Annotated in this window: 58 protein-coding genes and 1 pseudogene (1 of these 59 running past the window's edge); 20 read left to right on the forward strand and 39 right to left on the reverse strand. The window is 33.0% G+C overall.

Annotated features, from left to right (window positions below; all coding sequences use genetic code 11):
- Window positions 1–57: 57 nt before the first annotated feature.
- The 4 genes from ATO12_RS08880 to nadC all read right to left on the reverse strand — a co-directional run bounded on the left by ATO12_RS08880 (window position 58) and on the right by nadC (window position 3,153).
- Complete coding sequence (locus ATO12_RS08880) at window positions 58–621, reverse strand: chalcone isomerase family protein (protein ID WP_034241381.1); 564 nt, start codon at window positions 619–621, stop codon at window positions 58–60.
- 153 nt (window positions 622–774) lie between these two features.
- A complete protein-coding gene (locus tag ATO12_RS08885) occupies window positions 775–1,335 on the reverse strand; it encodes a chalcone isomerase family protein (protein WP_034241382.1) in 561 nt (186 codons plus the stop codon).
- A 33-nt stretch (window positions 1,336–1,368) separates the two neighbouring features.
- A complete protein-coding gene (locus tag ATO12_RS08890) occupies window positions 1,369–2,292 on the reverse strand; it encodes a YihY/virulence factor BrkB family protein (RefSeq protein WP_034241383.1) in 924 nt (307 codons plus the stop codon).
- A 3-nt stretch (window positions 2,293–2,295) separates the two neighbouring features.
- Complete coding sequence (nadC, locus tag ATO12_RS08895; protein WP_034241384.1) at window positions 2,296–3,153, reverse strand: carboxylating nicotinate-nucleotide diphosphorylase; 858 nt, start codon at window positions 3,151–3,153, stop codon at window positions 2,296–2,298.
- Window positions 3,154–3,294: 141 nt separating this feature from the next.
- Between nadC and rlmH the strand changes: the two genes are divergently transcribed.
- The gene (gene rlmH / locus ATO12_RS08900) at window positions 3,295–3,768 is read left to right on the forward strand and encodes a 23S rRNA (pseudouridine(1915)-N(3))-methyltransferase RlmH (protein WP_034241385.1); all 474 of its coding nucleotides are present in this window, start codon (window positions 3,295–3,297) and stop codon (window positions 3,766–3,768) included.
- Window positions 3,769–3,896: 128 nt separating this feature from the next.
- Here rlmH and ATO12_RS08905 read toward each other — a convergent pair whose 3' ends face one another.
- The 5 genes from ATO12_RS08905 to ATO12_RS08925 form a co-directional block, all read right to left on the reverse strand.
- Entirely contained in the window at window positions 3,897–5,471 is a 1,575-nt protein-coding gene (locus ATO12_RS08905; protein WP_034241386.1) for a S41 family peptidase, read from the reverse strand.
- 200 nt (window positions 5,472–5,671) lie between these two features.
- Entirely contained in the window at window positions 5,672–6,094 is a 423-nt protein-coding gene (locus ATO12_RS08910; RefSeq protein ID WP_034241387.1) for a hypothetical protein, read from the reverse strand.
- Window positions 6,095–6,122: 28 nt separating this feature from the next.
- Window positions 6,123–6,569, reverse strand: a complete 447-nt coding sequence (locus tag ATO12_RS08915) for a hypothetical protein (RefSeq protein ID WP_034241388.1) — start codon at window positions 6,567–6,569, stop codon at window positions 6,123–6,125.
- Between the two features lie 24 nt (window positions 6,570–6,593).
- Window positions 6,594–7,274: a response regulator transcription factor gene (locus ATO12_RS08920; protein ID WP_034241389.1), complete on the reverse strand. Its 681-nt coding sequence runs from the start codon at window positions 7,272–7,274 to the stop codon at window positions 6,594–6,596.
- 5 nt (window positions 7,275–7,279) lie between these two features.
- Window positions 7,280–8,674 (reverse strand): sensor histidine kinase, encoded by a 1,395-nt coding sequence (locus ATO12_RS08925; RefSeq protein ID WP_034241390.1) that lies wholly within the window; start codon window positions 8,672–8,674, stop codon window positions 7,280–7,282.
- 234 nt (window positions 8,675–8,908) lie between these two features.
- On the opposite strand from ATO12_RS08925, the gene ATO12_RS08930 reads away from it, so the two are divergent.
- From ATO12_RS08930 to ATO12_RS08955, 7 genes are all read left to right on the forward strand, one after another.
- A complete protein-coding gene (locus ATO12_RS08930; RefSeq protein WP_051575699.1) occupies window positions 8,909–9,811 on the forward strand; it encodes a geranylgeranylglycerol-phosphate geranylgeranyltransferase in 903 nt (300 codons plus the stop codon).
- Window positions 9,812–9,814: 3 nt separating this feature from the next.
- A complete protein-coding gene (locus ATO12_RS08935; RefSeq protein WP_034241391.1) occupies window positions 9,815–10,396 on the forward strand; it encodes a Maf-like protein in 582 nt (193 codons plus the stop codon).
- 152 nt (window positions 10,397–10,548) lie between these two features.
- On the forward strand, window positions 10,549–10,710 hold the full coding sequence (locus ATO12_RS26010) for a hypothetical protein (protein ID WP_165583355.1): 162 nt from the start codon (window positions 10,549–10,551) through the stop codon (window positions 10,708–10,710).
- 275 nt (window positions 10,711–10,985) lie between these two features.
- The gene (locus ATO12_RS08940; RefSeq protein ID WP_034241392.1) at window positions 10,986–11,936 is read left to right on the forward strand and encodes a hypothetical protein; all 951 of its coding nucleotides are present in this window, start codon (window positions 10,986–10,988) and stop codon (window positions 11,934–11,936) included.
- Between the two features lie 36 nt (window positions 11,937–11,972).
- Window positions 11,973–12,260: a 4a-hydroxytetrahydrobiopterin dehydratase gene (locus ATO12_RS08945; RefSeq protein ID WP_034241393.1), complete on the forward strand. Its 288-nt coding sequence runs from the start codon at window positions 11,973–11,975 to the stop codon at window positions 12,258–12,260.
- 182 nt (window positions 12,261–12,442) lie between these two features.
- Entirely contained in the window at window positions 12,443–13,168 is a 726-nt protein-coding gene (locus ATO12_RS08950; RefSeq protein WP_034241394.1) for a YebC/PmpR family DNA-binding transcriptional regulator, read from the forward strand.
- Window positions 13,169–13,266: 98 nt separating this feature from the next.
- Entirely contained in the window at window positions 13,267–13,767 is a 501-nt protein-coding gene (locus ATO12_RS08955; protein WP_240486116.1) for a hypothetical protein, read from the forward strand.
- Here the strand turns inward: ATO12_RS08955 and ATO12_RS08960 are convergent.
- The 4 genes and pseudogenes from ATO12_RS08960 to ATO12_RS08970 form a co-directional block, all read right to left on the reverse strand.
- Complete coding sequence (locus tag ATO12_RS08960) at window positions 13,764–14,318, reverse strand: 1-acyl-sn-glycerol-3-phosphate acyltransferase (protein ID WP_034241395.1); 555 nt, start codon at window positions 14,316–14,318, stop codon at window positions 13,764–13,766. The two genes, ATO12_RS08955 and ATO12_RS08960, sit on opposite strands and share 4 nt — an antisense overlap.
- A 24-nt stretch (window positions 14,319–14,342) precedes the next feature.
- A complete protein-coding gene (locus tag ATO12_RS26450) occupies window positions 14,343–15,404 on the reverse strand; it encodes an iron-containing alcohol dehydrogenase family protein (RefSeq protein WP_034241945.1) in 1,062 nt (353 codons plus the stop codon).
- Window positions 15,405–15,482: 78 nt separating this feature from the next.
- Window positions 15,483–16,187 (reverse strand): annotated as a pseudogene (kdsB, locus tag ATO12_RS26455) (3-deoxy-manno-octulosonate cytidylyltransferase); the annotation flags it as partial.
- 156 nt (window positions 16,188–16,343) lie between these two features.
- Window positions 16,344–17,771, reverse strand: a complete 1,428-nt coding sequence (locus ATO12_RS08970) for an ATP-dependent DNA helicase (protein WP_034241396.1) — start codon at window positions 17,769–17,771, stop codon at window positions 16,344–16,346.
- A 136-nt stretch (window positions 17,772–17,907) separates the two neighbouring features.
- Here ATO12_RS08970 and ATO12_RS08975 point away from each other — a divergent pair, with 136 nt between their 5' ends.
- The 3 genes from ATO12_RS08975 to rsmD are packed head-to-tail and all read left to right on the forward strand — an operon-like array spanning window position 17,908 to window position 19,896.
- The gene (locus ATO12_RS08975) at window positions 17,908–18,552 is read left to right on the forward strand and encodes a type II secretion system protein (RefSeq protein ID WP_034241398.1); all 645 of its coding nucleotides are present in this window, start codon (window positions 17,908–17,910) and stop codon (window positions 18,550–18,552) included.
- The gene (locus ATO12_RS08980) at window positions 18,533–19,357 is read left to right on the forward strand and encodes a DUF3822 family protein (RefSeq protein ID WP_034241400.1); all 825 of its coding nucleotides are present in this window, start codon (window positions 18,533–18,535) and stop codon (window positions 19,355–19,357) included. Before ATO12_RS08975 ends, ATO12_RS08980 begins: the two co-directional genes overlap by 20 nt.
- A 2-nt stretch (window positions 19,358–19,359) precedes the next feature.
- Window positions 19,360–19,896, forward strand: coding sequence for a 16S rRNA (guanine(966)-N(2))-methyltransferase RsmD (gene rsmD / locus ATO12_RS08985; protein WP_034241401.1), 537 nt, complete (start codon window positions 19,360–19,362; stop codon window positions 19,894–19,896).
- 28 nt (window positions 19,897–19,924) lie between these two features.
- Here rsmD and ATO12_RS08990 read toward each other — a convergent pair whose 3' ends face one another.
- From ATO12_RS08990 to ATO12_RS09030, 9 genes are all read right to left on the reverse strand, one after another.
- Window positions 19,925–20,380 (reverse strand): hypothetical protein, encoded by a 456-nt coding sequence (locus tag ATO12_RS08990; RefSeq protein ID WP_034241403.1) that lies wholly within the window; start codon window positions 20,378–20,380, stop codon window positions 19,925–19,927.
- Between the two features lie 260 nt (window positions 20,381–20,640).
- Entirely contained in the window at window positions 20,641–21,543 is a 903-nt protein-coding gene (locus ATO12_RS08995; RefSeq protein ID WP_034241404.1) for an aldo/keto reductase, read from the reverse strand.
- A 40-nt stretch (window positions 21,544–21,583) separates the two neighbouring features.
- Window positions 21,584–24,508, reverse strand: a complete 2,925-nt coding sequence (locus tag ATO12_RS09000) for a glycoside hydrolase family 3 N-terminal domain-containing protein (RefSeq protein ID WP_394331712.1) — start codon at window positions 24,506–24,508, stop codon at window positions 21,584–21,586.
- A gap of 7 nt (window positions 24,509–24,515) precedes the next feature.
- The gene (locus ATO12_RS09005) at window positions 24,516–25,001 is read right to left on the reverse strand and encodes a hypothetical protein (protein WP_034241405.1); all 486 of its coding nucleotides are present in this window, start codon (window positions 24,999–25,001) and stop codon (window positions 24,516–24,518) included.
- Window positions 25,002–25,115: 114 nt separating this feature from the next.
- Entirely contained in the window at window positions 25,116–25,907 is a 792-nt protein-coding gene (locus ATO12_RS09010; RefSeq protein ID WP_034241406.1) for a (Fe-S)-binding protein, read from the reverse strand.
- Between the two features lie 45 nt (window positions 25,908–25,952).
- Complete coding sequence (locus tag ATO12_RS09015; protein ID WP_034241407.1) at window positions 25,953–26,399, reverse strand: HAD family hydrolase; 447 nt, start codon at window positions 26,397–26,399, stop codon at window positions 25,953–25,955.
- Between the two features lie 80 nt (window positions 26,400–26,479).
- Entirely contained in the window at window positions 26,480–27,805 is a 1,326-nt protein-coding gene (locus ATO12_RS09020) for a (Fe-S)-binding protein (RefSeq protein ID WP_034241408.1), read from the reverse strand.
- A 6-nt stretch (window positions 27,806–27,811) separates the two neighbouring features.
- Complete coding sequence (locus tag ATO12_RS09025; protein ID WP_034241409.1) at window positions 27,812–28,762, reverse strand: MlaD family protein; 951 nt, start codon at window positions 28,760–28,762, stop codon at window positions 27,812–27,814.
- 86 nt (window positions 28,763–28,848) lie between these two features.
- Window positions 28,849–29,973, reverse strand: coding sequence for an N-acetylmuramoyl-L-alanine amidase family protein (locus ATO12_RS09030; RefSeq protein WP_034241410.1), 1,125 nt, complete (start codon window positions 29,971–29,973; stop codon window positions 28,849–28,851).
- 202 nt (window positions 29,974–30,175) lie between these two features.
- Here ATO12_RS09030 and ATO12_RS09035 point away from each other — a divergent pair, with 202 nt between their 5' ends.
- On the forward strand, window positions 30,176–32,941 hold the full coding sequence (locus ATO12_RS09035) for a putative LPS assembly protein LptD (RefSeq protein WP_034241411.1): 2,766 nt from the start codon (window positions 30,176–30,178) through the stop codon (window positions 32,939–32,941).
- Window positions 32,942–33,021: 80 nt separating this feature from the next.
- Entirely contained in the window at window positions 33,022–33,402 is a 381-nt protein-coding gene (locus tag ATO12_RS09040; RefSeq protein ID WP_034241412.1) for a RidA family protein, read from the forward strand.
- A 70-nt stretch (window positions 33,403–33,472) separates the two neighbouring features.
- Here ATO12_RS09040 and ATO12_RS24725 read toward each other — a convergent pair whose 3' ends face one another.
- Complete coding sequence (locus tag ATO12_RS24725) at window positions 33,473–35,662, reverse strand: alkaline phosphatase D family protein (RefSeq protein WP_051575701.1); 2,190 nt, start codon at window positions 35,660–35,662, stop codon at window positions 33,473–33,475.
- Window positions 35,663–35,914: 252 nt separating this feature from the next.
- Window positions 35,915–36,232, reverse strand: a complete 318-nt coding sequence (locus ATO12_RS09050) for a 2Fe-2S iron-sulfur cluster-binding protein (RefSeq protein ID WP_034241413.1) — start codon at window positions 36,230–36,232, stop codon at window positions 35,915–35,917.
- Between the two features lie 111 nt (window positions 36,233–36,343).
- On the opposite strand from ATO12_RS09050, the gene ATO12_RS09055 reads away from it, so the two are divergent.
- Entirely contained in the window at window positions 36,344–36,685 is a 342-nt protein-coding gene (locus tag ATO12_RS09055) for a cupin domain-containing protein (protein WP_034241414.1), read from the forward strand.
- A 123-nt stretch (window positions 36,686–36,808) separates the two neighbouring features.
- Here the strand turns inward: ATO12_RS09055 and ATO12_RS09060 are convergent, their stop codons facing one another.
- From ATO12_RS09060 to ATO12_RS09085, 6 genes are all read right to left on the reverse strand, one after another.
- Window positions 36,809–37,810 (reverse strand): S41 family peptidase, encoded by a 1,002-nt coding sequence (locus ATO12_RS09060; RefSeq protein WP_034241415.1) that lies wholly within the window; start codon window positions 37,808–37,810, stop codon window positions 36,809–36,811.
- On the reverse strand, window positions 37,810–38,685 hold the full coding sequence (locus ATO12_RS09065) for a hypothetical protein (protein ID WP_034241416.1): 876 nt from the start codon (window positions 38,683–38,685) through the stop codon (window positions 37,810–37,812). The genes ATO12_RS09060 and ATO12_RS09065 overlap by 1 nt, the downstream gene beginning before the upstream one ends.
- A 296-nt stretch (window positions 38,686–38,981) precedes the next feature.
- Window positions 38,982–39,239 carry a hypothetical protein gene (locus ATO12_RS09070; protein ID WP_131248799.1) on the reverse strand — a complete coding sequence of 86 codons (258 nt, stop codon included), beginning with the start codon at window positions 39,237–39,239 and terminating at the stop codon, window positions 38,982–38,984.
- Window positions 39,240–39,439: 200 nt separating this feature from the next.
- Window positions 39,440–39,712: a hypothetical protein gene (locus ATO12_RS24730; RefSeq protein WP_051575702.1), complete on the reverse strand. Its 273-nt coding sequence runs from the start codon at window positions 39,710–39,712 to the stop codon at window positions 39,440–39,442.
- 632 nt (window positions 39,713–40,344) lie between these two features.
- Window positions 40,345–41,331 carry a 6-phosphofructokinase gene (pfkA, locus tag ATO12_RS09080; RefSeq protein ID WP_034241418.1) on the reverse strand — a complete coding sequence of 329 codons (987 nt, stop codon included), beginning with the start codon at window positions 41,329–41,331 and terminating at the stop codon, window positions 40,345–40,347.
- Between the two features lie 59 nt (window positions 41,332–41,390).
- Window positions 41,391–45,797 carry a translocation/assembly module TamB domain-containing protein gene (locus ATO12_RS09085; RefSeq protein ID WP_034241419.1) on the reverse strand — a complete coding sequence of 1,469 codons (4,407 nt, stop codon included), beginning with the start codon at window positions 45,795–45,797 and terminating at the stop codon, window positions 41,391–41,393.
- Window positions 45,798–45,902: 105 nt separating this feature from the next.
- Here ATO12_RS09085 and tsaD point away from each other — a divergent pair, with 105 nt between their 5' ends.
- Together tsaD and ATO12_RS09095 are read left to right on the forward strand one after the other, a co-directional pair.
- Window positions 45,903–46,925: a tRNA (adenosine(37)-N6)-threonylcarbamoyltransferase complex transferase subunit TsaD gene (tsaD, locus tag ATO12_RS09090; protein ID WP_034241420.1), complete on the forward strand. Its 1,023-nt coding sequence runs from the start codon at window positions 45,903–45,905 to the stop codon at window positions 46,923–46,925.
- Window positions 46,926–46,976: 51 nt separating this feature from the next.
- Window positions 46,977–47,681, forward strand: coding sequence for a 16S rRNA (uracil(1498)-N(3))-methyltransferase (locus ATO12_RS09095; protein WP_034241421.1), 705 nt, complete (start codon window positions 46,977–46,979; stop codon window positions 47,679–47,681).
- 68 nt (window positions 47,682–47,749) lie between these two features.
- Here the strand turns inward: ATO12_RS09095 and ATO12_RS09100 are convergent, their stop codons facing one another.
- A complete protein-coding gene (locus ATO12_RS09100) occupies window positions 47,750–49,429 on the reverse strand; it encodes a T9SS type A sorting domain-containing protein (protein WP_165583356.1) in 1,680 nt (559 codons plus the stop codon).
- Window positions 49,430–49,739: 310 nt separating this feature from the next.
- Here ATO12_RS09100 and ATO12_RS09105 point away from each other — a divergent pair, with 310 nt between their 5' ends.
- The gene (locus ATO12_RS09105; protein WP_051575703.1) at window positions 49,740–50,900 is read left to right on the forward strand and encodes an esterase-like activity of phytase family protein; all 1,161 of its coding nucleotides are present in this window, start codon (window positions 49,740–49,742) and stop codon (window positions 50,898–50,900) included.
- 20 nt (window positions 50,901–50,920) lie between these two features.
- Here ATO12_RS09105 and ATO12_RS09110 read toward each other — a convergent pair whose 3' ends face one another.
- The 8 genes from ATO12_RS09110 to ATO12_RS09145 form a co-directional block, all read right to left on the reverse strand.
- A complete protein-coding gene (locus ATO12_RS09110) occupies window positions 50,921–51,406 on the reverse strand; it encodes a hypothetical protein (RefSeq protein ID WP_034241423.1) in 486 nt (161 codons plus the stop codon).
- An 18-nt stretch (window positions 51,407–51,424) separates the two neighbouring features.
- Window positions 51,425–51,796, reverse strand: a complete 372-nt coding sequence (locus ATO12_RS09115; RefSeq protein WP_034241424.1) for a DUF1801 domain-containing protein — start codon at window positions 51,794–51,796, stop codon at window positions 51,425–51,427.
- A 13-nt stretch (window positions 51,797–51,809) separates the two neighbouring features.
- Window positions 51,810–52,289 (reverse strand): membrane protein, encoded by a 480-nt coding sequence (locus ATO12_RS09120; RefSeq protein ID WP_034241426.1) that lies wholly within the window; start codon window positions 52,287–52,289, stop codon window positions 51,810–51,812.
- A gap of 12 nt (window positions 52,290–52,301) precedes the next feature.
- Entirely contained in the window at window positions 52,302–52,760 is a 459-nt protein-coding gene (locus ATO12_RS09125; protein ID WP_051575704.1) for a DinB family protein, read from the reverse strand.
- An 80-nt stretch (window positions 52,761–52,840) separates the two neighbouring features.
- On the reverse strand, window positions 52,841–53,749 hold the full coding sequence (locus tag ATO12_RS09130) for a sterol desaturase family protein (RefSeq protein WP_034241427.1): 909 nt from the start codon (window positions 53,747–53,749) through the stop codon (window positions 52,841–52,843).
- 50 nt (window positions 53,750–53,799) lie between these two features.
- Entirely contained in the window at window positions 53,800–54,381 is a 582-nt protein-coding gene (locus tag ATO12_RS09135) for a sigma-70 family RNA polymerase sigma factor (protein ID WP_034241428.1), read from the reverse strand.
- Window positions 54,382–54,385: 4 nt separating this feature from the next.
- Window positions 54,386–54,880, reverse strand: coding sequence for a DinB family protein (locus ATO12_RS09140; protein WP_034241429.1), 495 nt, complete (start codon window positions 54,878–54,880; stop codon window positions 54,386–54,388).
- A 126-nt stretch (window positions 54,881–55,006) separates the two neighbouring features.
- Window positions 55,007–55,732: a DUF1223 domain-containing protein gene (locus tag ATO12_RS09145; protein ID WP_034241957.1), complete on the reverse strand. Its 726-nt coding sequence runs from the start codon at window positions 55,730–55,732 to the stop codon at window positions 55,007–55,009.
- A gap of 44 nt (window positions 55,733–55,776) precedes the next feature.
- Here ATO12_RS09145 and ATO12_RS09150 point away from each other — a divergent pair, with 44 nt between their 5' ends.
- The 3 genes from ATO12_RS09150 to ATO12_RS09160 all read left to right on the forward strand — a co-directional run.
- Window positions 55,777–56,421 carry a DUF4159 domain-containing protein gene (locus ATO12_RS09150; protein ID WP_034241959.1) on the forward strand — a complete coding sequence of 215 codons (645 nt, stop codon included), beginning with the start codon at window positions 55,777–55,779 and terminating at the stop codon, window positions 56,419–56,421.
- Window positions 56,421–56,942, forward strand: coding sequence for a TrmH family RNA methyltransferase (locus tag ATO12_RS09155; RefSeq protein ID WP_034241430.1), 522 nt, complete (start codon window positions 56,421–56,423; stop codon window positions 56,940–56,942). Before ATO12_RS09150 ends, ATO12_RS09155 begins: the two co-directional genes overlap by 1 nt.
- A gap of 76 nt (window positions 56,943–57,018) precedes the next feature.
- Window positions 57,019–57,671, forward strand: partial view of an AI-2E family transporter gene (locus ATO12_RS09160; RefSeq protein ID WP_034241431.1) — the 5' portion only. Its footprint extends 436 nt past the window's final position; 653 of the gene's 1,089 nt are visible here — the first part of the coding sequence; the start codon lies at window positions 57,019–57,021; the stop codon falls past the right edge of the window.

Below are 57,671 nucleotides of genomic sequence, written 5' to 3' on the forward strand. Positions count from 1 at the left end.
CAAAAAGCTACCAATTAAAACCGATAGCTTTTTGCGTATTACATTAATAATATTAGGTTATTGTATTCCTAACATTCCATTTTTAATTTCTTCACTTGCTGGTTCATCTCCAAGCCAAATTTTAAATAATGCATATTTAAAATCACGTCCTTTGATTACTCCAAGTTCTTTTTCATTTTTAAAAGCAGTCACTCCTTTACCTTTAATATATACAATATCAAAGATGTCATTCTTTACGATAGGTTCTGAGAAAAATTTAATAAATTTATTTATTCTCTCATCTAATGCTTTGGTGTTACCAAAAGTGGCTCTATTAAAGCCATCTTTTACCGCTTTTATCATTTTCTTTTGGGTTACAAAACCAGAAACAATATTCAGTTTTATAGCCATAGTTTCATCTGCATCAAGGATTTCTTTAGGATCTTTGCTCTTTTTGGTTAAATAAAGCCCTCCTGCATACATGTCAATCCAAAGCACTTTTCGCATTCCGGCACCATTCAATTTCAAATCGGTATCACCAAAATTCTCTTCATAGGGCAAAATAGCTTTACCAACCCTAATTTGGGCAGTAGCAGTAGACAAGGAAATTAGTGCTACCAGTACTAAAGTAATTTTTTTCATTATAACTAAAGGTATTTGGGGTATTAATATTTAATATTTATTTATACTCAGCTTTTTAAAGCGCACAAATATAAAAAATATTATGCACGCACAACATAATGAAATACATTTACTTAAATTTTTAACAAAAATACAATTATATCTTATTGATTGCTATAGTCCTAGCATTTCTTTTTTGAGTCCTTTGTCTGCTGGTTTGCTACCTAACCAGATATTAAAAAGTGCTGTTTTAAAATCCAATCCTGTTACATATCCTTTTTCTTTGCCATCCTTATAAATCACACTTCCTTTTCCTTTTTCATACACCATATCATAGATTTGACCAACCTCTATTTCATTATTAATAAAGCCTATAAATTTTTCTATTCTTTCGTTATAAGGCTTCATATTTCCTTTAGTTGATTTTTCAAAGCCTTCGCGTAACGCATTAGCCATTTTACTTCTAGACATCATCCCAGAAAGGATATGCAATTTAATTGCCATAGTTTCATCTGCTTTGGCAATTGCACTGGCGTTAGTGCTTTTTTTCTTAAGATACAGGGCTCCTGCATAAATATCAAAAAAGAATTTTTCTCTAAGCCCTCCTCCGTTAATCGTTAAATCTTCTCCATTAAATTTTACCGTATTTGGCAATGTGGCATCACCAATTTTGGTTTGAGATTGAACAGATACAATTGTTAAAAGCGCTATAAATAATATACTTAGTTTTTTCATTTTAAAAATTATTAGAAATCTATGTTAGTGAAATTACGTATTAAAATTCTTTCTTAATTGATTTAATGATGCATTTAGTTCAAACCCCAGTAATAACAAATTAGCATTAAGCCATATGTACAACATTAATATCAACATTGCTCCAATAGAACCGTATAATTGATTATAATTAGAGAAATTATCTATATATACTCCAAATAGATATGTTGTAATAATAATCAAAAAAGTGGTCATAAATGCACCTGGTGAAAAGAATTTATTTTGTTTTCCTTCTGAGGTACCGAAATAAAATAAGGTAGCAATAATTACAAATATCATAAAGACAAATAGTGCATATTTCCCTAATGTTAACCAAAAAACAGTATCATCTACAACTCCCATTTTATTTAAATCATCTACCAAATACGAAAAGTATAAAGTTCCTATAACTGTAATTAACAATAACGATGCCACGATAATAGACACCCCTAATGCTACTACATATTGCCGTACAAAATTTCTGTTAAGTGTTACATGATACGAATATTCAAAACCAGAGAAAACCGCATTGATTCCATTAGTCATAAAAAGTATGGATAATACAAAAACAGTTGATAGTAATCCTCCTCGGGGATTAGATGCAATATCTTCAAATATGCCAGAGAAAAAATCCGAAGATTGCTTAGGTAATGCTCCTTTTACAAATTCAAAAAAATTCTCCTCAAACCCATCTATTGGTACGTAAGGAATCAAATTAAGAAGAAATAATAAGAATGGAAACAGAGAAAGAAAAAAACTCCATGATATCGCACTGGCTCTAGCCGAAAAAGTGCCTTTTATAATCCCTATTACATAAATCTCTATTAGATCATATATCGACAATCCTTCAAAACCAGGAAGAATAAGTTTCTTCCCTATTTTGACCAATATATTGATCACAGGAATCTTATTAAGCCTATCTTCTATGGGTTTCGACATATATTATACAGCTTTCAAGCTCAAATCCAGATTATATACAGAATGTGTTAGCGCACCACTACTAATATAGTCTACACCACATTCAGCATAATTGCGTACTGTTTCCTCATTAATTCCTCCACTGGATTCTGTAAGGCAAGAATCACCAATTAATTTTACAGCCTCTCGGGTATCTTCGTAATTAAAATTATCAATTAATATTCGATATACTCCTGGTGTTTGAAGTATTTCTTTGATTTCATTAAGATTACGAGCTTCGACGATAATTTTAAGGTCAAGATTTTGGTTAGAAAGATATTGTTTGGTCTTTTCTATAGCTTTGGTAATTCCTCCTGCAAAATCGATATGATTATCTTTTAACATCACCATATCGTATAATGCAAATCTATGATTCTCTCCTCCCCCAATCTTTACCGCCCATTTTTCTAATGCTCGTATTCCCGGGGTTGTTTTACGGGTATCCAGAATTTTTGTTCCTGTACCTTCTAAAAGGGTAACAAAATGATTTGTTTTGGTAGCAATTGCACTCATTCTCTGCATCGCATTAAGCACCAATCGTTCTGCTTTCAGAATAGACTGCGAACTTCCTGAAACATAAAAGGCTATATCTCCATATTTCACCCTGGATCCATCTTTTAATAATACTTCGACCTTCATGTTAGGGTCTACATAATTAAATACTCTTTTTGCAAATTCTACTCCCGCCAGGATCCCTTCATCCTTAACTAAAAGTTTTGCTTTTCCGGTGATTGATTCGGGGATACAAGCTAATGAACTATGATCACCATCTCCTACATCTTCGCGTATGGCATTGGTAATTATCAAATCAATTTCTTTATTGAATTGGGTTTCGCTAATCATATTGAATGGTTATTTTTGCTAATGTAAAAAAAGAAGTCGGAAGTACGAAGTGAGAAGCACATCGTATTTTTATTTACTTTACATCTCAAATCTATGTTTTACCTGGTTTTTGAGTAAAAACTATTACAATATTAAATACACATGAATATTAAATTACTTGCCGTTGGCAAAACAGATGACAAGCAACTTAATGACCTTATCAATAACTATATCAAAAGGTTACAGTTTTATATTAAATTTAGTTTTGAAATTATTCCGGATATCAAAAATGCTAAAAACCTAAGCGAAGCTCAACAAAAGGAAAAAGAAGGAAAATTAATTCTTAATCACGTAGAAAATTCTGATGTATTAATATTGCTTGATGAAAATGGGAAGCAATATGATTCTGTACTGTTTTCTGAAGTATTGCAAAAACATATGAATAGTGGAATCAAACAATTGATTTTTGTAATAGGAGGACCTTATGGGTTTAGTCCCGAAGTATATAATCGAGCAAATAGTAAATTATCACTATCCAAAATGACATTTTCGCATCAGATGATACGTTTATTTTTTGTAGAACAATTATATCGTGGATTTACCATATTAAGAAATGAACCTTACCATCATCGATAAGGCTCATTGTAGTATACAACTATAATTTTCTAATATTCCTTATTGTATTTGAATTATTCTTTAATGATATCTTTAAGATCGCCAAACATATCTATCAGATCTTCTGAAATGTTATCCCTATTTGCTTTTTAATTATTATTGATAAACTTCTTAATCGCATTATTTAATACATAAAGTTCTCTGTTTTCGAAATTTTCTTTATTAAGTTCCACAAGAAGATCCAGCTTAGCAGGATTGCCCTGAAGCATTTCCCCCTGTTTATTTACAGTTCGTGAATACGGTATAGAAAATTGAAAAATTTCCTGACCTGCTATCTTATATTCTCTTTGATCGTTTCCTATATAGGTTTTCTTAATGCTTCCATTATCATCTATATAAAACACCACCGTAACAAGTGCAAAAGTAAGATCTGCAGATTGAGGCTGTCCTACAATAAGAGCATTACCGTATTCTTTCATTCGATATGCAAAATCATCGGCAGAGCTTGCTGTATTTTCATTTACCAAAACGATAACATTTTTAAACTTGCGCTTTGCTGTTTTATTAGGTTGAATATACGCTAAGTCACAATTCTCACTACCTCTACAAAAATCTGCCCTGGCCGGTAAAAAATCACCTGTTTTAGTTTTTTCATATATTTTGTTCTTCAGAATATTTTCAAACCATTTTTCTGCACCGCTAAACCCATATGACAATTCTAATCGTAGGTTTTCATTAAGCAAAAGCCCTGTCTTCTTATATTGTACTCTAAGATCCATAAACTGAGATGAACAAAGTTCTGCCATAAATGACGAATTCTCCTTTCCCCCAGGGTTATCCTGAACATCAAATACAATATGATCTACCTCATCTTTTATTAATTGTAAGCCTTGCCTAAGTTTTTGAATATCGCTACATATTGTAGAATCTTTTGCCTCTAGTGTACACCTTAAATCATTACTACCACGTTTATATGCAAAGTTTTTAATTTTTACTAATGCAATCTTATTCTTAACCAATAATGCCGCTTTATACCCCTTCTTAACAAGTTTCCAATCTTTGTAACCGCTAACATCTATGGCTTTATATCTGTTATACCAGGATGCTTTATCTTCATTTTTATGATAAACGATTTTTTTTGAACTACCATCGGAATAAGTGATGCTTTTAGGAATCTTTCCGTTGATTTTCAAACCATTTTCGAATCGAAATTTAAAACTAGCCTGACTGGTTCCCAAACCATTTGATCTGGTTTCATAATTCACAAATTTTTTAAAAACATCTTTCATTGAAACGTCATCGATTTTTTGAATGGTCTTTTTTGTTTCTAAGTCAAAAAATGAAATATTTGGATAGGTATACCCAATTTTAATGGAACTTTTGTATCTATTTTTCTTAGTTTTTTCTGTTGGATAGGTAAAACGAAAATAAGAATGACCACTAACGAATCCTCTTCCAAAATCAAGAAACTTTTGTCTTAATTCCTGGTAATTATCTACTTTTTTGAATTGTTTTTCGTGATATTTCTTATATTGATCCCAGGATATATCCTTAGTTTTATTCCTAACGACAATAGCTTCTGCATCCAGAAATTCTATTTCTGAAATCATTTGTTTGTACAGTTCTGACACTTGTTCAGAGGTTAAAAATGACTTATCTATATCTTGAGCATTAACTGAAATTACAATACTCAAAAAAAATATACTTTTAATAATTAGTTTCATCTGTTTATTTTAAATAGTAACGGGTATGGATTAAGAATAACTCATACTTCTTCATAAAAAGCAATAAGAGTTTCTTTTGCCAAAACACTGTAGTGACAATCGCACTGTTTTTATTTTAAGATATGCTGTTGATTAAATCCGGATAGTATTCAAATTATCTCCTATTCCAGACCAAGGTGTTGTTTAGTTTAAGTAAGAAACTATTGTTTTATTATCTCTTTTATATCGCTAAACATATCTATCAAATCTTCTACTAAATCTGCAGATACAAATTCTTTATCCATAAAAACATTTAACTTTCCTCTTTTCAGTTTTACAACATATCCTGTTTCTCCTTTGGTATTATATTTCCAGGTAGATGTCGTTCCGTTTTTGGTCATTTCTGGGGTTAAATGATCTTTTAAGAATTGTTTTAATTTCCCTGTTTTTGAAGATGGAAAGCTAGCTTTTAAAGTATACATATCTTCTGTATTAGAGATAGAAATGTTAACTCTATAATTACCTTTTCCCGGTTCGTCACTAGAATAACTAATAGACACTTTCGAATTTGAAGTCGAAGTTGTTTGTGCATTGCTCAAAGAAAGAGCAAATACAAGGCTTAATGTGCAAATGATTGTTTTCATAATTTCTGTTTTTTGATTGATGATTGATTTAATTTTCGTTTTTTGATGTAATTGATTTTAATTCTTTGCCAATTCGTTCGAATTTCTTGATCAATTTATTCGAAGCTAGTTCTTTATCTACATTGATTCTTAATTTATTGTCTTTGAGTCGTACTTCATATAATTCATCATCTTCTATTTCTTTTCTCCACAGATAAGCTTCATCGTCGATGATCATATTTTCTTTTCCGAATTGATCGATCAGATAAGACTTTACATCGCCCTCCATATATTTCATAAATCTAATTTTGATCCTAAAACTCTCTTCCATATCAATGATCGCAAAGGACCTGGAATAACTTTTCTCTCCAGAATCATCACTAATACTTATGGTTACTTGTGATGATGATTTAGAAGAACTTGTAGCACTTGTTTGTGCATTCATGGTTAGTAATCCTATTAGCAGGTTTACCAAAACGGTGATTACTGTTTTCATAGTATTCGTTTTTTGATTGATGATTTAAGCGATACTAAATGTGAGACCAACCCCACGTACACTTTCTATATTTATAGTATTATCTTCTTTAAAATATTTTCTTAATCGGCTTATGAATACATCCATACTTCGGCCAGAGAAGAAATCATCATTACCCCAAATATCTTTTAACACCTCTTCTCTTTTGATCATTCTATTTCTATGTTCCCATAAATATTGAATAAGCAATGTTTCTTTTTCGGTTAATCGCTGCGATTCTCCATTCAATCTTAACTGATGGTTAACACTATCGAATTCATAATTTCCGATTTTTACCACATCATCTTTTATGGGTTCTATTTTCTGTGTTCTTTTTAAAATATTTTGAAGTCTTAGGACTAGAATATCGGCTTCAAATGGTTTCACGATGTAGTCATCTGCACCTAATTTTAATCCTCTTATTTTATCTTCTTTCATTTTCTTGGCAGTAAGGAAAACGAATGGAATTTCGGGATCTATTTCTACTACTTGTTCTGCTAATGTAAATCCATCCATTTTTGGCATCATCACATCAAAGACACATATATCAAATTTTCCTTCAGAAAATATCGACAGTGCTTCTTTACCGTCTTTTGCCCAGATCACTTTATAATTATGTATTTCGAGGTATTGTTTTAATATACTTCCAAAATCAAAATCATCTTCTGCGAGTAGTATATGTTTCATAATTATCAAATTATTGGTATGGTTATTTTAAAATTTGTTCCTTCTTCGGGTTTACTTTCAATATTGATTTCGCCCTGGTGTGCTTTAATGATTTGATTGGTATAAAACAATCCCAGGCCTAATCCCTTTACATCATGTACATTTCCTGTTGTTACTCTATAAAATTTTTCAAAAATCTTATGATGTTCTTTTTCAGAAATCCCGATCCCATTATCGCGAATCGAAATTATATACGTATCGTTTTTACATTCTGTTCGTATTTTAATTTCAACTTTTTCTTTACCGTATTTTACAGCATTTTCTAATACATTAAATAAGGCTGTGGTAAATAGAAATTTATCGATATAAAGATTTACATCTCTAAATTCGATCTTCATACTCACATCGACTTGTTTATTTTTAACCGACACCTTAAAATCTTCTACTACTTCTTTAAAATACTTAGTATCGAGGACCTGTTCTTTATTCAAAACGATTTCTTCTGATCCCAAAGTGTTATTCATTACCTGATCAATTAGTTTTTGCAATCGGTTATTTTGCCGATCTAATATATCTAATGCATTAGAGAATATTTTTGGTGAATTTTGAGTCTCTTTGTTCCTTAAACTTTTTGAAGCAATGCCCAAAGTTGCCAAAGGAGTTTTTAGCTCGTGAGTAATGTTATTTATAAAATCATTGCGTACATCGGCTATTTTCTTTTGTCTAATTACAGTTTTAATCGAATAGAAGAGTAAAACAACCACAAATAGTAACAATATAACAGAGAATAAAAACAGGCTTGTCATTTGGCCAAAAACTATTCTTTTCCATCCAATAATGCTAACAGCATCTACTGTTCTGATTTCTAGATTAAGCTGGGTTTTTATAATTTCACCACCACTATCATCTTCTATATCTTGTTCTGTAAACCATCTACCACTACTTATTACATTACCTTCTTGATCCGGAAAATCTTCTCCGAACAAAAAGTAACTGTTTTGTTCTTTTGCATTAAATACAGTATCCAAAAGGTCATTATCATGAATAACAATACTCTTTATTGTTTTCTTATATTTTAACTCATATCCTAGATTAGCCTTGCCAATTTCTTCTTTATAGTATTCATTAAATGTATCGTTTAACGAATCTGTAAAAGGTTTGAAACGTTCTATAGTTTCGTTTTTTAGAAGGTTATTTTTTCTATACTCTATCAGATTCTTTGTTAGTTGATTATACCAAAGCTCTGCTATAGAATCCATTTCTCTGGTATTGTCTATACTCGAAACAGCCTTCTTGGTTTCTTTAATAAACACATCTTTTTTAAGTTGATACGTGTTATAAATCAAATATCCCTGAATACCAGACAATGCCAATAAGGTTAAAATAGATGTAATAATGAGTATGTTTATCTTTTTCTTCATTATAGTGATATACAGCTTGTTTAATTTTTAATACCTATTCGTTTTTTGATTGATGATGATTTCAAAAGTATAGCAAACATCCTTTTATTCAATAAAATCAGCTTCTATTAACCCTCTATTAACGTTAATACATCCCTTCATTACTATAAAAACAAGGCTTTTAAGTATCTATGTTAATAGGGCAAAAATTGGTATTAATTATTACATTTGCGGACTAATTAACCAATTACTTCTATGCTATCTTATCTGAAGCTTATAAAATTTGATAACCTACTTATAATCGCCTTTGCTCAATTATGCATCAAATATGGTCTTTTTGATCCCTTTAATATTGCTATTACCTTAAATGGTTTGGGAATTGCTATTTTAATGATTGCTACATTTTGTATTGCTGCGGCAGGAAACATAATTATCGAAATTTACAATCAAGAAGACACCGGTGCAAAAGGTCTGTTGTATGGCTCTATAACCGAAAAATCAGCAAATCGATTATTTATTATTTTTAACATAATTGGCGTTCTTATTGGGTTTTACTTAGCGAACCTTATTAACAGACCAGGTTTTGCAGCATTATTTATAGTAATTTCTGGAGTATTTTATATCTATGCTTCTTACTTAAAAGAAATCATTGTTCTTAAAAATTGTATTCTTGCACTTCTTGTAGGACTAAGTTTGATTGTCGTTGGGATTTTTGATCTTCTTCCTGCTATCACCGAAAAAAACAGAGCATCGCAGACCGTTATTTTTTCTATTATTTTAGACTATTCAATATTTGCATTTATGATTATACTCTTAAGAGAAATTATAAAAGATTGTCTGCATATAGATAGAGATCATAATTTAGGAATTAGAACCATCCCAATAGTTCTAGGTAAAAACCGAACAACAAAATTAATTGGGGTATTAACATTGTTTCCAATTATATCTGTAATTTATTACATCTACACTTATCTTTTTTCGAACAGTAAAGCTGTTATTTTTGTATTGATACTTATTGTTGCTCCATTACTCTATTTTATGATCAAAAGCTTTAGTGCCGAATCAGATAAGCAGTTTAAAAGATTGGCATTGCTTTTAAAAATAATTTTATTTGGAGCTTCTATCTCATTGTTATTTTATCAATTTGTTTTAGTGTAGTATATGTTAAAAGGTATAGTAAAAGATAAAAACATAATTCTTGCATCTGGTTCTCCCAGAAGACAGCAATTTTTTAAAGACCTGGATCTGGATTTTTCAATACAATTAAAAGAGGTTGAAGAGGTTTATCCTGATCACCTTAAAGCCGAAGAAATTTCAGATTACCTGGCCAAGCTTAAAGCAAGTGTATTTACAGATTTACACCCAAAAGATATTTTAATCACCAGTGATACTATTGTTTGGCATAATAGTAAAGCCTTAGGTAAACCCAAAGACCTGGCAGAAGCTTCAGAAATGATTAATTCGCTATCTGGAGATACACATGAGGTTATTACTTCGGTTTGTTTTAAAACAACCAATCAAACTATTGTAGTGCACCAAACTACCAAGGTGACTTTTAAGGAGTTATCTGCAGAAGAAATCGAATATTATGTACAAACGTATAAGCCTCTGGATAAAGCCGGAGCCTATGGTATACAAGAATGGATAGGTTTTATTGGCATATCAAATATAGAAGGAAGTCATTTTAATGTTATGGGACTGCCTACACATCTTGTCTATGAAACGTTGAGGCAATTAGCCTAAAAGAAACATTTCAATAAATGTAGCGCATTGCATATATATTAACTTTTCTATTGATACTTCTTGTAAGAACAAAATGTTAATTGAGGTTTTTCCGTAATTATCTGGTTTTTATTTTGTTTATATTTCATAAATTATTTTTAAAACTTACTATTATGCTAAAGCATCTCTTAAACCTTGATGGTATCAAAACACTTAACAAAACAGAGCAAAAATCTCTAAAAGGAGGATGGACCTATGTTATGTGTCACTCTTGTGATCAATATTTACCACCAGGATATGTATGTATGAATCAGGTGTATTGTGGACCTAATTAATACCATATAAAAAATTAAAAACGGGATTTCAATATCCCGTTTTTTACTTTTAAATTGTGAAGTATTCTCTAAGTTATCTTTACTAACTTTTCTCTGTTTTCTCTTTGATTCTTATACGTAAATATCTCTCTACATCAAAAACATTCTTAACTACAAATAGTATTAGATAATTTCTCCTATATCTATTAATTATAAGAATTAGATAGTTACTGAAACGTTAACAATACTTGTTAAATCCAAGGTTTATTGTAATTTGCTTTATAAAAAATTTTATTATGAAAAAGTCAATACTACTGTTCGTTTTATTGGGTGTATTAGTTTTTATTGCTTGTAGCAATATTAAGGCAGACGAAGCGAACAAAGCCTCTACAACTAAAGAGGTTATTAAAGAAAAGATACCGCCTGCAAAAACGCTTTCTGAAGATTTTAAGAAATATTGGTATGCCGGCGAAGCAGAAATATCATCGTATCAACTAGAACAGGCCAGATATGGCGAAATAAGAAAAGGAACAGCAGTTCTTATTTATGTGACTGAAGATTTTTTACCTAAAAAACAAGTAAAAGCAGATCGTCAAAATACAAGTAACATACCCGTTCTAAAACTTAATGCTACCAAAAAATTTAATACAGGAATCTACCCATATTCTGTGATGCAGAGTATATTTTATCCTGTAGCAGATAATCGACATGCTATTAAAGTATCTAATTCGATGCAGGAATGGTGTGGTCATGTATATGCACAATTAAACAACAGAAAACAATTCGAGATTACTTCGCATTCCTATTTTGAGAATGAGGCAGATCAGGATTTTAAATTAGATAAAGCTATTTTAGAAAACGAACTTTGGACAAAAATTAGAATTAATCCTGATGCATTACCACAAGGAGATCTACAAATTATTCCTTCTTTTGAGTATTCTAGATTAAGACACAAAGAAATCAAAGCATACTCTGCTAAAGCATCTATACAAAAAGGTACTACTACGAATACATATACTGTAGAATATCCCGAACTCGATAGAAGCATTAGTATCACTTTTAATGCCTCTTTTCCTTATGAAATTGAGCATTGGACAGAAACCTATAAAAGTGGGTTTGGCCCAAATGCAAAGAAGCTTACTACAAAAGCAACTAAAATCAAAAGTATTAAATCTGCTTATTGGGGTAAAAACAGTAATAAAGACGAAGTCTTACGTGAAGAATTAGGGCTTGTCAATCAAAAATAAACATTAAGTAACTTACAACTAACTAATACAATACTAATGATAAAATTATCAGAATCTGAAATCAAAGAAAAACTAAACGATATAGATGGTTGGGAATACCATGATAATGCTCTTCATACCACTTTTGAATTTAATGATTTTAAAGATGCGTTCTCTGTTATGACTCGCATTGCTTTTGAAGCCGAAGCGCAACAACATCACCCCGACTGGTCTAATGTTTATAATAAATTACATATTAGCCTTTCTACTCATGATGCTGGTGGTATAACCGAAAATGATTTTAATCTCGCAAAAACCATAGATACTATTATCGAAGGAGAATAGTCTTTAAACTCATTCAAAATCAAAAAATAAATATCAAATTCTAAGGTCAAAACTTTTTGTTTTACTTTTTGAATTTTGGTATTTTAGGCGTATAACTTATTTAATCAAAATTGATAGTATACAAACATTTGTCAAAAACTTGGTTTCTACTTATGTTTGTATTTAGATTTTAAAATTAGCATATGGGAAGAGCTTTTGAATTTAGAAAAGCACGTAAGATGAAACGCTGGTCGGCGATGGCAAAAGCGTTTACTCGAATTGGCAAAGATATTGTAATGGCAGTAAAAGAAGGTGGACCTGACCCAGCTTCTAACTCTCGTCTAAGAGCAGTAATCCAGAATGCCAAATCTGTGAACATGCCAAAAGATAATATCGAAAGGGCAATTAAAAAAGCATCGGATAAAGAACAAGGAGACTACAAAGAAGTTCTTTTTGAAGGATATGCTCCTCACGGAATTGCAATTTTGGTAGAAACTACAACAGATAACAATAATAGAACAGTTGCCAATATTCGATCCTATTTTAATAAATGCGATGGTAACCTGGGAACATCTGGTTCTGTAGAGTTTATGTTTGATCACACCTGTAATTTTAGAATCAATAGCGAAGGATTAGATCCTGAAGAGCTTGAACTAGAATTCATTGATTTTGGAGCAGAAGAAGTTTTTCAGGATGATGATGGAATATTGATCTATGCTCCTTTTGGAAGTTTTGGAACAATACAAAAGGAATTGGAAAGCCGCGAAATCGAAATTCTATCCTCTGGATTTGAACGTATCCCACAGGTTACTAAAAAAATAACTCCAGAGCAAGCTGCAGATGTAGAAAAATTATTGGAAAAAATAGAAGAAGATGATGATGTGCAGAACGTGTATCATACTATGGAAGAATCTTCTTCTGAAGGATAAAGACATTTCTTATTATTATAAAAAAGAGTTTAGCTATGCTAAACTCTTTTTTTTGTTATGTTTACTATAATACCACGACTATAGATAAAATATAAGCTATGAAAAGATTAGCCATACTTCTTCTATTTTCTTTTGTAGGTATAGTACATGCCCAACATATGGATAATGACAAACTAGAGTTAATTATCAAAAAAAATGCAGATACTCTAGATGGTATCCCCGGTAACTGGAAATTTATATACAAAGAGATTCCTATGCTTTGTGTTACCGATGAAACCAATAATCGAATGAGAATTATTTCTCCTATTACATCATCAGATCGTCTTGATAAAGATTTATTGCTTGATGCAATGACAGCCAATTTTCATTCTGCTCTTGATGTAAAGTATGCTATCACCAATAAAATTTTATGGTCGGTTTATATACATCCATTAAAAGAACTTACGAATGAGCAGGTAAACAGCGCCATATCACAAGTATATTATGCTGCAAAAACTTTTGGCACTACTTTTTCTAGTACGGAACTTATTTTCGGAGCCGGAAGCATAAAGGAAAAACCTAAAGATGCTACCCCAGAAGAAAAAATTTATAAATTTTAAGTTCTATCAAAACTGTTCTCAGGGACTTTGCCTTTAACACCTTTAAAGACACTATACATATATTCGAAATCCTTTTTTATATCCTCTGTAGGGTAATAAGGATCAGAGATCACACATTGTTTTTTTCCAAAATCAAAAGCGACCATAATAATAGGAATATTTGCAGCTTTAGCGATATGGTAAAACCCTGTTTTCCACTCGTTAACTTTTTTCCTTGTTCCTTCGGGGGCGATAGTTAAACGCAATTCATCTTTTTTTGCAAATAATTCTGCAATAGCTTCAACCTTATTCTGGCCAGGAGTTCTATCCAGAGAAATCCCTCCTACTTTTCTAAGATACCAACCTAATGGCCATTTAAAAAGTTCTTTTTTAGCCAAAAAACTTATTTTAATTCCAGCTAATTGTCGTACCAAGAGGCCAATATAAAAATCGTGCCAACTCGTATGAGGTACAACAATAACAATACATTTTTTTACAGTATCAGCACTGAAATTACCGATAAACTTCCAACCTATAATTTTATGATATATGAAGGAAGAAAAGTATCTCATGAAAAAAAGATTGAAAAGAACAATTTACAAAGAACGATAAAGTTCTTTCAATATATCTTCATTTATTTTAGATTTCCAATCACATCCAAGGGCATTTTCCCAGAGCGGTTCCAGGCTTAGTGCAACCTTAGTCATTATGTCTAACTGCTCTTCGGTTACATTGGCACAAACTCCTGTTGGTAAATTAATATTATGATACTCTTTCATTTTTTTGAATACGGCTACACCTTCGGGATAGTATTTTTCTAATTTATCAAATACGATGCAGTTACCTATTCCATGTTTTGTTCCCAGCACGTATGCCAGTCCGTAACTCATTGCATGAGCAACACCAACCTGAGAGTACGCAATACTCATACCACCATGCCAGGATGCCATCATTAGCTTTGCGTCTACTTCTTCTTTGCTTAGGTTATTTTCGAGAAAAATCTCTTTACATAAGTCTAAAGCTTTTTCGCCATAACTCTGGCTAAATGCATTTAAATATGTCCCATCTAGCGATTCGATGCAGTGAATGTAACAATCCATACCTGTATAGAACCATTGATCTTTAGGAACATCTTTTATTAATTCTGGATCTAATATAACCTGATCAAAGGGTGTAAAATCAGAATTGATGCCTAATTTACGTTCGGGTCCTGTAAGTACAGTAGTGCGAGACACTTCTGCTCCTGTTCCAGAGATTGTAGGAACTCCAACATGAAATACAGCTTTATTCTTTACCAGATCCCATCCTTGGTAATCTGCAGCACTTCCTGGGTTGGTAAGCATAATCGCTACAGCCTTGGATAAATCCAGTATAGAGCCCCCTCCTATTCCGATAATTCCGCTGGGGACATATTGATAATCATTTCTTATTTTAGCAACTATTTCATCTACCTGTGATGTTTTAGGTTCTTCAACAGTTGACACATAAATTATCTCATCGGTATAAGATAATGGTATTCTATCCTCTATAAACGAGGTATTGTTCTTAAAAACGTCATCTACCAAAAAGATAAAAGGAGCAACACCATTTCGTTCGGGCGAAATAATATCACAAATCTGATTAAATGCTCCTTTCCCAAATACTACTTTTGGTACCATTGGGAAATTTTTATGCGTAGAAGTAGATTCTTCTGGAGTAGTTATAGATTTTGGATTCAATAGATTTTCTTTATTTATTATTCTTTTTGCTCTTTCTAAATCTTCCGGGGTATCAATTTCTACACCTTCATGGTGCGTTTCAACCATTTTAATATTTTTACCATATTCGAGGTATCGAATACATTCTATTTTCTCTGAAGCTTCCAAAGAACGCATTGGTAAACGGTAAAAATCTAAAATAGCTTGTTTCTTAAATGCATAAACACCTTTGTGTTTATGGTAAACGTGGTTTATTTCTTTATCTCTTGGGTATGGTATAGGTGCACGAGAAAAATATAGTGCATAATTATTTTCATCTACAATAACTTTTACACTATTCGGATTCATGATATCATCCCAGTCATCCATAGGAGTCATTAGACTAGCTAAGTCTATACGATCCGAATCTTCCTGATAAAATACGCTTAGCACTTTTTCTAAGCTTTCTCTATCGGTAAACGGTTCATCTCCCTGGACATTCACTACAATATCAACATCCATATCTTCGACTGCTTCGGCTATTCGATCACTACCGCAGCTATGTTCCTTCTTACTCATAATAGCTACACCACCATGAGAAGTAATTTCTTTATATATAACATCGCTATCGGTAACTACATATACGGCATCAAAAAGTCCTGAGTTTAGGGTAGCTTCATACGTTCTTCTTATGACACTTTTCCCTTCAAGATCCTGCATTAGCTTGCCAGGAAAACGCGTGGCAGCATACCTCGCAGGTATCATTGCGATAGTTTTTAGAGTATTTTTGTTCAAAATTTGTTGCTTTTCTAGATTTGCAAAAATAACTTTTTTAAATCAATTTTCGGGCCAACCTTTATATTTAGTTTCATAATTTATTTAAAAAAAACTAAACCACAATATACATATGTTTTGTAAATTTTAATTTTCGATAAAAAAATCATCTTTAAATCCTATTAAATATAACTTTTTCTTAGCTCTGGTAACAGCAGTATACAACCACCTTAAATAGTCCTTATTGATTCCATCTGGAAGATAAGGTTGCTCTATAAACACATTATCCCATTGCCCTCCTTGTGATTTATGACATGTAATGGCATAAGAAAACTTAACCTGTAAGCTATTAAAAAACTTATTATTCTTTACTCCTATAAACCGTTTATACTTTGATTTCTCATCTTCAAAATCTTTAAGTACTTCTTGGTACAATTTATTTGATTCTTCATAGGATAAAGATGGAGTCTCTGATGTTAATGTATCTAATAGCAAAACTGTTTCAAAAGGTTTTTGATTTGGATAATCAACCATACTAACATTAACTATTGCAAACCGAAATCCATACAACTCTTTTATAGAAAAAATCTCTAAGATTTTAATTATATCTCCATTAGCAATGAAACCAGCTTCACTTTTGTTATCCAGCCAAAAATAATTATTCTTAACTACCATTAAATAATCACCAGGTGACAGTTCTTCTTCTTGAAAAAGTATCCTTGATCGTATCTGCTGATTATAGATATTAGCTCTTTTATTAGAACGAAGTATAATCACAGATTCTTCGTGCCCTACACTAGCATATGCTTCATTTAGTGCATCCATAATCTCATGGCCATCAAAAAATCTAACTACATCCGGATATCCTGACACGTCAAACCGAAAAGAGTCATAAAAACCATCATTAATAGTTTCTCTTAGCTGGGTAGCATTCATTAAAATACCACTATTCTCTGCTTGTCGTACCACTTCGTCTAACTCTATCTGTGTAACCTCTTTATTAAATCCCATGGCAAGATTATTGGGATCGAGTGCCGGACTTACTTCTAGTTTTACAGGTGGCAATTGTGCGGTATCCCCAATAAAAAGGATTTTACAATTATATCCAGAATACACATACATCATTAGGTCATCTAGTAAAGATCCATTTTCGAATAATTTACTATCACTAGGGGTATCTGGTATCATAGAAGCTTCATCTACAATAAAAATAGTATTACGGCTTTTATTTTGTTTTAGCTGAAAAGCTAATCCACCGCTTTTATCTTTTTTGGGGTAATAAATATTCCTATGTATGGTTTGAGCTTGTTTTCCCGAAAAATTACTAATCACTTTAGCTGCACGGCCTGTAGGAGCGAGCAAAACAGCATTTAATTTAGCTTTCCAGAGGTTTTTTACCAAAGATGCTATCAAAGTAGTTTTTCCTGTACCTGCATATCCCTTTAATAGAAAAAGTGATTCTTTTGTTCCTGATAACACAAAATAAGATAGTTTTTGTAAGACAATATCTTGTTTTATAGTAGGTTCAAAAGGAAAATCTTCTTTTAATAATTCATAAAATTCTTTTTCCTTCATTAAAAAAACTTGTCTATATGATTCATATCGCTATTAATAAATCAAAGATAGGGATGATTTTTTGGCAATAAACTTTTACGATTAAAAAAAAATTGTAGATTTGCGTATACACTAATGTTTAAAGCTAAATCATAAAATGAAAATTGTTGTTCAATTAGTTCTGTGGGTTATTATAGGAGTTTTAGGATACTTCGTATTCAATTCTGTTAATGGTCCTGTAAAGTTCAATAAAATAAAGCAAGCTAGATATGCAAAAGCTGTTGAAAATTTAAGAGATATTCGTACAGCGCAATTAGCATACAGATCGGTAACTGGGAAATTTGCTAAAGATCCTGTTAAATTAGTTGCTTTTATAGATACTGCCAAGTTTACACTAACCCAAAGAAGAGATTCTAGTTTTATTAGATTTAATAAGATTCTAAAAATTGATGAGCCAAGAGATACGGTTATTATTGATACTCTTGGATATGCATCGGTAAAAGATTCTTTATTTAAAACAGGAAATCATAAAAATATGATTAAAATACCGATCGAAGGTATTGAATCTAATTTTGAAATGGATGCAGGTTATATTAACAAAAATGATCTACGAATTCCGGTTTTTGAAGCTAAAGTATCTAAAGACGTACTATTACATGATCAGGATAAAGACTTATTAGCTCAAGAGAAAGAAGTACGTTCTGTTGATGAAGTTAACGGAGGATTCCTTTCGGTAGGATCAATGACAGAAGTAATGACTTCTGGTAACTGGCCAAGAACTTATGGTGCAAACGATCAATAATACAATTGATAATACATCAAAAACATTGTCCATTCAGGTAAGCTTGAATGGACTTTCTTTTTGCACTGTAAATGCTAATGACCAAATAACATCAATAACACATGAATCCTTTGGTATACAATTAACTCCCACACAAGTACTTGATAAAATTAAATATGCTTTTGATCACAATCATAATCTAAAAGGAACTTTTGACACCATCGAGGTAATTCATCAAAATGACCTATACACTGTTGTTCCTAAGGCTTTATTTAACGAAGATTCATTAAAGGAGTATTTGAAATTTAATACAAAGGTGCTTCAAAATGATTTTATTGCATATGATGAGATGAACCCTCATAATATGGTAACGGTATACATTCCTTATACCAACATCAATAATTTCTTTTTTGATACATTTGGGTCTTTTACTTATAAGCACTCTAGTACCATTTTAATAAATTCTTTACTTACTCAAGAAAAAAATAGTGAATCTATCACCGTTTTTGCAAATATAAATGATGCTTCTTTCGATATTATAGTAATCAATAAAGGGAATTTAATACTAAGCAATACATATAGATACCAAACTAAAGAAGATTTTTTGTATTACCTATTGTACACTACAGAACAACTACAACTAAATCCAGAAGAATTTAGCTTAGTGTTTTCGGGAAATATTTCTAGAGATAGTGAGTTTTTCGATATTGCATATACTTATATTCGTCATATAAGTTTCGGAAACCTTCTTAAGGAGCCTCAAATAACAGAAGATATAACATCTTTTGAGCCTCATAAACATTTTGTATTACTTAGCCATTTTTAAACATGCGTATTATTTCAGGAAAATATAAAGGAAAAAGACTCACAGCGCCTAAGAAACTACCTGTGCGCCCTACCACCGATATGGCAAAAGAAGCTTTGTTTAATATCTTAAGAAACCAATATAATTTTTCTCAGATATCAGTTCTAGATCTTTTTGCAGGTACGGGAAACATTAGCTATGAATTCTTATCCAGAGGAACAGAAGATATAACTGCAGTAGATGCTCACTATGCCTGTCTTGGGTATATCAAAAGTGTAGCAAAAGAATTAGACGCTCCTATCGAGACTATAAAAAGTGATGTATACAGTTATCTCGAAAAAGTAAAGCGAAAAGTAGATATTATTTTTGCTGATCCCCCTTATGATTTTACAACAGATCAGTTTCATAAAATTGCAACATTAGTTTTTGAAAATGAATTATTAAATGAACACGGGGTCTTGATCATTGAACACTCTAAACATACCTCTCTCGAGGAATCACCGTATTTTAGTAATTCGAGAAAATATGGAGGATCTGTTTTTAGTTTTTTTGAAATATAAATCTACCTAAAAATCTGTATACCATACATTAAGTTTCATTCATTACCGAAGTTCGTATTGAAAATTCATCGATAGTAGTAAGATTACTTAAAGAATGAATTTGATGAGCAGCATTACTAATAATATCTTCATAAAAAGCCAAAACTTTTACATCAAAACCAGGAGTATCCTCTGCTGTGATTTTAAATATATCCATTTGATAAATAAAATTATTCAGAATATGATGACTAGAAGAAAGCATAGCCTTATAAATATTTAGCTTAGCGTTTTCCATCTTTACTTTTTTAGCATTTTGTTGTGTATCTATAAACAGAAATACAAAAAATACTAATAACGGAACTATCATTTCGTCAAACTCAAATTGTTCTATACTTGCCAATAATGCAATAACTTTTTCAAACAAGTCTAATTCTAAGGCAATTGTTGTTACATAAATAAAAATAGACAACACTAATCCGATACATGTTAGTTTATACTTATTCATTGGTTTAGGGTTAGGGGTTAGGGGGATAACGATTTGTGAAGAATTTAAATGTTACGGTTTACAAATACTATATAAAAATATAAATAACGTTCGATTTTCAATATTAAATATATAGTAAAAATCAGCAACTTGCAGTAATTTACAAGTATTTTAACATTATGAATAGGTTAAGTTATGGTGTTCTCATACCTATCAAAAGCAAAGGGATTGACAGTCAATTATATATACATCAAGGTATGTTATGGCTAAAGCGACCTTCCTTACGCTACTTCTTCTCCTGTAGAGGCTTCCCAAATCATAAACCATTCCTCGTCTGTAATATTAATAGCTAAAGCATCTATAGCAGATTGAATACGATTGATTTTGGTTGAACCGATAATCGGAAGAATACCTGAAGGGTGTTTTATGATCCAGGATGTTAGTATCTGATCGGGTGTAACATTATATTTTTCTGTCAATACATTTACGACCTTGTTAATTCTAACAACCTTATCTTCTGGTTGTTTAGCAAAGAACTTCCCTCCTGCTAATGTAGAATACCCCATAGGACTAATACGTTCGACAATACACTGATCCAAGGTACCATCTACAAAAGGATGCAGATGAAGTGGAGACACTTCTATCTGATTTGTTACCAGAGGTATAAACTTATGTAACATTGCAAATTGCTGTGTCGTAAAGTTTGATACTCCAAAGTGCAATACTTTACCATCATTTTTAAGTTGAGAAAAAGCCTCTGCAATCTCTTCGGGATTCATTAAGGGGCTTGGTCTATGAATCAAAAACAGGTCTATATAATCTGTATTTAGATTCTGTAAAGATTGTTCTGCAGAACTTATAATATACTCTTTACTGGTATCATATGACTTAATAACAGTATTAGGACGGTTAGGTGTTACTAGTTTAATGCCACATTTGGTAACAAGTTGCATTTTTCCTCTAAGAGAAGATCGTTTTTTAAGTGCATTACCAAATAATGTTTCTGTGGTATAATGCCCGTAGATATCTGCATGATCAAAAGTAGTAACATTTATAGCAAGGCAATCCTCTATCAATTCCTGAGCTTGAGCTATGGTTAAATTAGCTCCCCATTCTCCCCAATTCATACATCCGGCTATTATACGCGAACATATGACATCTTGATATGAATCCTTGATACTCATATTCTTTTAACTTTTGAAAATTATTGTTTTCTTGATACAATCAATAATCTATTGCCTCATATATCAGCCTTTGTATCTCTGAGCGAATATCATGTGATATGAGTTTTCTATTTGCAGCATTAGGAAAAGTACGGTTACTTAAAAAGACATATATTATTTCCTGTTCTGGATCTGCCCATGTAAATGTTCCTGTAAATCCACTATGTCCAAAACTAGTCATTGATATACACCCACAAGTCGGCCCTACATCGCCTAACTGTGGTTTATCAAAGCCTATTCCTCTTCGTACATTTCGATGGCAGTAATGACATGTATTAAACTCATCTAACGTTTCTTCTCTAAAATATTGCTTACCTCCATAATACCCTTTATTGAGGTACATTTGCATTATCTTGGTAACATCATTAGCATTAGCAAACAATCCGGCATGTCCAGCAATTCCCCCTAACATAGCAGCTCCCTGATCATGAACATACCCATGAACAACCTCATCTCTAAAAATCTTATCATACTCTGTAGGAACTATTCTTCTTTTTTTAAAACGTGTTAAAGGTAAATACGAAGTATTATTAGCACCCAACGGCTTATAAAAATGTTGTTGGGTAAGTTTATGCAATGTATTACTATAATGGTCTTCTATATACGCTTTTAAAAGATAGTACGGTAAATCACTATATTTATATTTTAACCTATCCCTCAATTCACTATCTCTAATTCTTAATAATAAAGAATCTTTCATATCACTTCTAAAATAAAGATTATTTGTAACTTCTATATTAAAATCTTTAGAACGACTATTTCTATAATACTTCTTATCTGGTCTTCGGGTAACCGAATCCATTGTTTGCAAATAAAAAGGAATCCAAGCTTTTAGTTTTGCATAATGCGACAACATTGATCTTATAGTAATATTTTCCTTATTAGAGCCTTTAAATGAGGGTAACATCTTTCCTACCTTTGTATTTAAGGAAATTATCCCTTTATCCTTTAATTCTATAGTAAGTGGCAAAGTAGCTAATATTTTGGTTAAAGATGCCAGATCATAAACATCAGACCCTTTTACTTTCCTAAATTTACTATAGGTATGATAGCCATAATTTTTATTAAACACTACTTTTCCTTTTCTTGCAACAATAAGCTGTACACCAGGTGTCATTTTTTCTTTTAGAGCAAAATCAACTATAGAATCAATTCTATTAAGTTTATAAGAATTCATCCCCACACTTTCGGGTAACCCGTAAGATAATCTATTTAAGGTCCTGGTATGATGTCCTGTACCTGCAGGAAACTCTTCTCCAACGCTTACCGGAAGTTTTCCTTTAGCTTCTAACGCCCCGAAAAGTAATTGTGCTGTTTTTTCCTGAGCTACTTTACTATTTTGATAAGACATCACTATGCCTTCAAAATTCGTAGTAGTTAACATATCTAACATCGCATAAGGCCTTGAAAATACACTAAGAACTGTAGTGTTTAGCCTGGCAATCTCGTATAACCAAACTAATTCTTTATCCTTAAACTTATATTCTGCCCAAGGTGAATCGTTTGATTTATGAAAACCTACAATAACATAATTATAGTTTTTCAATTGTTCTACCATTTCACCTAATTGATTGGCTTTTACCCATTCGACCTGAGTGTATTTACTCAGTTCTTCATAAAAAGCTTCTCCAGAATCATCGCCAAGAGAAACATAAGCTATCTTTTTTAGATCAAGGTTTTTAATCGGTAGTGTTGCTCTTTCATTCTTTATAACGGTCAAAGAATTTTCGACCAAATCATGAAGCAGCACTTTATTTTTAACACTATTTAATTCCTCATAAAGAAAATCTGTTTCTACAGGTTGATAAGCGTTAAGACCAGCTTTATATTTAGCAAATAAGATCTTTCTAACAGAATACGACAAACGCTCTTCGGTTAAAGCTCCTGAGTAATATGCTGATACTATTTTTTGAGATGCCAACGGCACATCTTCTGACATTAAAAGAACATCATTTCCTGCTAAAAAAGCAGCCAAATCAATATCTCCAGGTGCTTTAAAATCAGAAGCTCCTTTCATATTAAGAGCATCTGTAAAAATCAATCCTTCAAACTTTAGGCTATCCTTTAATACTCCAGAAACTATTTTTTTAGAAACAGAAGAAGGATAGTCTGACCTATATTCTAAACTAGGAACATTAAGATGAGCCACCATAATGCTGGATAACCCTTCATTAATAAGTTTTTTATATGGGTATAATTCGATACTATCGATTCTTTTGGCATCAAAATTAATAGTAGGCAATGTATTATGCGAATCGGTATCGGTATCACCGTGGCCGGGAAAATGCTTGGCAGCAGACAGAATCCCTTCTCGTTGCATACCTTTCATAAAAGCCAGTGCTTTTTGAGCTACCTTTTTTTCATCTTCTCCAAAAGAACGGTTACCAATTATCGGGTTTTTTGGGTTTGTATTAATATCTACTACAGGTGCAAAATTAATATGAACTCCCATTCGTTTACAATGCCGTGCGACCTGTCTTCCGGTTTCTTCTATTAAATGATCATCTTGTATTGCTCCAAGAGTCATATTCCAGGGGAAAGCTTGCGTCGAATCTAATCGCATACCCAAACCCCATTCTGCATCGATACCTATTAATAATGGTATCTTGGATAATTTCTGATATTCATTATTTAGTTTAACCTGTCGCTTAGGTCCTCCTTTAGAAAAAATAACGCCTCCGATCATAAACTCTTCAATGAGTCGTTTTATTTTATCTGTTTCTTTTTGGGAGTTAGAAGAAGATACATTTACCATAAACAACTGCCCCACTTTTTCTTTAAGGGTCATTCTATTGTAAATACTATCCACCCATCTTCTTTGGGTCTCAACATCTTCTACTAATAAAGGATTTTCTGATTGAGCATCAACGCCAAAAGTTATTAGAAAAATTATAAAATAAAAATACTTTTTTATGATCTGCCGCACGAAAATTTTAATTTAAAAAACGGTTATGCCAACTATCTTTTGCAGGGATTTCCCAATTGATTCGATATTCGGCAATATTAGTAACCAGGTTATTGAAAACAATAGTATTTGGGGATACTGATCTATTTTTAGCCATTTTCTTAAAATCTGCAAGAGGTTTATAGGCTACAAATTCTCCTTGTTTAAAAGACACATTCATCTTATCCATTAAGTCTACATCATATGCTTGTTCTAGTTCCTGGATAAAATGAACAGAAGCATCTATAGAGCATCCAGTTGCCTGGTTCGCTCCTTGATCTAGTCCTATGGTTATAAATCGTTTATACTTTATTTCATAACCCGCTCTTAGATCAGCACCATGGGCTGTCCACTGAGTTATAAATTCCTTTATTTTTTTCTCGATCTCTTCCAGTTCATCCAAAGTGAATGACCGATTTGCCTGATAAATCCATACTCGAGATGTTTCCGGAAGGTCATTAAAATCTACCAACATGAGCTATTTATTTACTAAAATAATAAAAACTATTGCTATTTACGATTATAGAAAAGAGTTAATATGAAAAAACATATTAACTCTAATAAAATTGTAATATAATTAAGAAAAAATCTACAAATCCTGGGCGTTGGCAATAAGTTCGGCCACATCCATCACTTGCACACTCTCTTCTTTTTCTTTGCTTTTTACCCCGTCTGTCATCATTGTATTACAAAAAGGACAACCTGCGGCAATAATATCTGGTTTGGTTTCTAAGGCATCTTCTGTTCGTTCGACATTAATATCCTTATTACCAGGTTCTGGTTCTTTAAACATCTGTGCACCACCAGCTCCGCAACATAAGCCATTTCGTTTACAGCGTTTCATTTCTAAAAGTTCTACTTCTAATTTTCTAAGTAAATCTCTTGGTGCCTCGTATACATTATTTGCTCTACCGAGATAGCAGGGATCATGAAATGTAATTCGTTTACCTTTAAACTTTCCTCCTTCAACTTTTAACCTACCTTCGTCAAGAAGGGATTTTAAAAATTGAGTGTGGTGCATTACTTCATAATCTCCTCCTAGTACAGGATATTCATTTTTTAAAGTATTAAAACAGTGAGGACATGCTGTAACTACTTTTTCAATTTCATAAGCATTCATCACTTCTATATTGGTAACGGCCTGCATTTGAAACAAAAATTCATTACCAGCTCTTTTTGCCGGATCTCCCGTGCAGCTTTCTTCGGTACCTAATACAGCAAAATCTACATTTGCATTGTGAAGTAATTTTACAAAAGCTTTTGTAATTTTTTTAGCTCTGTCATCAAAACTACCAGCACAACCCACCCAAAATAAAACTTCTGGTCTTTTGCCTTCTGCCATATATTCTGCCATTGTTGGCACCTTTACTGTCTCACTCATATTATACTATTTAAAGTTTAGGAATATACTCCTAAAACTCATATTTTAATCATGTTTTCCATCATCAAAAACTTCGATGGTCACAACTCTTTCTACCAGTTCTGTAAATTTACCGGTATATCGTGTTGCTTTTACCAGGTGATTATCAATCCAATGATAGTTTCCTCCTCTTGGTTTTCCCATCAAAAGGCTATGATACTTAAAGCCACATTTCTTTAACCATGTTTCGGTCACATCTCTGTGATCTTCGGTTCTTGAAGTAAAGAAACATATAATATGTCCTTGATCATACCATTTGTTTAATGTAATCAATGCATCAGGAAAAGGTTCGCAAGTAACCATTCGTTCTGGCTCTTCGTTAGGTACATCTTCTGTTATAGTACCGTCAATATCAATAAGATAATTCTTGACACCTTCTGGTAGCACCGGACTTACATGTTCTCCTTCTTCTATTTTGTCATGCAATAATTTTTCTACTTCTTCCTTTTTCATAATTTCTATTAATTTGTGGTTTAATTGGTTAAAAGTTTTGGTTAAAATTTAATGTATTCTGATTGGTTATTTAATAAAAATTATTCGTTGCTCCAGTTTAATCTATCCATTTGGTTAAATGGCCATGGAGCTCCATTATTTTCTATATTGGTCATCATATTATTAAGATCAGAAGGCGCAGCACTTTGCTCCATCACCAAATAACGTCTCATATCAATAATAATAGACAATGGGCTAATACTTACCGGGCAGGTTTCTACACAGGCATTACAACTGGTACAAGCCCATAACTCTTCGGGAGTAATATAGTCATTAAGCAATTGCTTTCCATCATCTACAAAACTACCATTCTTATCAATATTGTCTCCTACCTCTTTTAAACGATCCCTGGTATCCATCATTATTTTACGAGGAGATAGTTTTTTTCCTGTTTGATTTGCAGGACATTCACTCGTACAACGACCACACTCGGTACATGTATATGCGTTTAGTAGCTGAACCCAGTTTAGATCTGCAACATCTGATGCTCCAAATTTCTCTGGTTCTCCTTCTTGCTGATCATCTGCAGGAGCAGCAAAAGGGTCTGCACTTGGATCCATCATTAGTTGTACTTCTTTGGTAACAGCCTCGAGGTTATCTAGCTCTCCTTTAGGATTTAAATCTCCATAATAGGTATTCGGAAATGCTAACAGGATATGTAAATGTTTTGAGAAATATAAATAATTTAAAAACACCAATATGCCTACAATATGCAACCACCAGCATGTTCTTTCTATTAGTATTAATGCAGTTTCTGACATCCCATCAAGAAGCGGTAGTAAATACTGACTTACCGGGTATGCCCCAGCCTTAACATAATGATCTGCTCCTAATGCTTGTAATTGAAGATCCGAAGCATTCATCACCAAAAATAAAGTCATCAAAACCATTTCGAAATACAGGATAAAGTTTCCATCATTTTTTGGCCATCCTTTCATTTCTGGGTTCCAGAAACGTTTTAATTTAATCACATTACGACGAATCCAAAATAAAACCACTCCTACAAATACAAGGAATGCTAAAATCTCAAAAGCTCCTATTAAGAAATCATACAATCCTCCTAAAAAGGCAAAAATCCTATGTGTACCAAAAATACCATCGATTATAATCTCTAATACTTCTATATTAATGATTATAAACCCCAGGTATACAACAATATGCAATATTCCTGCTACAGGACGTCGTACCATCTTGGATTGTCCTAATGCGATCATAGCCATATTTTTAAATCGCTCTCCTTTATTATCAGAACGATCTACGTCTTTTCCTAACCGGATATTACGAATGACTTTACGGACATTTTTTGTAAAATATCCAATACCTGCTATCAAAACAAGTATAAACAGGATATTAGGTATGTATTGCATAATGTTTTAATTTATAGAATCTGTTGGTTTTTCGTAAGGCGTATTTTTCTTTCCGAAAACCGAAATATGAACATATCGTTTTGGATTTAATCGTAAATCCTGTATCAGTAACTCTAGTTGTTTACTGGTTTTTTCTAAATTATCATATAATTTATCATCTTTCAGTAATTTTCCAACTGTTCCTCTTCCCGAATTAATATCTTTTGAAATTTTCTCAAAATTAGCCAATACTTTTTCCAGATCTTTTCCTAGTTTGGCTACATTTATCTGAGCCAAAGAATCTGAAACCTTATTAAGATTAGTCGACATTTTATCCAGATTGGCAAATGTATTGTTTAACTTATCTTCATTACCAGAAAGAATCGTATTTAAAGAGTTCGAAGCGCCTTTAAAATTCTTAACTGTTATGCTTAAATCTTTAAAAATAGAATTCAGATTATTTTTATTGTCTACATTAAGAATCCCATTAACCGAGTTTAGAAGTGTATCTGCATCTGTAATTGCAGCTTCAAGTTTTTCTTGTAAGGGAGCTAGTTTATCGTTTACCAACTCTAATAAACCTGCTTCTATTTTACCGGGTAGTGTATCTTTATCTTTTGCTTCAAGGCCTTGTTCATATTTAGGTATTATTGCAAGGGATTTCCCTCCTATCAATCCTCCTCCATATACTTTGGCCATACTATTCTTTGAAAACGAAAAATCGCTATCTACGTTAAACTCTACAACAAGGTTACCCTTGGTATCTGCAAAACCAATAGAAACCACCTGTCCTACAACCATACCGTTTATGGTTACGGGAGAAGAAGGTATTAAGCCTTCTACATTATCATAAACAGCATAAAAGGTTCTATCGTTTTCTAAGAGATTTTTTCCCTTCAGGAAACTATAGCCAAAGATTAAAAGTGCTATTGCGCAGATTGCTAATATTCCTGTTTTGACTTCTCGAGTAAATTTCAAAATAGATTATATTTTAGGACACAAATTTAGAATAAAAATACATTTCTACTGGTAATTTCCTAAGGAATTATCAGTATTTATTTAGATTAATTCGAAGATGTATCAGCTTTTAAAGCTTCGGTTAAAGGAATCGATTCACTATTACGAAAAGCAACGATAAAGCTAGAATCAAATCCTTTACCAACTGCAATTTCTCTTAATTCCTGTATTAAAGTATAATTAGACGTACTTCCGAAGTAATACTTATACAGGTCTCCCGTTTTATTTTTAGACAGTTGATCCAAGCCATTAAAATTAAACGATTGTAGTTCTATATCACTTGATCCGGCTGCTATTTGTACTTTAAATGTAATATCATCATATACGCGATCTCCGTCCATTTTGGCAGTTACTTTTGTTACTTCGGGAGTTTTGGGAGGATCTACTTTATAAATAGCATCGAGGCTTTCTTTATAATCTACAATCGAAGTAGTGATAGATTTTGCCATTTCTTCCTGTCCTTTTTTAGAATTAAGATATTTTCCTTCGCTATTATTAGTTAGAAAACCTAGCTCGATAAGAACACTAGGCATATAGGTTTGATGTAATACGACAAAACCAGCTTGTTTTACTCCTCTACTCTTTCTATCTAATGCTTTTTTAAATCTATTTTGCACAAAACTAGCCAGTGTAAGGCTCTGATCCAGGTATTCTTCCTGCATTAAAGTAAGTCCGATAATTGATTCTGGAGAATTAGGATCAAATCCATCATAATTAGCTTCGTAATTATCCTCTAAAAGAATTACCGAGTTTTCGTTTTTTGCTACATTAAAATTTTCACTATTAGCGTGTAGTCCTAAAACAAAAGTCTCTGTACCGTATGCTTGAGAGCGATGCGAGTTGCAGTGTACAGATACAAAAAGATTTGCTCCTGCCTTATTGGCAATACTTCCTCGCTCATGTAATTCTATAAAGGTATCGGTTTTTCGGGTATACACTACTTTAAATCTGTTATCTTTTTCTAAAGCAGCACCTACAGCCAAAACTACACTTAGTGCAATTTCTTTTTCTTTATAGCCATTTCCTCGGTTTCCGGGATCATGACCACCATGTCCAGCATCCAAAACAACTACAAATTTTTCTTTTTCCTGGGCAATCACATCCGCCTTAAAGACAGGAGTAGCAAACATAAAAACCAATAAAAAAACATTACATACTATACTTCGTCTCATCAACTACAAATAATTTTACTACTAATTTTGAAACATTTTTGTTATGTTTCAGTATTTAATATAACAAGTTAAAAATCTAAAGATTGTGATTTATATAATAAACCTATATCTTCCATGTTTATACAGCTTAGAAGGTATGCTTTTGACATAATTTTTTATTTTTTTCTGAATTACAATCTAAGCATAAAAAATATATGTAATTTTGGCACTTCAAAAACTGAGCCATAGTTATACAAAAATAGGATTTAAACCATTGCAAACAACGGTACGTTACATACTTTATTCACTAAGTTTTTCACTGCTTTGTATTTGTCAAATTACAGCACAGGAAATAAACGAAACTAAGGAGGTACCCATTCCTGCTAATCAGGATACTATAAAACCTGTTGAAATCAATCCAGAGGAATTACTTAATGAAAAAGCTCAGGATACAGTTAAAAAAGATACGCTTGCAGAACCACAACTATTAACAGACAAGGTGGCCTATAAAGCTACTGATTATATGAGATTGAGTCGTAAAGAGAACAAAATGTATCTTTATGATAATGCCGAAATCGTATATGGAGAGATGAAGATTAATGCTGGGTTTATTGTAGTAGACAATAGCAAAAATGAAGTATATGCGTATGGAATTAAAGATTCTCTGGGTGAATATGTACAAACTCCTGTTTTTAAACAAGCACAAAATGTTGTAGAGCCAGATTCTATTCGTTTTAATTTTGATACCGAAAAAGCACTGATATACAATTCTAGAACAGAACAAAACGGGTTTAGAATTAAGAATGAGATTTCAAAACGAGAGAATGACTCTGTGATTTACATGAAAAATGTAAAATTCACTACTTCAGAAAACATTGAAGATCCCGAATACTATTTTTATGCCCGTAGAATTAAGTTTGTTCCTAAAAAGAAAATCGTAACAGGGCTTGTAAATATGTTTATTGCCGATGTTCCTACACCGCTAGGATTACCTTTTGGGTATTTTCCTTTAACAGAGGACAGAACTTCAGGATTTATTATTCCCAGTCCGGGAGAAGAGAATAATCGTGGGTATTTTCTTCAAAATGGAGGGTATTATTTTGCCATTAGCGATTATGTAGATCTAACCCTTATGGGAGATTATTATACTAATGGTAGTTATACTTTTGCTGCAGAATCGGCCTATGCCTTACGCTATAAATACAGAGGAAGCCTTAGATTTAGGTATGAAAACAATCTACGTAGTGAAAGGGGGTTTCCCGATTTTGCTAAAACTACTACATATAATATCCAATGGACACATAGCCAGGATGCAAAAGCCAATCCAAACTCCAGGTTCTCGGCCTCTGTAAATTTTGGGAGTAGTGACTTTTTTCAGCAATCTACCAATCAACTTAATACTGGTAATTTCCTGAATAATCAAATTAGTTCTAATATATCTTATTCAAAGACATTTCAGGGAGACCCACAGGTTAATGTTAATCTTGCAGCTACTCATAACTCTAATACCAATACCGGGACTGTAAATTTATCACTTCCTAATATGAATGTAAGTGTATCAAGGGTATTTCCGTTTGCTCCAAAAGTAGGAACAAAAAAAGGAATCATACATAATATAAATACACAATATAATTTTAAAGGAGAAAACAGAATACAGACAACCGATGATGATTTATTCTCGTCTGATATGTTTAAAGGTGCTAAATTGGGAATGCAACATACCATTCCTTTATCAACAAATTTTAAGTTGTTTAAATATCTTAGTGCTACTGCGGGAACAAATTTTCAGGAAAACTGGGTATTTGAAACGATAAAGCAAAGCTATGACTCTAGTGCTAATAATGGTGCAGGCGAAGTGGTACGAGATACTATAAAAGGTTTTGATGCTTTTCGTACGTATAATTTTTCAACGAGCCTGGGAACAACTATTTATGGTACTTTCAAGTTTAAGAAAGGTAAAAAAATAGAAGCGATTCGGCATACCATGAGACCATCTATTAGTTACAGCATCAACCCTGCATTTAGTGAGTTTTATGATAGTTATACGGTTACCGATGATCCTAATACGACCACTATTGATGAAACAGAAGTTGTAGAATACTCCAGATTCGAAGGAGGTTATTTTGGAGCACCCAGTAATACATTTTCTAGCAGTATTGGATTTTCTCTTAGTAACAATGTAGAAATGAAGGTAAAAAGCAAGGATAGTACGGCAACAGAAGCTAAAAAAATCACCATACTAAACAACCTTAATTTTAGTACATCTTATAATGTGGCAGGAGATTCTTTAAAGTTAAGTCCGTTATCCATTACTGGTAATATCCCAATAATCCAAAATAAGCTGGATATTAACTTTAATGCACAATTAGATCCTTATGCATTAGATAACAATAATCGTAAAATAGATGTATGGAATATCGATAATGGAGGTAGTCTTTTTCGTTTAACCAGGGCTAGCGCTAATTTTGGATATTCATTTTCGAGTAAAGATTTTGAAAAAGGAAAAGTTAATGAAGACCCGCTAGATAATCAAAACTTTAGAAACGAAGGTCGGCCTGATAATCTATTTGGTGGGGTTACTGATTTTGGAGAGAATCGTTCTTTTGATAAAGACAAAAGTAAAGATACCGATAAAGACATCAAAAACTATAATTATAAAATCCCCTGGACATTGCGATTGTCATACAACGTTAATTATAGCAATAGCGCCCGGCAAAATGAAATATCATCGCACTCTATCATGTTTTCTGGCGATGTAGAAATCGCACCGCGATGGTCGGTCGGAGTATCTTCGGGATATGATCTAAAGAATCCTGGGTTTACCTACACTAATTTAAGGTTTCAAAGGGACCTGGAAAGTTGGGTAATGAATTTTAATTGGATTCCTTTTAGTGAAAGAACATCATGGAATTTCTTTATAGGTATCAAATCATCGATGCTTAGTGATATTAAATGGGATAAAAGACGTGAGCCAGACAGACAACTATAAGTTTCTGGTTTAGAGTTAAGTTTCTGGTTTCAAGTTTTAGATTAGCAATAAAATTATAAATTAATATTATATACTATCACATGAAAAAAATCATAACTACGACCAAAGCCCCAGCTCCTATTGGTCCTTATAGTCAGGCTATTTTAACAGGAAACACATTATATACCTCAGGTCAGATCGCTATTAATCCAGAAACAGGAGCATTAGTTCTGGATGATATCACTACTGAAGCCAAGCAGGTTATGCAGAATCTAAAAGCTGTACTGGATGAAGCTGGAATGACATTCGAAAATGTGATTAAAACCACTATTTTTTTAAGCGACATGAATAATTTTGCCGAAGTAAATGCTGTATATGGTAGTTATTTTAATGAAGCCACTGCACCTGCAAGAGAAACTGTCGCCGTATTAACGTTACCAAAATCTGTAAATGTAGAAATCTCTGTAATTGCTGTAAAGTAATATTTTCTCAATACTAGTAAAGACCCCAGACTAGATAGTCTGGGGTTTCTTTTTTTAGATAATTGTACTCTTATCTAATTATGACCTTTCTACTTGTCTTTATTTTTCCGGCTTCAATAACCACCATATAATTTCCTTTTTTAACATGGCTTACATCAAAAGTTAGATTGTAAATCCCTTTGACTACTTGTTGATTTTGTAGTTGCTGTATTAACTTTCCGTTTATATCATAAAGTGAAATGAGTAGTTTGGTAGTTGGTTTATTGATCAAATAATGAATATTACCTTCATTCTCCATTGGATTTGGATATACTCCTATTACTATGAAATCTTCTTTAGGAGTTTTTATCATAGGCTCTTTGGTGTTAGATAGTTCCTCGTGTACACTTCTGGTTGTTGCTACAGCAGCGTTTGAAGCTTCTCGTATCTTACAATCGTTACTATTTACATACCAGCTTCTTGATCTTTTTTCACCGATAACAGGTTTTGACAAATCATCGATATCAAACCAATCTGCCTGTACCTTATTTTCTGTTACATCCAGAACAAAATACCCATGATTATCCATATCTACATCTTTGATATGTTTATTCAATAATTTTGTATAAAATTCTACAACTCCCGAAGCAAATCCCCCTAAAAAATCCAAGTTCTGTGATGTAATACTAGGAACTACAAACTCACACATTTCACATTCGCCTTTGTATCTAATTTCTCCGGCAAAAGTACTGTGAATATCTCCTGTAAGAACTACTACATTATGTATAGAATTTGTTTTTATATAATTTAATAATCGATCTCTTTCTTCTGCATATCCGTCCCAAGCATCATTAGAAGGTACCCCGTTCCATGGCATCACCATTACCTGGTTCCCGATAATTCTCCATTTTGCAGTAGAAATCGATAACTGATCTGTTAACCAATTAAATTGCTCTGATCCAAGTATCGATTTATAAGTAGCTTTATTTTCTTTACTATTAAATTGCTCATCATACACCACGCCTTTTCTTAGCAATGCTTCTAATTCTGTATGCTGCTTACTCTCTATACCTATAGTTTTTTTCTCGGCAATAAAATCAGTAAAGCTATCTACCACGATCTTAAATTCTTCTTTAGATAATCCAGCCTGGTTTTTCTTTGAATCATTGGATATGGTAAGTATCATTGGAAGCACAGTAGTTAAAATTTCTTTTACATCTTCCTTATTCGTAAGGTCTTTTTTAGCAATAACATTTTTGGTATATTGCTTAAACTCTGTATTAGAAGCCGCAGCACTAATCAGGTTTTTTGAACTATTCACCTGGGTATCTCTACCTTCAATACGAGTATCCAACATAATGAGATCCATAAGTTTACCATAAGAGATGGTACGATATAACCTGTATTGTTCTATCGTATTGGCACGAACAGGCATCCATTCGAAATAGGCTTTATGAGCATTATTTTTTCTTACTTCCCAGCTACCTTCAGTTTCAGGACTGTGATTTTGAGCTCCATATTTATTAGCATCATTAGCAAACTCATGGTCATCCCAAATATTAATAAAAGGATGTTGTTGATGAACATTGCGAAGCATTGGATCTAATCGGTAATAAGAATAACGCACACGATAATCGTCTAGCGTAATAATTTCATTTTCAGGAAGGTGTCCTCGCCCTATTTCGTCGCTATATCCATACCCTCCGGACTCATACTCATAAATATAATCTCCTAGATGAATGACAGCATCGATATCACTACGACTTGCAATCTGGTTATATGCATTAAAATATCCATTTTGATAATTAGAACAGGATACTACAGCAAATCTTAGATTATTTACAAGATCTTCTTTTGCCGGAGCAGTTCTCGTTTTACCGATAATTGATTGTATGCCCAGCGCTTCAAACTGGTAATAATACGTTGTAAAGGCATCCAGATCTTTTACATCAATCTTAACTGTATAATCTTTATCCTGATTAGTAATTGTCTGGCCTTGTTTTACGATTTGAGTCATTTTTGCATCTGTTGCTATTGTCCAACGTACTGGTACCGAAATATCATTTGTCGTTACTCTTGTCCAGATAATGACAGCATCTTCTAATGGATCTCCAGAAGCAACCCCATGATAAAAGGGAGCAAGATTAGCGTCAAAATAATCATCGATAGCTTTGTGGTTAGCGGTACGATCAATTTTTGTTAACCTAGTTTCTATATCTTGAGCATAGAAACATTGTGTTATAAAAAATAACACCATCAGTTTTTGTGAGAATAATTTCATGTGAGTTTTGTTTAGTTTGTATTAGATGATTTCTTACGAAATTATAGGAATGACCAAACAAAAAATACTGCCGCTTTTCTATTTAATAGAACCTTAATTTGGGTAACAATCTGTTGGAGATTTCAAAAAGAAAAGTTAACCTTTTACTAATCGATTAATTCTACTAATTTATTATGCATGCATAGTTTGTGGTTTTGTAGACAGTTATAAAATTGAGATACTTACCGATAACAATTAAGGACAGTTGAATCATCAATCCCCTCCTATAATCTCAATTTGCATCGTATCAACATGTTCGTCTAAAAGAATTTGGCAGGCCAATCTACTGTTAGGGTAATACTCTAATTGGTTTTTTAGTATGTTATGTTCTAGTCCTTCAAAAAACTGCATTGAAGTATGAGATGAATGTACCCGGATATGGCAGGTACCACATAGTCCTCTGCCCTTACAATCTCCTATTTCATCATATAGCCTGTTTACTAACAACTCCATAAGGTTGCGGTACTCAAATTTTTTAAACTCTAACACATGAACATCGCCAATAGTATCTATCACATTTATCGTATACATTACATCTGATTATGCCTGCAAATTACGATTAGGAATTTACTTCACCTTATGATTTAACTCATAAAACAAGGAGAAGAATATCTTTAGTTTTGTTATATAAAAACAATTACTATGCAATTAACCTCATTACTCAAGGATCTTACTTACGGAGATACAAAACCGGTAATCACCAAATTAATAGAAAATGATGCTACCAAAGAAATCAGGATCGTTTTCAAAAAAGGACAGGAAATGAAGAGTCATAAGACCCCATTTCCTATTACCGTTTCTATCTTTGAAGGTGAAATTAATTTTGGAGTGGACAATACCGAACATATTCTTAAAAAAGGAGACCTTATTTCTCTAGAACCTAGTATTATGCATAATTTAGTCGCATTAGAAGATAGTATTGTTCGGCTTTCGCTCTCTAAGAATGATTCTGTAGAAAGAGTACAAAAAGTGAGTGAACAATAAACCTCTACTCTAGATAAGTTCAGAAATAAAAATAAAAAAACAGTCACATTGTAGTGACTGTTTTTTTCTTTCGTTATGTCTCACAACTTGTAACCCGAGTTGGAAACGTTAGTAAACCATACCTTATTGCAGTTCTAAAATTGCACGTTCCAGGATTTCATCTGTTGTCAGATCACCCCAATCTATTAAGGTTTCAATATCTGGCGGAACTCCATTTTCGTAATCAGGGTTCTTATCTAATGTTAATGCTTGTGTAATCGAGAACCTGTAAGTCCAACCGTTAGGTAATTGCCCGCCGTTAGGTAGGCCAAGTCCCCCGCCTGTAGTATCCCCGATAAGTGTAATGTTTGGAAGTGCTTTGGTCGCAAGTGAGAAAAATGAACCAGCACTATATGTTCCCCGATCTACTAATACGACAATCTTATTTTTATATCGTATTCCATTATACGGGGAGACATATACCGGCTCTGCTTCAGAAAATTCATTTCGCCCCGGGCCACTTTTTATTCTAGAATAATTAACCAGTGTTTTACGCTCTACAAAACGGCTTAAAATTTCAAAAATATCGGTTACAGCTCCTCCTCCGTTTTCTCGTATATCTAAGATTAGTCCTTTTGTATTTTTATATCTGTTTAGAACAAAATTTAGATTATCGGCATCTACAGTACCGGGAAAAGAAGGAAACCGTACATATCCTATTTCTTTATTGTCAAGAAAATTATGCAAAAATGGCCCCGTAATGTAATAGTCCCGATTTAGATAGTGGTCCTCTATGATACGCCAGTCAAAATTATCCTGTCCCAGGTAATCTACTCTAAATGTAGAAACATTAAAGTTGGATATTAGATTTGTATGATCATCTCTTAATTCTGTTAACATCCCTCCTAATACGTTAAACAGGGAATCCTGACTCATTCCATCATAAATTTTGGCAGCATATTCAGATTTTACAACATCCCAATCAATATTTTTTACATCAAAGTAGGAGTATTTTTCATTGCATTCGTTCCATAGATATTCAAAATTATCTTTTGGATTTGTAGAGGCCAAATCGTTTTCAAAAAGTGCTTTCTCGCAAGAGATAAGAGATAGACCTATTAATAATATACTATATAACTTTCTCATTACTTATTATTGGTATTAAATAGAAAAGTGAGTTTTAAAAGATGGGCAGACATTTCGAATTTATCAAAATCTCCCCCGGTTTTATACGCGTCCCATACATACGAAAATCGTAGTGCATTTTTGTTCTGAAGGGAAATGGTATAGTCTAAAGAACTATTCACCCTAAACCCAGAAAAGATATCGAATTCATACTCATCAAATATGTTAGCTTCGTTTAACAAGCCGGATTGCCCATTATATACATATCCATTTCGAAACGAGCTATTAACCAATCCTACATTTAATCTAAATGCTAAATTTCTTGTTCTTTTCTTTAGTTTATATTTAATAAATAAGAATTTTTTGTTCTTTTCTTCTTTACGGCTTATATCTTTTTCGATTTTAACAGAGCCAAAAAGAGTTGGAATAATTTCTACTCCTATTCCGTTATTACCAAATCCTTCATTAGTTCTAAAATTAGTGGTAGCGTTAAATAGTCCACCCACTTTTACATTTAACTTAGGAGAACTAAGCATGTTTAACCGGTATAACCTAGAATAATACAAGGATACACTATGAAGCTTACTGCTTTGAGAATGCCTGTTAAAGTTATTATGAAACTGTCCGAAAAGGTAGGATGCTCCAATTTCGGATTCTCGTTCTATATCAGCTTTAGTATATGATAGCGCTATGTTTCTTGGTGTACCCTTATAAAAAAGTGGAGAGGTGGCAAAATCTCTAAAAGATGATTTCCCCAGTCCTGCCGTAAACCCTATATATGCAGGTCTGTTTTTTCTTTTTTCTTTCTTAGAAAGCACTGGGTTTTCTGTTTGCGAAATACCTGCTACCGATATAAACAGTAACAGCGCAATGACAATTCTGTTTTTTCTTATCATTTAGGCGTTAGTTTTAATGTGTTATGATGTAATGATATGAATGTATGTTGTTCATCTAATGACAATCAAAAAAACAATAGGTTGCATCTTTTTCTAAATCTTTTCTTAAATCTGTCTTTATTTTGATATTAAACAAGAGCACATAGTGCCATATATTTAAAAAAGAGAGATAACTCATCCTGGTATTGGTTTACAATGATCGTTTTTTTGTATGCTAATTAGGTAGTTTACTTTTATACATCAAAAAAAACAGTTACATTACTGTAACTGTTTTATATTTTGTTATGTTTCACGGATTACAAATCCGCGCCATCGGGGTTATAGGATAATGAAATCGGTAAGCTAAAACCGGCTTCATTAATGGTGTACAATGGGATGCTGTGATTGATCCTTCCTGTAGAAAGGTTTACAGGAATTTCTCCATATTTTCCCAAACTAGCAGCCTCAGGAGAGGTTGGAAAAATCTGCGGTGGTTGTGCGGGTGATGGCTCTGCCTGACCAAGAACAATAAGTCCCAGAAGCAAGAATATCACCGTTATAATAAAATGTCTCATAAAAAAGTAATTAGTGACTGATTTTGTTTTTTTATTGTATTCCAGTAGCAATATTATGGTATCCCAGTTTCATTTTTCGGGACTGAGAAAAAAAAGTGAAAGTTTTTTTAGTAATAAATTTGAAGGGGATTCTGGTTATTGGTTTTGGGTATCTGGTATATGGTATCCGGCCATGGGTTTCTGGTTAATCGCTCTCTTAGTTATCCTATAAATGGATTAATAATATTCGTTTTTCGATCTTTTGTATAGAAACCAAAAGTAAAATCAACGGGTTCGGCGTACACAAAACTTTGTATCGTGATGTCATACTCGATAGGAGCATTTAAACTTTTCATTGTATTAATAATGCGGTACAGTTTGGTTTTTGAAATTCCTAATTTAGAGGTTAGTTCATCTGGTGATCCTGTTGCTTGCAATCGAATAAGCTGATCAATACGTTCTATAAGTTCGATCTGTTTGATAATACTATTCATAGTGAGTTGCAGATTAAACCCAGATAATGCATTAGAACTTTGATAGTAGTACTAAAAATGTAAGGAAAGATGTTTTCTAAACATCGGCATAAATTCAATATGCCTTTTCTAAAAGCATAATGACATGTCATATTTTGCTATACGTTTAACACAGCACACATTTCCTAATACATTATCTAAGGTAAAGTAATGAGAATATTAGTCATTGTTTAATGCAATTAATGGAGTAGTTTACGCTAAGTACGTAATGGAGCTAAAAAAGGTATTTTGTTATATATATTCTTTTAGAATACTCACTATAATTTTGTTTCTTTTGGTATCTTTTGTATTGAGTCATCTTACTATTTTTTTGTTTCCTCAAATGTACGGTTACGACCTAATCAAAAACAAGAAAAGTAAGTCGATATTTATCAAATACGACTTACTCAACAACCAATAAAATACTGATTTTAAAACATTTAAACACAAATCTTATTTAAAGACTTATAGTTTAGGAAAAGTATAAATTCGAGAGGTTTTCATGATGAAATAAGAAAAAAATTGATGCTAATGCATCATTTTTTTTAAAGTTTTGTAGTACTATCTTAATTTCAGTCCTGGTAAAATTTATATTTTGAAATGAGGGATCAATCTTAAGTAGAAAGAATATCAGAAATGCGAAGTAATTCTTTATTAATTTCATGACCTTCTCTTAGGCCATCATCAAAACTTGTTGCCGTAATTTCATTATTAATAATCCCCACCATAACGTTTTTCTCTCCATCGAGAAGTAATTCTACAGCTTTAACACATAGTCGACTAGCCAGTGTTCTATCAAAACATGATGGAGAGCCTCCACGCTGCATATGTCCTAAGACAGTGACCCTAACTTCGTAATCTGGTAGGTTTTCTGTTACATAGTCTGCCAATTCATATACATTTTTTCCTGTTTTATCGCCTTCACTTACCACAACTATACTCGACGATTTACCCGATCGCTTACTACGTTTTAGTGACTCTAATAATCGGTCAAGTCCTAAATCTTCTTCGGGAATCAAAATTTCTTCTGCTCCTGCACCTACTCCACTATTTAACGCAATAAACCCAGCATCTCGCCCCATTACTTCAACAAAAAACAATCGATTATGCGAACTGGCTGTATCTCGTATTTTATCTATGGCACTAATCACTGTATTTAAGGCAGTATCATAGCCAATCGTATAGTTTGTTCCTGCAATATCATTATCTATAGTGCCCGGAACACCAATTACAGGAATATCATATTCTTCACTAAAAATCTGTCCTCCTCTAAATGTCCCATCACCACCAATAAGAACCATAGCCTCTACTCCTATTTCTTTAAGCTGATCTGCTGCTTTTTTTCTGCCCTCGGGGGTTTTAAAATCTACAGATCGGGCAGATTTAAGTATGGTACCTCCTCTACTAATGATATTGCGCACGCTTCTGGCATTCATTACTGTATAATCTCCTTCTATCATCCCCTGGTATCCTCGATAAAATCCTATACATTTTACATTATAATAAGCACATGCCCTGGCTACCGCACGTATTGCAGCATTCATTCCGGGAGCATCTCCTCCCGAAGTCATAACACCAATGGTTCTTATCTCTTTTGCCATAATTAAATATTTAGTAGATGAATTGATCTGCGGTTGAAACAAAATCTTTGCTCAACAGATTAGTTGTTCTTCTCGGTAAAGTTAATAAAATTCGGAGTTTCTATTTTAGTAGTATCCTTAGGTTTTGCAATAGAATCTTTCACTTTTTTGTTTTTGAAAATCTTAGTCCATAACTCGCTAAAATTATCAAAATCAACCGAATACGAAAGCCCTATCCCTTGTTCATATCCCTGATTTCCTGAACCCACAAATTGAATTGTATTTTCGCGATTAAAAATCTTTCCTCTCAGCGATCCATCCTCATTAAAAAGGTATTCTACCTCGACATCTCCAACGACACTAGATTCGTTAACTCCTCCGATAGGAACTCCTACTCGCCCGTTAATCAAAATTCTGTTACTAATCTGGGTAGAAAGCGTTAATCCAAACTGATCTGCATCCTCCTGATCCAGGCTTTTAACTCCCTGAACATAATTTAACCCCACCTGAAACTTATCATCCTTGTCGGAGAAAACATTATTAAAAAGATTGGATGCTCGTTCTGCCACCAAACCACCGGTAAGCGCATTGGCATCAAGAGTACCATTATAAAACTGCCCAGAAGAGACCAAAGAGAGTGCTTGTAATTCTTTATTAGACTGATCACTTAGTTTATAATCCAACTCACTTTTTATCACAGAGCTTAAGTTGGGGAATTCTATATTAAAATTAACATTAGGCTGAATTAATTCTCCCTGAAGATCTATAACTACTTCTACCGGAACTTTACGATTTATAGAAGAGTTTTCTAACAATATTGCAGGATTTGCTTCTGTTTTGTATACGGCACTAAGATCCAGAACTGCACGTGTTGGGCTTCCGTCCCAGTTAATTGTTCCTCCTTCTCTAACCGTAAATAGCTTTTCTACAAAGGCTCCATATCTAAAATTATATGTTCCTTCATACGCCACAAAATCACCCCACATATTAAATTTGCCATTGGTATTAATCTCAATAAGCAATGTACCGGCTCCGCGTCCTTTTAATGAGCTCCCTGTACTTTTATCTACGACAACCTCTACTTCGGCATTATCATTTACATCAAGTTCAAAATTAAGTTCTAGTCCTTTTATATCTTCTAGTACAATTTCTTTTCCTTCTAGTCGGGCTCGTTTCTCCTCTGGACTTAAAAAATGGATATATGAATTATCACCTATAGATTCTGTTTCGTTTAATGGGATTTTAAAAATCGTACCTCTTTCTGTTTTTGCATTAACATCGATAACCAATTCATCGGTTGGCCCTTTGATAGTTGCTTCGCCACTTATAAAGCCGGTACCATAATACAATGATTCTTCGTCCTCTTCGGTATCCAGAACCAGGAGTCTTTCGTTAGCCAACACTTCTAATCCAAGTTCCCATTTAGAAAATCTTCGATGTGCAATATACCCTCCCAGAATACCTTTGGTGTTATATTTTGTATCTGTAATATCAATATCATTAAAAATAAAACGCTGTTGTTTTAAACTCACTTTTGAGTTATCGTCTAAATCGAGATCAATATTGAGGTAGGGTATTGTAAGTCCAGCTTGATCTAATGTTAATACTCCATCCATAGAAGGGTTTTTATAACTGCCCGATATTTTTGCTTCTCCCGAAACAAATCCTCGTATATTAGTAAGCACGATTCCCCCAAGTGCACTAAATTCTGAAATATCGAAATCATCTAATTCCAGATCTACATCTATTGATGGATTCGTTTTTGAAACATTAATTCCTCCTATGGCAGATAATGTTTTTTGTTTTTGATTATTAATCAAACGTGTATTCACGTTATATTGTGTGAGGTCTTCGTTTCCGGAAACGTTAAACCTTAATTCTCCCAGCAGTGTCTTATTAACTTCTAAATCTCTAATCACTATTGTAGATGTTGGCAAATAATTACCATTTTCCTGAAGAACAGACAATTCTCCATCTACTCTTCCTTTAAAATTTAAGCTATCAATCCTGGGGGTAATTTTATTGAGATCTACATTGTCAAAAGTTGCTTTTAGATCTTTATAATCTTTGCCTCTGGTAACCCCATTAAGCTTAATCTCCTCATCCAGATAACTAAAGATTACCGATCGTATATCTATATTTTTAAAATCATTATCAAAAATAATCTTATTGTTTGATTTACTCTTTTGTCTATTGGCATACCAGGTATGACCCTTATATGTAAAATCAGATTTTTTTATCCCTACTACAGAATTATTATCTTCGTTTATAGTGTGGTAGAACTCCAGATTAAAATTGTCTTTATTGTTTTCTCCCCCCTTAAATTCCGAGTGCATAAATAAGGTATCCTTTAAGGTAACATTGATCAAACTAAACTCAGAAACATCATAATATTTTGAATCAATACTATCGATAGCAATATAGGTATTAAATAATGGGTTTTTATTATCTATCTGGATATCTACATTCTCCATAAAGTTATCAAAAGCCTGAATCGATGGTGATTTAAACGTAAGTTTAAACTCTGATTCATTACTCTCTACTTTTCCTTTAATACTGGTATTTGGTGCAAATTGAACTTCTGGAAAGAATACATCAACTATTTTATTATAAATATTGAAATTAAACTCCATAAACTCATCATCAGTAATTTCGGTGGCTTCAAAATTGGTATACAGACTTCCTATAGAATTTCTAAACAGGTCATATACATTTTCGAACCTAAAAATTCCTTTTACATTACCTTCTACAATATCTGGGCTATTGATCGTAATGGTGCGTATATTTTTATCATCAAAACTTGACCTGATCTCAAAATCTTCAAAATAAAATCCTGCATCCTGATTAGTATATAGTGTTTTTTCAAAAGCAATAGTACCAAAAGCATCATTGATACCAGTTCCTTTCATATTCATATATACATCACCATTAAAAACAGAAATACTATCCCGGGTAAATAAGTTGAGTTTATTAAGATCCATATGATCTACATAAGCCTTAAAATTGTAATTATGTATTTCTTGCGACAAATCAGCTACCCCATTAAAACTAAATCTTATGTTAGGATCTTTAGAATTAAGATTACCATCAAATACGCGGTCTTTAAGGTTTCCCTGTGCTTTTAAGTCTGTATACGTATACCCATTAAAATCAAGTTTACTAATATCTCCTTCTATCTTGGTATCCAGGCTTTTTAAAGTAAAACCTGATCCGTCTACATGAATATCAAAAACAGAATTCCCTATTGATTTTCTACCTAATAGCTGACCTATATTAAAGTTATTAGAAATAATATTTCCGTTATACGATGCACGTTCTATATCATTAAGGTTTTCTAGTAAAACAAAAGCATTGATCTTCCCTAATTGTGAAAACAGATCCATATCTATATCTACAGCTTTTGTAGTTACGATAGCATTACCAACGGCACGTACGCTACCAAATTGATATAATTGCCGTGGTAAAGAGGTGCCTAGTACATCTGGTAATAAGTTTACCAGGTCATAATAATTACTGGTTAAGTTTTTAAAATCTCCTTCGAGCTCAAATTTTGAAGCATCGCTAACTGCATTTTTAATTCTTATATTTCCTTGTATTATAGATCTATCTAACCCTGATATGTTAGCATTAACTATTTTAAAATCGTTAAGTACCCCTCTAACCGAGGTGTTTTGCATCCTCAGCATTTGGTTTTTCCCGAATTCGCTGTAAAAAGGAATCAAATCATTAGTAGAAATAGTTGCATTATCAAAATCTGCTGTAATATTTACTTTATTTTCAAAATCATCTAACCCGCCAACATCATAAGAGAATAGAATTTCGCCTTCGATCTTAGAGTCTTTGGTCTCTATAACCAATTCCTGAAACTTCATATCGGTCGATGTTATCGTAAAACAAGTTTGAAGTTTGGAAACATCTAATCCTCTAAAATCTTTAAATGATAGGGCATCTATAGTAATATATACATCATCACCATCTACCAAAAGACTCTCTGCATCAAGAATAATATCGGTATACTCTACAGCTTTTGGGTTTCTTAAATTCTCATTAGTAAAACTATATTTTCCTCGCTGTAGGTCGATATTTTTTGTCGAAAGGATAAATTTTTCTCCAGAAGGTGGTTTTTTTCCTGTATTGAATTTTCTAATAAAGGTCATCAGGTTATCACTACTTTCATCTTTGTATATTTTCATATCAAAGACCAGGTCTTCTATAGCAACCTGCCCTAATTCGGGTCGCCCCTTGGTTACTTGTGTAATACTTCCTATCGAGGTTTTTATACTCCCGGCATATATTAATGTATCCTGATGATGGTCTCTAACTAAGATTTCTTCAAGGTATACGTTACCTGCATAGGTTAATCCAATTCGGTCGATATGAACATCAACACCATAAGTTTCATTAAGATAATTGGTAACTTTTTCCCCAAAATATGTTTGAACCGCAGGAATAGAAAATAGCACTACCAAAAATGCAAATAGCGACAAAAGGACAAGAAATGTCCTTAACAATATTTTCCTAAATTTCCTGATACGTTTTATTGTTTTAACTTTGTTGACAATATTAACAATTTCTATGCCCTTTTCCTCATAATGAATCCACAAAAAATATACATCCTCGGTATTGAGTCTTCATGCGATGATACTTCTGCTGCTGTATTATGTAATGGACAGGTTTTATCTAATGTTGTTGCATCACAAAAAATACATGAGTTATATGGTGGTGTTGTCCCCGAATTAGCTTCTAGAGCCCATCAGCAAAATATTGTTCCAGTAATCGATCAGGCAATTAAACAAGCAAATATAAAGAAAGAAGATTTACATGCTATTGCCTTTACCCGAGGTCCCGGATTAATGGGATCTCTATTGGTGGGGACTTCTTTTGCCAAGTCATTAGCCCTGGCTCTCGATATCCCATTAATAGATGTTAATCATATGCAAGCTCATATTTTGGCTCATTTTATTGAAGAAGATGAGTTTGATATCCCAGAATTTCCTTTTTTGGCAATGACAATAAGTGGAGGACATACACAGATTGTTAAAGTTAATGCGCATTTTGATATGGAAATTATTGGTGAAACCATTGATGATGCTGTTGGAGAAGCTTTTGACAAAAGTGCAAAGATATTTGGATTACCATATCCTGGCGGACCATTAATTGATAAATATGCTCAAATGGGAAATCCAAAAGCGTTTCCTTTTCCTAAACCAAAAGTTGGTGAACTCAATTTCAGTTTTAGCGGGCTTAAGACTTCTGTGCTCTATTTTGTTCAGAAAAAAGTAAAGGAAAACCCTGATTTTGTTGCCGAAAACCTTAATGATATATGTGCATCGCTACAGTATACGATTATTAATATCCTAATCGATAAATTAAAAAAGGCATCTAAACAAACCGGTATTAAAAGTATTGCAATTGGAGGTGGTGTTTCTGCAAATTCTGGAATTAGAAAAGCATTAAAAGAGGGAGAGCAAAAATATGGGTGGAAAACTTTTATTCCCAAATTCGAATATACTACAGATAATGCTGCAATGATAGGGATTGTAGGTTATTTAAAATACCTGAAGAAAGATTTTACAGATATGAGTGTCGTAGCCAAAGCCCGAATACAATTCTAATCTACTGTGTTATATTAATGTATAATCTGATTTTTGACCATAAAATATAAAATGCAATTATTCTATAACCATACGTTAACAACATCTAGTAGCGAAATAAAGTTTTCGAGAGAAGAAAGCAAACATATTGCCAAGGTATTAAGAAAAAAGGAAGGGGATCAATTACATATTACCAATGGTTATGGTTTTTTATTTTTTGCTCGTATTACATTTTCTAATCCGTCCCAATGTATTGCAAAAATTGAAAACTATGAACAGCAACAGCATAGAAAATATAAAGTTCATCTTGCTGTAGCTCCTACTAAAATGAATGATCGATTTGAATGGTTTTTGGAAAAAGCTACCGAAATTGGTATCGATGAAATTACTCCAATTATTTGTGATCACAGTGAGCGAAAAATCATCAAAGCAGAGCGATTCGAACGTATCCTACAAAGTGCAATGAAACAATCGCTACAATGTTATTTACCAAAGCTAAACCCTGCTATTACTTTTTCTAAGTTTATACAACAGGAAAATGAAGATCAGTTATTAATCGCGCATTGCGAAGAAACCAAAAAGCAATCTTTAAAAAGTGTTCTTCTGCCAAAAGCAAACACTACCATTCTTATTGGTCCCGAGGGGGATTTTTCGACAAAAGAAATTAATGAAGCATTAAATTCGGGATATATACCGGTTACATTGGGGGAAACCCGATTACGTACAGAAACAGCAGCAATTGTTGCAGTACATAGCATAGCTTTTATAAATAATTAAAATGAGCTACTTCGAAGCAATAGAAGCAGCTCACTTTTAATCATCTAATTATAATAACAAATTATGTTTTATTTTTTAAGGAATTTCATCATACGAGTTTCTCCTTTTTGAGTTCGTAGTTTAACGATATACATTCCTGGTTGCAGGTCTTCTGTAGCTAGTACTATTTTTCCTTTTTGATCCGGTGTTGTGTTTTGAATAACCATCTTACCATGCACATCAAAAACCTCAACTTTGGTTACCGCAGCTTCGTTTTCAACATTTAATGTAAGGAGGTTATTTACAGGATTAGGGAATAGAACTACATCGGTTTCTAATGGTTTGGCTTCTTCTGTAGTAAGGCCAGTTTTACTGTTCTTGCAGAGATCTTCTTTGTACTCTACCCTAATTACAGGATGCTCTATTCTTCTATACTCATCTACAAAGATTTGTTGTGCGCTTTTGGCAATACAAGGCTCATGCTTTACTTCTTTTAGATCTATTTCTTTTTCACAAATTGTACCTGTTTTACCGGTATCTGTGGTTTCTACAAGGTAAATTTCTGTGGCCCCGGCTCCAAAAGATGTGGTGTATCCTGTAAAGGCAAACCCTTTGTCATAAGTATCAACTACCAGTTCCATTCCTCCTTCTTGTTTTTCTCCTCCGTATTCACGTGCCCATTGTAAAGTACCACCGGCATCTGTTTGAAACAACATAGCTTTGCGTGATGAAATAACCTGTTGACCCACTACTGTAAATCGTTGGTTTCCTGCACTATCAAAAGTTTCTTCTAAGCTAAATCCTAGTTCTGTTCTCTCTGTTCCATATGTTTTCATCCCCATGAAGTTACCTCCCCCATCCAGGTATAATAAAAATGCATCATAAGAATTATTGATCCCAAAGCTATTGGTATATCCTGTAAGAACATAATTACCATTTCTATCCTGTTTTACACAAGTGGCTACGTTTCTATATCCTATTGTAGGATCTAGTTCATTAGGATATCCTAATATTCTGTTCCACTCTATGGTAAGATCAGGTTTTAGTTTTATCACAAAAAGATCGGTAGGTGGATTGGCCAATGTACTACTAGCACCACACCAGTAATTTGTAGTAGATCCTGCAATGATGTACCCTCCGTCTCTTGTTTGTTCTATCCACATCCCTCGTTGATCTCCTCTACCTCCTATTACTGTAGCTCTTGTTAGGTTTCCTTGTAAATCTGTTTTAACAACATATACATTGGTTCCCGGAAACGCTGTATAGCTTCTGGTTTCACCAACAAGAATATATCCCGGTTTTCCTGTTACTTCCCTGTTATTTTGTACACAGTGAGCCGCATCATATTGTTGCCCTCCGTATACAGCAGAAAAAACAAGAGCACCATTGGTATCTGCTCCTACAAGATATGCGTCTCCGCCTCCAAAACCAAAGCTACGAGTAACTCCGGCAGCCACATAAGCTGTTCTGTTGTTGGGGCTAAAAAAGGTGGATTGTCTTACTGAATTAAAATATTCATAATCTTGTCCTCCATACACTCTAGACCAGATTTGATTACCGTTAAGATCTGTTTTGACCAAGGTAGCTTCGAGACTACCAATAAAGTTCTTAGAGGTATATCCTGCTACTACATATCCTCTTTCAACTTGTTGCAGCTGAGTAAGAGATCTTCCCATCTCTGATTTTTCTGTTCCGAATGTGTGTTGAAATTGTGAAAAACCCATACTTGTAATAAAGCAAAAGGCTACACTACATAAAATTGTTTTCATGATGTTTATATTTAAATTGGTTAAAAACATATTCTTCTATGCTACAGCATAGCTATGGGTTCTAATAATCAGCTTTCTTTGTCTATTGATTTTTCCTGGTATCTTCTAACTAGAAATCAAAGACTTATCATGATGTTTCCCTACACTAACCCATCACTACTAATTTACAAAACAACACAATGACTATCAAGTGGTTACACCCCATAAATACAGGGGTAAAAGCCTGTTTTATTTTATATATTTACTAGTAGATTACAAGGTGATATCTTTCAATACAAATTGATATCTTTATCCCTTAATGCAGTTCATTATGACACAGGTAGCAAAGAAAGTTTTTTTGATTGTTTTAGTATGTTGGTGTTGTTCTTCAAACACAAGTGATACGGCACCAGTTACAGACGATAAACCTATACTTCCTGTAAATGAGCAAAATACAATTAGTGCTCTTGAGTATATCGGTGAATCAGTACTCGCAGACCAGGAAATTGATGGTGTTCCTATCGGAGGATTTTCTGGAATCGATTATCAAAACGGCAAATGGTATATTATCTGCGATACTTCTACCCCGCCTATACGATATTATGAAGCAGATATAACATATACCAAAGATGGTTTTACTTCGGTTGGTATTAATACCATGATAGAAATTAAAGATGAGACAGGTGCTCCTTTGACACAGGGAGTTGTTGATCCCGAAGCTATACGCTTTGATACCGGTACAGGTACGATTGTATATAGCAGTGAAGGCTCTATTGCCAATGGTGTAGATCCTGCTTTGATCGAAATAGCCCCAGAAGGAAATCAAATCAAACGTTTTACACTACCCGATAATTTTAAGGCCAATACGGTGGACACCTCTTCTGGACCAAGACATAACGGAGTCTTAGAAGGTCTTTCATTGGATTTTGAGAATAAAGGATACTGGATCTCTTTTGAGTTACCTCTTATTGAAGATGGCCCAGAACCCACCACTACAGATACGCAATCTCCTGTAAGAGTTACTTATATAAATAAAACATCGGGCATTGCAGAGCGACAATTTGCTTATGAGCTAGACCCTGTAGCGCGTGAGGCCACACTAGGCACTACATTTGAAGTGAATGGTTTAGTAGAAATCATGGAGTATGACACCAACAAATTTCTGGCGTTAGAACGTTCTTTCTCTTCTGGATATATAGATGGAGGAAATACAGTAAAAATATATAAGGTTGATGCTACAAATGCTACAAACACCTTGTCTACACAGAGATTGGCAACTACTTCTTATACTGCAGCAACAAAAACTTTGCTTTTTACTTTTGACAGTATTCGAAGTCAACTCACCAATAACACTGTAGATAACCTTGAAGGTTTTTCGTTTGGGCCAAAATTAAAAGATGGCAGTCGAACGATCCTTATAATTTCTGACAATAACTTTAATTCCTTTTTTCCACAACTTAATCAATTCATTGTTTTAAAAGTGGTACCGTAGCAATACTATGTGGTATAATACTAAGTATTTAGTTGTATTAAAAACCTTTCGATTTGTCTTCTGTGTCTTAAAATATGTACAATAGCATGTTCTAATAATTGCTCGATATTATACCGTTGCCCCCATGTTACTACTATTTTTTTATCAGGATCTTTTTCTTCAAGATGTAAATCGGGGTAATCTTCAAACAATTGTACATTATACATAAACATTTCTTGTAAACCTGTTTGATATTCTTTTACACTATTCAACGTTTTACGTTCTACAAAATCAATCTGCTCGCCTAATGATTTTCTTATTTCAATAACATAACAATATCCAGCTCTTATCACATGGGTCAAAATAGTTTGTATTGATCTACAATCCGGATCTTTGGTTTTGTCATCTACAATAGTGAACAATTTCTGATTATTAACATTAGACAAAATGGTAATAACTTCTGTTAATGCTTTTTCATATTCATCTAACAGTGCTCCTACCGCTCCTTGATCTCGATACTGCTTCATTTTTTTTGATTTTTGATACTACTTCTTAGCAATTAGAATGATACCATTTCTATATACATCTAATGCCTGATTCAAAATTAACTTGATGGTCTTTACAGGCAAGTCCTTATTTGGATCTATCCTAAAAATTTTCATTCTTGCACGATCACCTGTTTCTAATTGGGGATGATCCAGATGTTTTCCCTCTACCATAAGAAAATAGGGCTCATCGGTTTTTTTATCGATCCATACGTAACAGAACATTTTTCCTTTATAACAAAAACATGGCATCCCGTATTTGCGTGTTTCGGTAACATCTTTATCTTGATTAAGAATAATACTACGCATAGCCAACAAACAACTTTTATTAGGTTCTTGCTTTTCAAAATAAAATTGATCGTTAGTATTCATTATTTCTTATCAATTATTTGAAGAAAAACCATCCGTGACTACCTGCCACTGCTCCTGCTGTAGTAATCAAACTTAACACAAGCAAAATCCAATGCATACGGTGCATAAACCTAAATGTTTTTGCTGGATTATCCTCGGCATATTTTTTAAATAACTTATGCAATACAAGTGGTTCTAAAACATAGAGAATTAGTGAGAATATTATCCAAACCAAAGTCATCGCATGAATCCACCAAAATCTATAATCAAAGTATCTATCCCAGGCATCAAGTACATATAGCATGTAAAATCCTGTTATACCTGTTATTAATGTTGTGATTTTGGCTTGCAAAGCAAATTTACCTTCGATCTGCTCGAAAGTTTTTATTTGATCCTCTTTAGATTTTAGTTTTTTAACTGCAGGAATAATTACGGTTGTTACCATCGCCACTCCTCCTATCCATAAAATTACGGCCAGAACATGTAGTACCCGTGCTAATGTAAAGTATTCCATTTTTTTATTGTATTAATTGTGTGATTTTGCTATTTGGTGTAAATGATGTTCCATATGATGTACATAGTCTTCTATTAAAAACTTAAAATCAGATTTTTCTGCTTTACCAATTTCAATTTGATATGCCAAAGTCTGCTCATCTTGTAATTCGATTACTTTTTTTATGCGTTCATTAATCGCTAACCAAAAACTTAGTATTTCTTCAGAACTGGCCTCATTATAATGATTTACGTTAACGAGTTCATTCTGATTATACTTTCGAATTTTGTAAGGTTTGGTTTCAAATTGAATTTCGGTAAATCTTTGTAGATTATGTATTCCAGAATCTATCAGATGACCTAAAATTTCTTTTTTCGACCATTTATCAGGTAAAGGTTTGAACTTAAGTTCGTTTTCACTACTGTTTTTGATAAGTTCTGTTCCTCTTTCTAATAGATGATCGAGTTGCTGTATTATTTCAGGTATTTCCATTTTTGAGTACGTATTGTATATAATCAGACTATCGTATCAAAGTTACGAAAGGCAATTGTACTTAACTTGAAATGATATCATTATTTCACCTGGCAACACTCCCTACAAACTCGTTTAAAAGGGAACAGTAACTGCCTTATGTAGTTTTCTTTTTTGGGATATGTGATATGATTTTCTATAACTCCAACATTGTCTACTTCGCCTTTGCGATTATAATAGGTTCCGAAAACCAAATCCCAATACGGAAAAATATTTCCATAATTTTTAGCTTCATGCAGTAGTTTACTATGATGAAAATGATGTACTTGTGGTGTAACGATCAAATAATCCAAAAAACCTGTTTTGGTTTTGATATTTGCATGAGAAATATATGCTATGACCACATGTGCTACTCCTACCAAAAAGATGATATCTTCATTAAATCCTAATAACAAAAGAGGTGTCATTTTAAATACAGTATTTAAAAAAATATTAATCGGATGTATCCAATTTGTTTTAAACCAATTTAACGAAGTTGGTAAATGATGAATCGAGTGTATTTTCCATAGCAATACGCTTAGGAAAGAATCATGGTTTCCGACATGACTAATTCTATGATAGAAATAAGGTAAAAATTCTCCAATTATATTTGCAACTATAAATGTTAGCACAAAAGGAACATCGCCCCATATTTCTGATGGTTTAAAGAAATTTTGTTGAAGATATAGTACAAAAGACAATGATATTGTTTTTCCTAATGCATCAAATAATGCTGTCGAAAATATAAAGTGCTTTATATCTGTTGCAAGGTTATCTCGTTTGATTTTCCAATCTGTTTTTAGGGGAATGATTTGTTCGAATATTAAAATATAAATTGCCGTAAAAAGAAAGATAACATAAGATGATATTTCAAAACTCCAACGCTTACTAATCGTTAAGGATGCTATTGTGCCAGTTAGTAATAGCAGAACGGGAACGGTTAAAACAGGTAAGATTTTATTTTGCTTCATTTATTCTATTTTAACCTATAGTCGTGTAAATAGAATAAAAAGATGCAGCTTTATATCGTTAAATTTAATTTATCTATCTGGGTCATCAGTTCTGGTGGTAATTCGCAATTATCTTTAAGCAGAAATCCAGTTATCTGCCCTTTATTATTGTATGATATCTCTATACAATCGGTTACTAATTCCTTTAGTTTTTTTCGCCCTCTTTGTATTCTTGATTTAGTAGCTGTTAAGCTTAGGTCTAAAATCTTGGCAATCTCTTTTTGAGGCTTCTGCTCTATATCACTTAGATAGAGTGCATCTGCATATTGCTTCGGAAGGTAATTTTGGATAACAAATCCCGATAAATCACACACACAAGCACTAGACATTGATGTTTCTGCAATCTCTGGTTGATCTTTTATACTAGTAGTCGGTATTTTGTTTTTTCTATAATAGTCTGCAATCGTATTTCTTGCTACCTGAAAAAGCCAGGATTTGTAATTATTGATTTCTTGGTTTTTGTGTATCGCAGTATGTAGTTTTATCCCCACATCCTGTATTATATCCTCGCCAATACTGTTATCATCAACTTTTGTTATGATGAAGTTTAATAATGGTTTTTTATGCTCTTCCCAGATGTTCTCGAATTTCATAGGGTTATCTTTTTCGTATTACTTCTTCTGAAGTTAATCCAAATATAGGTGGAGTTTTTATTTCTAATAGTGCTAGATATGTGTATAGTACTCCCCTGTGGTGGATTTCATGTTCTACCATAGCTCTTAGTAATTTCCATATTGTTATTTTGTGACCTCCTGGTGTTTCACATTTTTTAAGTAAATCTTCGGATGTAAACTGTGAAAGAATCTCTACCGATTCGAGATGTAGCTCATTATACAGATTAATTGTGTTTTGATACCCTTTCGCATAACTTTCTCCACAACCGCTATATAAGCTAGGTTTTAGACAAACATTTTCGACATACATCAACCTTTCTGTAAGTGCCAGGTGTCGTATGATATCACCAATAGTAAATTTTCCTTTATTAGCAGTCCATTCTATTTTTTCTGTAGGTATATGTTCAAATAATTTCCTGGTACGATCTTTTATCCTGGTGTAATACACAAGAAAACTATGTATATCCTTTATTTCCATAACTTCATTGATCTAGGCATAATCTTTTACTTAAAGTTAAGATTAAAACACATTCACCCAAAGTTACTATAATGATTTTGAATAGCACTTAACTGTAAAAAATTTAGATATACTACTCCCAAACAATCATCTACGGAGTGCCAATTTTGTTGCTCCTGTGGTTTTTAAAGTCTTATCTTGGGTATATGCAACTACAGATAGTTCATCATTTTCTGAAACCCAATTAGGAATGGTCATCGAGATACTCCCTGATTCTTCTTGCTTAACCACTCTATTTGCTACAATATTGGTATTTTTTAAGGTTCTATCTCTGTTCTCTCCCCTCGATATATTAGTAGTACGCTCAGAAACAACTAAAGCCAGTGTAACCGTATTAAATAGCTTTCCATCTACCTTATAATTAAAAACAACCTGAGCAGGTTCTTGTCGTATATCTTTTATCAAAATAGTAGAACTAACCCTGGTTTTTGAATACTTTTTTAAAGCTATATCTGCTTTATAGCGATCGGATCCTGTAAAATGTTCACTTCCGTTAACCACTAATTGCGGAGTATAAATAGATCTGCTGTTAAATTGTTGTGCATATGCTCTTTGATAATCACTAAATTTTGCTGAGCTGAAAGGGTCTTTCCACCCTAATCTATTCCAATAATCTACATGATATGATAGCACAACTACATTTTGATCTTTGTATTTTTTCTTAATATTATCGAGTAATTCATCAGCTGGCGGGCAGCTACTACATCCTTGTGAAGTAAATAATTCTAATACTATTGGCGATTCATTGCTTTCTTGAGCATGTATTGATATCGAAACAATAAGCGTTAATAGCATCATAAGCTTCTGTAACATCTGCATAATTTTAGTACTTTTAGGCTTTATTTTAGACGAGCATGATGATAAAACTTACTGGATATCTCTTCTTTTTTTTGGTAACCATATCAATTTACGGGCAAGATATTGCCATTTTACAATATAAAGGAGGTGGTGATTGGTATAGTAATCCTACGGCTCTTCCTAATCTTATTACATTTTGCAATCAAAATATTAATACCGCCATAAGTGCCAAGCCAAAAACGGTAAAGCCAGAAAGTGTTGATATATTTCAGTATCCATACATTCATATGACCGGGCATGGTAATGTTTTTTTTACAGATGTAGATGCTCAAAACCTAAGAAAGTACCTGTTAAGTGGTGGTTTTCTTCATATTGATGATAACTACGGTATGGAGCCCTATATTCGAAAAGAGCTCGTTAAAGTTTTTCCTGATAAGGAACTGGTAGAACTACCCGTAACACATCCTATCTTTTCATCAAAATATAATTTTCCGCAGGGGTTACCCAAAATCCATGAACATGATGGAAAAAGGCCGCAAGCACTAGGGATTATCCATGAAAATCGCCTGGTACTACTCTTTACTTTCGAAAGTGATCTGGGTGATGGCTGGGAAAATCCAGAAGTACATAATGATCCGGAAGAAGTAAGATCAAAAGCATTAAAAATGGGAGCCAATATTATTAAATACGCTTTTGAGAATTAATGTCAGAGCAATTACATCATCACCATAATCGGTTTGTTAAAAATCAATTTCCGATAACACTTATCTGTGATCGGGTGAATTCGCCTGCAAATATTGGAAGTATATTTAGAATTGCAGATAGTTTTGGTATAGAACAAATCTATTTTTGCGGAGAAGACATTACTGTGGTTAGTAAACGTATGCAACGTACAGCAAGAGCCACACATGAGATCATACCTTATCATCAAACCGAAGATGTTGTACGTACTGTACAACAATTTAAATCTGATGGGTACACTATTCTGGCATTAGAAATTACCGATACAAGTATTGCTGTTGCTGATTATAAACCATCTCTACAGGAAAAAATAGCACTTGTGATCGGGGAAGAAAATTTTGGAGTATCTAATGAGGTTTTGACTATAGCAAAACACAGCGTACACATCAACATGTATGGCAATAATAGTAGTATGAATGTGGCTACGGCAACAGGGGTTGCTCTATATGAGATTACAAAACAGATATTTAACAGTAAAAAATAATACTCTAAAAGATAGCAATAAAGCACAAATCAAAACTTTGTAACTTTGAAGTTTTGATGCCTTGAAATTTTACTATATGAATTCAAAAACAATTGCATACGGGATCTTAAGAGCAGTAGCTATTATTATAGGTGTCCTGGGATTACTATGGTTTCTCTATAAAATACAATCTGTTCTTATATACATTGCCTTTGCTTCGGTGATTTCTTTAATGGGTAGACCCCTAGTCCTATTTCTTAAAAAGAAACTGAAATTTAAAAATTCGTTAGCAGTAATCACTACACTACTAATTGTCATTGGGTTATTTCTGAGTATTTTTATGTTATTTGTACCTATTATTAGTGAACAAGGACAATTAATTGGTGAAATTGATATTAATAAATTAGGAGATGATATCAATAGATTTAACCAGGAGGTTAGTGCTTATTTTAAAATAGAAAAACTAAATTTTGTAGAACTGATCAAACAAACCGATCTAATGCAATTTTTTGATTTAAAAGCTATCCCCAATGCCATAAATTCATTTTTAAGTGGTTTCGGAGCAGTTTTAATTGGATTATTTTCGGTTTTATTTATTTCTTTCTTTTTATTAAAAGACAGTCTTCTTCTCGAAAATAGCCTATTAGTACTTGCAAAAAAGGAAGATGAAAATAGGTTTATGAGAGCATTTACAAAAATTAAAGATTTACTCTCACGCTACTTTGTTGGTCTGCTCTTACAGATAATTAT

It is taken from the genome of Aquimarina atlantica (assembly GCF_000626715.1).
In the GTDB taxonomy this organism is placed as follows: Bacteria; Bacteroidota; Bacteroidia; order Flavobacteriales; family Flavobacteriaceae; genus Aquimarina; species Aquimarina atlantica.

Bases quoted from the DNA above. Each gene is read 5' to 3' on its own strand.
- ATO12_RS08880 (WP_034241381.1), bottom strand. From the start codon at position 621: ATGAAAAAAATTACTTTAGTACTGGTAGCACTAATTTCCTTGTCTACT.
- ATO12_RS08885 (WP_034241382.1), bottom strand. From the start codon at position 1,335: ATGAAAAAACTAAGTATATTATTTATAGCGCTTTTAACAATTGTATCT.
- ATO12_RS08890 (WP_034241383.1), bottom strand. From the start codon at position 2,292: ATGTCGAAACCCATAGAAGATAGGCTTAATAAGATTCCTGTGATCAAT.
- nadC (WP_034241384.1), bottom strand. From the start codon at position 3,153: ATGATTAGCGAAACCCAATTCAATAAAGAAATTGATTTGATAATTACC.
- rlmH (WP_034241385.1), top strand. From the start codon at position 3,295: ATGAATATTAAATTACTTGCCGTTGGCAAAACAGATGACAAGCAACTT.
- ATO12_RS08905 (WP_034241386.1), bottom strand. From the start codon at position 5,471: ATGAAACTAATTATTAAAAGTATATTTTTTTTGAGTATTGTAATTTCA.
- ATO12_RS08910 (WP_034241387.1), bottom strand. From the start codon at position 6,094: ATGAAAACAATCATTTGCACATTAAGCCTTGTATTTGCTCTTTCTTTG.
- ATO12_RS08915 (WP_034241388.1), bottom strand. From the start codon at position 6,569: ATGAAAACAGTAATCACCGTTTTGGTAAACCTGCTAATAGGATTACTA.
- ATO12_RS08920 (WP_034241389.1), bottom strand. From the start codon at position 7,274: ATGAAACATATACTACTCGCAGAAGATGATTTTGATTTTGGAAGTATA.
- ATO12_RS08925 (WP_034241390.1), bottom strand. From the start codon at position 8,674: ATGAAGAAAAAGATAAACATACTCATTATTACATCTATTTTAACCTTA.
- ATO12_RS08930 (WP_051575699.1), top strand. From the start codon at position 8,909: ATGCTATCTTATCTGAAGCTTATAAAATTTGATAACCTACTTATAATC.
- ATO12_RS08935 (WP_034241391.1), top strand. From the start codon at position 9,815: ATGTTAAAAGGTATAGTAAAAGATAAAAACATAATTCTTGCATCTGGT.
- ATO12_RS26010 (WP_165583355.1), top strand. From the start codon at position 10,549: ATGCTAAAGCATCTCTTAAACCTTGATGGTATCAAAACACTTAACAAA.
- ATO12_RS08940 (WP_034241392.1), top strand. From the start codon at position 10,986: ATGAAAAAGTCAATACTACTGTTCGTTTTATTGGGTGTATTAGTTTTT.
- ATO12_RS08945 (WP_034241393.1), top strand. From the start codon at position 11,973: ATGATAAAATTATCAGAATCTGAAATCAAAGAAAAACTAAACGATATA.
- ATO12_RS08950 (WP_034241394.1), top strand. From the start codon at position 12,443: ATGGGAAGAGCTTTTGAATTTAGAAAAGCACGTAAGATGAAACGCTGG.
- ATO12_RS08955 (WP_240486116.1), top strand. From the start codon at position 13,267: ATGAAAAGATTAGCCATACTTCTTCTATTTTCTTTTGTAGGTATAGTA.
- ATO12_RS08960 (WP_034241395.1), bottom strand. From the start codon at position 14,318: ATGAGATACTTTTCTTCCTTCATATATCATAAAATTATAGGTTGGAAG.
- ATO12_RS26450 (WP_034241945.1), bottom strand. From the start codon at position 15,404: ATGGTACCAAAAGTAGTATTTGGGAAAGGAGCATTTAATCAGATTTGT.
- ATO12_RS08970 (WP_034241396.1), bottom strand. From the start codon at position 17,771: ATGAAGGAAAAAGAATTTTATGAATTATTAAAAGAAGATTTTCCTTTT.
- ATO12_RS08975 (WP_034241398.1), top strand. From the start codon at position 17,908: ATGAAAATTGTTGTTCAATTAGTTCTGTGGGTTATTATAGGAGTTTTA.
- ATO12_RS08980 (WP_034241400.1), top strand. From the start codon at position 18,533: ATGGTGCAAACGATCAATAATACAATTGATAATACATCAAAAACATTG.
- rsmD (WP_034241401.1), top strand. From the start codon at position 19,360: ATGCGTATTATTTCAGGAAAATATAAAGGAAAAAGACTCACAGCGCCT.
- ATO12_RS08990 (WP_034241403.1), bottom strand. From the start codon at position 20,380: ATGAATAAGTATAAACTAACATGTATCGGATTAGTGTTGTCTATTTTT.
- ATO12_RS08995 (WP_034241404.1), bottom strand. From the start codon at position 21,543: ATGAGTATCAAGGATTCATATCAAGATGTCATATGTTCGCGTATAATA.
- ATO12_RS09005 (WP_034241405.1), bottom strand. From the start codon at position 25,001: ATGTTGGTAGATTTTAATGACCTTCCGGAAACATCTCGAGTATGGATT.
- ATO12_RS09010 (WP_034241406.1), bottom strand. From the start codon at position 25,907: ATGAGTGAGACAGTAAAGGTGCCAACAATGGCAGAATATATGGCAGAA.
- ATO12_RS09015 (WP_034241407.1), bottom strand. From the start codon at position 26,399: ATGAAAAAGGAAGAAGTAGAAAAATTATTGCATGACAAAATAGAAGAA.
- ATO12_RS09020 (WP_034241408.1), bottom strand. From the start codon at position 27,805: ATGCAATACATACCTAATATCCTGTTTATACTTGTTTTGATAGCAGGT.
- ATO12_RS09030 (WP_034241410.1), bottom strand. From the start codon at position 29,973: ATGAGACGAAGTATAGTATGTAATGTTTTTTTATTGGTTTTTATGTTT.
- ATO12_RS09040 (WP_034241412.1), top strand. From the start codon at position 33,022: ATGAAAAAAATCATAACTACGACCAAAGCCCCAGCTCCTATTGGTCCT.
- ATO12_RS24725 (WP_051575701.1), bottom strand. From the start codon at position 35,662: ATGAAATTATTCTCACAAAAACTGATGGTGTTATTTTTTATAACACAA.
- ATO12_RS09050 (WP_034241413.1), bottom strand. From the start codon at position 36,232: ATGTATACGATAAATGTGATAGATACTATTGGCGATGTTCATGTGTTA.
- ATO12_RS09055 (WP_034241414.1), top strand. From the start codon at position 36,344: ATGCAATTAACCTCATTACTCAAGGATCTTACTTACGGAGATACAAAA.
- ATO12_RS09060 (WP_034241415.1), bottom strand. From the start codon at position 37,810: ATGAGAAAGTTATATAGTATATTATTAATAGGTCTATCTCTTATCTCT.
- ATO12_RS09065 (WP_034241416.1), bottom strand. From the start codon at position 38,685: ATGATAAGAAAAAACAGAATTGTCATTGCGCTGTTACTGTTTATATCG.
- ATO12_RS09070 (WP_131248799.1), bottom strand. From the start codon at position 39,239: ATGAGACATTTTATTATAACGGTGATATTCTTGCTTCTGGGACTTATT.
- ATO12_RS24730 (WP_051575702.1), bottom strand. From the start codon at position 39,712: ATGAATAGTATTATCAAACAGATCGAACTTATAGAACGTATTGATCAG.
- pfkA (WP_034241418.1), bottom strand. From the start codon at position 41,331: ATGGCAAAAGAGATAAGAACCATTGGTGTTATGACTTCGGGAGGAGAT.
- tsaD (WP_034241420.1), top strand. From the start codon at position 45,903: ATGAATCCACAAAAAATATACATCCTCGGTATTGAGTCTTCATGCGAT.
- ATO12_RS09095 (WP_034241421.1), top strand. From the start codon at position 46,977: ATGCAATTATTCTATAACCATACGTTAACAACATCTAGTAGCGAAATA.
- ATO12_RS09100 (WP_165583356.1), bottom strand. From the start codon at position 49,429: ATGAAAACAATTTTATGTAGTGTAGCCTTTTGCTTTATTACAAGTATG.
- ATO12_RS09105 (WP_051575703.1), top strand. From the start codon at position 49,740: ATGACACAGGTAGCAAAGAAAGTTTTTTTGATTGTTTTAGTATGTTGG.
- ATO12_RS09110 (WP_034241423.1), bottom strand. From the start codon at position 51,406: ATGAAGCAGTATCGAGATCAAGGAGCGGTAGGAGCACTGTTAGATGAA.
- ATO12_RS09115 (WP_034241424.1), bottom strand. From the start codon at position 51,796: ATGAATACTAACGATCAATTTTATTTTGAAAAGCAAGAACCTAATAAA.
- ATO12_RS09120 (WP_034241426.1), bottom strand. From the start codon at position 52,289: ATGGAATACTTTACATTAGCACGGGTACTACATGTTCTGGCCGTAATT.
- ATO12_RS09125 (WP_051575704.1), bottom strand. From the start codon at position 52,760: ATGGAAATACCTGAAATAATACAGCAACTCGATCATCTATTAGAAAGA.
- ATO12_RS09130 (WP_034241427.1), bottom strand. From the start codon at position 53,749: ATGAAGCAAAATAAAATCTTACCTGTTTTAACCGTTCCCGTTCTGCTA.
- ATO12_RS09135 (WP_034241428.1), bottom strand. From the start codon at position 54,381: ATGAAATTCGAGAACATCTGGGAAGAGCATAAAAAACCATTATTAAAC.
- ATO12_RS09140 (WP_034241429.1), bottom strand. From the start codon at position 54,880: ATGGAAATAAAGGATATACATAGTTTTCTTGTGTATTACACCAGGATA.
- ATO12_RS09145 (WP_034241957.1), bottom strand. From the start codon at position 55,732: ATGTTACAGAAGCTTATGATGCTATTAACGCTTATTGTTTCGATATCA.
- ATO12_RS09150 (WP_034241959.1), top strand. From the start codon at position 55,777: ATGATAAAACTTACTGGATATCTCTTCTTTTTTTTGGTAACCATATCA.
- ATO12_RS09155 (WP_034241430.1), top strand. From the start codon at position 56,421: ATGTCAGAGCAATTACATCATCACCATAATCGGTTTGTTAAAAATCAA.